The organism is Myroides marinus (genome assembly GCF_900109075.1).
Taxonomy (GTDB): domain Bacteria; phylum Bacteroidota; class Bacteroidia; order Flavobacteriales; family Flavobacteriaceae; genus Flavobacterium; species Flavobacterium marinum_A.
In genome coordinates this window covers 1-45,868 of sequence record NZ_FNYS01000009.1, presented here as the reverse complement: position 1 = coordinate 45,868, position 45,868 = coordinate 1, and the positions used below count along the sequence as shown (strand labels likewise).

Genomic DNA, 45,868 nt, shown 5'->3' with positions numbered 1-45,868 from the left:
GCCGGTGTAGCTCAGCTGGCTAGAGCAGCTGATTTGTAATCAGCAGGTCGTGGGTTCGAGTCCCTCCATCGGCTCAAAAGTCTCCCCTTAAAGGGAGACTTTTTTGCTTTTATACACTTTGTGAATCAATTCTTCTATTAACTGCATTTTATTTTTTACTTTTAGGTATTCTAGTCTTTCTTATAAAAAGAGTAGAAAAGGTAATTAAAAGAGATTTAAGCAATGTTTTTGAGAGTACAGTCAGATTGGTTTATCTATTTAGAAATCGTTTATTTTATTATAGCTATAGCTGTAGCTGTAAGGATAATCTATGATACGGACTCTATCTCTAAGACATTATCGTATTTATTACTGGTGTTTTTTGTACCTATCTTTGGTATGATATTTTATTTTTCTTTTGGTATTAATTATCGCAAGAGGAAGATGTACTCTAAAAAGCTTAAAGTAAATGATGAGTATAGTAATAAGTTGACTAAACGACTAAGCGATATTCATCTCAATCAAAAACAACAAGGCAATGCTGTAATAGAGAGAAATAGTTCTTTTATAAAGATGCTCTCTAGTGCTACCATGGGGGATGGCCCTCTTCTGACTAATAATAAAGCTGAAATACTAGAGAATGGTGAAGAGTTTTTTCCAAGGCTTTTAGAGGACTTAAGAGCTGCTAAAAACACGATTCATATAGAATATTATATCTATGAGAATAACGAAATAGGTAAACAGATAGAAGAAGTACTGATCCAAAAGGCGAAAGAAGGGGTGAAGGTGCGCTTTATTTATGATGATTTTGGTTGTAAGAGCATACGAAAAAATATAGTGCGTAATCTTAGAGCGAATGGCATTGAAGCTTTTGCTTTTAATGAGATTATATTATTAGCCTTTGCTAATAGAATGAATTATCGAAATCACCGTAAGATAGTGGTTATTGATGGTAGAATAGCTTATACTGGTGGTATTAATATCTCTGACCGATATGATAATCGAAAGAAAGATTCTAATGAGTACTTCTGGCGTGATACTCATATGCGAATAGAAGGTTCAGGAGCTTATAGATTACAGTATATTTTCTTAGCAGACTGGAACTTTTGTAGCAAACAGGATTTGGCTTTTAATGAAGAGTATTTTCCTATTCTAGATAACGAGGAGATAGGAGAAGTTCCATTACAAGTGATTTCTTCTGGTCCAGACTCAGATGTACCATCTATCCTATATAGTGTGTTAAAAGCAATTCAGACTGCGGATAAAGAGATTTGTATCACTACTCCTTACTATATACCTGATGAATCGCTACAGTTAGCTATAAAGATGGCTTCATTAAGTGGAAAGAAAGTGAAGATGATATTGCCTGGTATTACTGATTCTAATATTGTGAAATGGGCATCAGAATCTTATTTTCAAGAACTATTAGAGTTTGGAGTTGAAATATATTTGTATAAAAAAGGCTTTATACATGCTAAGACTTTTGTAACAGATTCAGGTATAAGCTCGATAGGTACTTGTAATCTTGATCATCGTAGCTTTGACCTTAACTTTGAAGTCAATGTAGTGGTATATGATGAAAGCTTTGCTAAAAAGATGAAAAGTATGTTTGATAGAGACTGTAAAGACTCTATTAAATTAGAATTACACAGATGGAATAAAAGATCGTGGAAACAACGCCTTAAAAATAGTTTTATTCGATTATTTTCTCCTTTATTATAATTGTATTTATTAAAAGATATAAAGGCGTTAAATAGGCTGAAAATAGCTTTAAATAAGATGATATGAATTTACATTTGACTTTTGATAAATATATAACGCATCAACATCCTTTTGATAATGATTATGAAGGTAAGGTAGTGACAACCTTAATAGAATCTAGAGGTAACAGGAAAGAGAATAAACAGACTGTGTTTTATATTCACGGATTTTGTGATTACTTCTTTCAGTATCATGTGATGGATTATTTTAATGAGAGGGGAATTGACTTCTATGCAATAGATTTACGTAAGTATGGGAGATCATTGCTAGGGCACCAACACCCTAATTATTGTAAGTCAATGCGAGAGTATTTTCCTGATATCGATTATGGTTTAGAGTTTATTCTAAAAGAAAAACCGAGTACTCAAGTATTTTTGTTAGGACATAGTACAGGAGGATTATTGGCTACATACTACAGTATGTTTGGATTGCTTAAAGAACGTTTAGGAGGTTTGATATTAAATTCTCCGTTCTTTGATTTTAATATTCCTTTTTATGTAAAACCTTTTATAGGTTCTGTTGCTAAGAAGAAAGTCTCTAAAGATATATTTGCTTCTAATGATCAGATGTCAGATGTGTATGGTAAATCTTTACATAAATCTTATGACGGTGAATGGGAGTATAATACGATGTGGAAACCTGTCAAACCTTTTGAGGTGTATTATGCTTGGATTTTAGCTGTACAACACGCTCAAGAATTAATACAAGAAGTGGTACTACACAGTGAGTTTCCTATTCTGCTAATGTACAGTGATAAGTCAGGACATACATCTAAGTGGACATCTCTATCTCAGTCATCAGATATTGTTCTGAATGTAAAAGATATTGAGAGGATAGGAGAAAAATTAAGTAATACTGTTGAGAAGGTTTGTATAGAAAATGGAATGCACGATTTGTTTTTATCAAGTACTGTTGTGCGCGAAAAAGCTTTGATGAGTGTATTTCAGTTTCTAGAGAAATATAGAAAGTAGGTTGAAAAACTTAATGATAGTAAAAACAAAAAAGCTGTTATCGATATTTGATAACAGCTTTTTTTAGTAATAGTTGAAAAAAATAATTTGTTAATTGGTGGTTGATGTTTTTTAGAATAATCCTCCTCCAGTACCTCCGCTTTGTTTAGTGTTTGTGTCTCTTGATTTTCTTTGAAGAGCACGTCCTTTTCCACCTCCGAAGATATAGTTTACACCAACATATACAGATCTACTCTCCCAAGAGAATTGACCATTAGAAGCATATGGATATTGAGAACTATATTTAAATTTCATAGTATTGAATATATCATTAACTCTAGCGCTGATACTTAATTTGTTTTCTAATAAAGAGTATCTAGCTCCAGCGTCTATCTTATACATTTCTTTAGAATCCATAGTGATACCATCTACACCACCTCTATAGAACCCAAATAAGTTAAATCTTAGGTTTTTAGAAGCTTTGAAGTTACTGTTTAAACGAGCGTTAAAAGCACTTGCAGTAATATTGCGCTCTACGAAGTCCATTTGGTTAGTAGCGTTTAGCTTAGATACAAAACCAGTTTGTTTAATACTTGAAAAGTCAATAGCTGGTTGCATATCCCACCATGGAGTTAATTTAATGTTTGCAGAAAGTTCGAACCCATATGCATCATTTGATTTGTAGTTATCAAAAGTCATTAATAAAGCATTAGGATTGTCATTATCTGGATCATCATAAATCACGTGATTAATCTCTTTATTTATTCTTCTGTAGTAAACACCTGCTGTTATGCTACTCTTGTTGTTAAACATTCTAGTGTAGTTTAACTCAACAGAGTTAGTAAATTGAGGTTTTAACTCAGGGTTACCTACCATTGTCATTAATGGAGTAGAGAATTGTCTAACAGGGTTAGTTTGAGAAATACTAGGTCTGTCAACACGTCTACTGTAACTTAAGTTAAACATGTCGTTATCACTCATCGTATATCCAAAATAAACAGATGGATATAATGTTACATAATCATCTTTAAAGTTAGTTTTACCTCCTAGTGTTGATTCTACTTTATAGCTTTCTAATCTTGTACCTACTTGGTAATTAAACTTACCATACGTTTGTCCAAAAGTTACATAAGCAGAGAAGATATCTTGATCATATTTGTTATTGATCACTCTGTTTTTTTCAGGAATAAGAGGGTTGTTAGAATCGAAGTTGTTGTCAGCTCTAGAGATTCTAGCTTCAGCTCCTACTTCTAATTTAGTATGGTCATTTAAAGGATTTACATAGTCAACATTAATAGTCGTAAGATCACTAGTATTATTGTTTCCATCTTTATATAATTGATTAGGACCTTTACCAATTAAAGTATTGTAGTTACCATCATTAGTCGATTTATTACGACTAAAGTTTCCTTCGATATCTAACGTGTGTCCTTTTTTCTCAAATAAGTGTTTGTAAGCTAAGTTATAAGCACTGTATTTATTATCTCCATTATAATTAGTCTTTTGGAAGATATCGTCGTATTTACCTTGTGGATATGTAGTTGCATTTTTCATATCCATATCACTATTATTTGTACTTTGGTTAGTATAGAATGATAAAGTGTTGTTATCATTGATATAATAATCCATACCTATCTTATACAAGTAGTTCTTGTTGATAGACTTCATACGTATTTCAGTAGGTGACATGATATCAGTACGCATCATATCTCCTTCATTTTTGTACTGCCCATAAGAGTAACTACCATTTCCGAAGAAGTTTAGTTTACCTTGTCTGTAGTTAAGGTTTAGAGAGTTTGTGTTCTTAACATAGTGAGAGAATGTAGCTCCTGTATCTACAGAACCATTAAATCCATCCATAGTGTTTTTGTGTAACACGATGTTGATAATACCAGACATTCCTTCAGGGTTATACTTAGCACTTGGGTTAGTGATTAACTCAATGCTTTTGATAGAAGTAGAAGGGATTTGTTTTAATACCTGTTCAGAAGACATATTAGTAGGGCGTCCATCGATAAGGATACGCACATTCTCATTTCCTCTAAGAGATATCTTACCGTCTTTATCTACGTTAACAGATGGAATATTGTTCATAATCTCACCAGCAGTAGCACCAGCAGTAGTTAAATCTTTACCTACGTTGATTACTTTTCTATCTATTTTTTGTTCTATAGTTGATTGTTCTGCTATGATATTTACTCCTTCTAAAGTTGTCGCTTCAGGAGTTAAATAGATTGTACCAAAGTTTTGAACAGCTTCTGTTAATTCGAAATCTTTTGTAAAAGTTTGATACCCGATAAACTGTACTTCTATTGTATATTTATTTAGAGGAGCAGTTAATTCGAATTTACCATTGTCTTCTGACATAACACCAGTTACAATGTTTTCTCCAGATTTAAGAGAAACAGTCGCATAAGGAACAGACTGATTTATCGTCTTATCAAAAATGATTCCTGTAATCTTTCCTTTCTGTTGCGCATAAATGGAGCAAACCATCGTAAGGAAAAGCAATGTACTTAATTTAAATTTCATAATAGTTATTTCGTTAAGTTTATTTTATTTTGAATTCTAATTGAGGTTTACATAATAGTCATACATTTGATAAAAATGTTACAACAAAATATCTTTGATTTTTTAAATATTTTTTCATTTATTTTGTAATAGGTTGATTTATATAGTGGTTGTGGCTAATTTAAAATTATTATAAATGAGGTATACAGTGTTTTGTGGTTCGAGTTCAGGAACAAAAGACGTCTTTTTTGATCAAGCTTTTTTATTAGGGGAGTATTTAGCTAAGCAGAATATTGGCCTTGTTTATGGAGGAGCTAAAGTTGGTTTAATGGGAGCTGTAGCAGACGGGGTGTTGAAGTATGATGGAGAAGTAATAGGAGTATTACCTACTTTTTTAGGCGATGTAGAGTTAGGACATCGTGGCCTTACTGAACTAATTCTAGTAGAGACAATGCATGAGCGCAAAGCTAAAATGGATGAATTGTCAGATGGCACCATAGCGATGCCTGGTGGATATGGAACGTTAGAAGAATTCTTCGAAATGCTTACTTGGGCACAACTTGGACTTCATAAAAAGCCTGTAGCCTTATTAAATATAGATGGTTTCTATAATCCGTTATTACAGATGGTAGATAATATGGTGAGTTACGGTTTTTTAAAACAGGTAAACCGCGACATGATTGTAGTAGCAGATAATATAGAAGAATTATTAGAAAAGATGAGAGCTTATAAAGCTCCTAAAGAAGGTAAGTGGATTAAAAAAGAAAGATGATGAAAAGAGCTTCATTAATAGATAATCTAGAACGGAAGGGAGTAGTACTAACTGACCAAGAAAGAGAACTTATATTAGCTTCTTTCGAGACTGTACATATTAAAAAGAAGGAATATTTATTAAAAGCAGGTGAAATATGTGATTTCCAGGCTTTTGTTATTACTGGTTGTTGTAAAGTTTATATTTTAGATAGTCAAGGACAAGAACATATTATTTACTTTGCTGTTGAAGATTGGTGGTTAGCTGATTTAGAAAGTTATCACACTAATTCGCCTTCTAAGTTTTATATACAAGCTTTAGAGGACTGTGAAGTATTACGTATATCAAGAGATGTAAAAGAACCATTATACGATAAGATACCTGCTCTAGAACGAATCTATAGAGTAATGCTAGGGCAAGAATGTGTAGCATTACAACGTCGTATTATTAATAAGTTAACGATGGATGCAGCTATGGAGTATGAAGACTTCTGTAAGCGTTATCCTTCCTTATTACAGCGTTTGACTAATATACAGATAGCTTCGTATTTAGGAATATCTCAAGAGTTCTTGAGTAAGATCCGAGGTAAGAAGAAAATATGATTTATTGAAGTAGTTCAATGTTTTTTTGTTTTAACCTATTTACTTTTGCCTACATAAATAGGAAAACAAACAACAAAACTATTTTCGTCTTTTTATTATCTAGTTCATTAGGTAAAACTTATAAATAAAAAGAAACGAAAAAATCTATTTAAACAGAAATAATATATAGTACTGGTGGTAGCCACACCAGTACTATAATCAAAATAACTTCCTATTAATACCTACCTTTCTATTCAACTATTTCTTTTTGAGAAAATATTCTTAGGTATTAATTAATTTCAAGAATTTCTATAAGTAAATAAGCAACTAAGTACTAAAAGTAGAGTTGTGATTTAATTAGTCTCCTTATTTTTGGTTATACGAAGTATTTATTAACAGATGTTTTGGTATCAATTATCTTTTAAATAGCGCTATTTTTTGTATTTTAGAGCTTTCGAAAAGGAAAATATGATGGAAAAACAAAATAACAACATAGCAATATTAGTAGATGGCGATAATGCACAGGCTAAATTGTTAGATAAGATTTTAGAAGAAGTTTCTAAATATGGGAAGGTGACTGTCCGTCGTATTTATGGAGATTGGACAACACCGCAAATGAATAGCTGGAAGGATTTATTAAATGACTTGTCATTTTCGCCTATACAGAAGTTTAATTATACAAGTGGAAAGAACTCTACAGATAGTTCTCTGATTATAGATGCTATGGATATCTTACATGCTAAGATGGTAGATGGATTTTGTATCGTGTCGAGTGATAGTGATTATACAGGGTTAGCTAAGCGTATTAGAGAAGAAGGTATCTTCGTGATGGGAGTAGGAGAGAAGAAGACGCCTAATGCTTTCGTTCAGTCATGTGAGATATTTACATACTGTGAGACGTTAATGCCTAAAGTAGCAGCAACAGAAAAAGGAGAAAATGGCAATGCTAAAAAGACAGAGTCTAATGACGATGATGATATCAAAGCATTGACTAAGAAAGAATACAAGTTGATAGATAGAGCCTTTGATATGTCAGTGGATGAAGAGGTCGAAGCTTATATCGCAACTGTAGGAGGCAACCTTCGTAAGCTAAATCCAAGTTTTGATGCTAGGGATTATGGCTTTAGAAACCTAACTGAACTATTTAAACATCTGAAGACTTATGAAGTCATCAACAATAACGTAAAAGGATTAAATCATCCTTTAGTAAAGAAAAAATAACCTTCGGGTTATTTTTTTTGCCTATATACTAAGTATCTCTTCGATATGGATTACATTGCAGTAACAGAATAAACTTTTACAATATAAAACAACCTAAAGGATGAATATAGAAGATATAAAAGGAGTACGTACTCAGTTTGAGTATTATAGAACTCTTGCAGACAAAACTATTTTGATTTTTTCTCAAGACGAATTAAATCACAAAGTAAGCGATGGGAGTAATTCTATAGCTATGATTATGCGTCATATTACGGGTAATTTACTTTCTCGTTTCACTAACTTCTTTACAGAAGATGGAGATAAACCATGGAGAAATAGAGATGATGAATTTCAAGATGGTATATATGATAAACATGAATTGATTACTAATTGGGATAAAGCTTGGAATGTATTATTTCAAACGTTGGATAGCATTACTGAAGAAAATATTAATACAGTAGTTAAGATTAGAAATCAAAATCATACTGTAGCAGAAGCATTATACAGACAGTTAGCTCATTACCCTTATCATATTGGGCAAATAGTGTTTATTGGTAAGATGATACGCAATACAGAATGGCAATCGCTAAGCATACCTAAAAATATGTCTAAAGAGTATAATAAAGAAGTGTATAATTATACAAAATAACCTTTCTGCGTTAGTATAGCATTCTCTTTTAAAAGGGAAATAGTATAATTAGGTAAAGCAATATTTATATATTTGTCTACACACAATATAAAAACTACAGTATGAAATTAAACACAATGGCCTGTATTGTAATGGCTTCCGCAATGTTATTGTCTTGTGGAGATAAAAAAGAAACTGAAAAAGGAAAAGAAGGAGTGACAGAAACAGAACAATTCGAATATAGTGTTGACCACTTTGGAGATATTGAGGTATTGAGATACCAAATACCAGGATGGGACAACCTTACATTAAAAGAAAAAGAGTTAGTGTATTATCTAAGTCAAGCTGGATATGCTGGACGTGATATTATCTGGGATCAGAATTATAAACACAACTTGACTATTCGTAAAGCATTAGAAAGTATTTACGAAAATTATAAAGGAGACAAAGAATCAGAAGATTGGAAAGAGTTTGTTACATACGTTAAACGTGTATGGTTCTCTAATGGTATTCACCACCATTATTCTAATGATAAGATTAAGCCTGGTTTTTCTCAAGCGTATTTCTCTATTTTATTAAAAGAGACAAATACTACACTTGACCAAAATATCTCGAACATCCTATTTAACGATGTAGATAATAAGAAAGTGAACTTAGATTTAGCTAAAGGACTTGTGAAAGGTTCTGCTGTTAACTTCTATGGAGAAGGTATCACAGAGGATGAAGTAGAAGCTTTCTATAATGCAATGAAAAGCCCAGATCCAGACCGTCCACTATCTACAGGATTAAACTCTAAAGTAGTTAAAGAGAATGGTAAGTTAGTAGAAAAAGTATGGAAAAGTGGTGGAATGTATGGAGCAGCTATTGATCAAATCATCTTTTGGTTAGAGAAAGCTGTAACTGTAGCAGAAAACCAAGAACAAGCAGATGCGCTAAAACTATTAATTAAATATTACCAAACTGGAGACCTAAAAACTTGGGATGATTATAACATCGCTTGGGTGAAAGCTACTAAAGGAAATATCGATTATAACAATGGATTTATCGAGGTATATGCAGATCCATTAGGACATAAAGGGTCTTATGAAAGCGTTGTTCAAATCAACGATTTTGATATGTCTAAGAAGATGGCTGTTGTTTCTAAAGAAGCTCAGTGGTTTGAAGACAACTCTCCATTAATGGATGCTCATAAAAAGAAAAATGTAACAGGTGTTTCTTATAAAACAGTTATTGTTGCTTCTGAGGCAGGTGATGCTTCTCCAAGTACACCTATCGGAGTAAATCTTCCTAACGCAGACTGGATTAGAGCAGAACACGGTTCTAAATCTATTTCTTTAGGTAACATTATAGATTCTTATAACCATGCAGGTGGTTCTGATAAGTTAAAAGAGTTTGCTCATGATGAAGAGGAAGTTCAATTAGAAGAGAAATATGGTGAGTTAGCAGATAAGTTACACACTACTCTTCACGAAGTAATCGGACATGCATCAGGACAAATTAACAAAGGAGTAGGACAACCAAAAGAAACGCTAAAAAGTTATGCTTCTACATTAGAAGAAGGACGTGCTGACTTGGTAGGACTATTCTATTTATACAACCCTAAATTACAAGAATTAGGATTAGTAGATGATTGGAAATCGGTAGGTAAAGCTGCTTATGATGGGTATATCCGCAATGGATTAATGACTCAGTTGGTTCGTTTAGAACAAGGGGCTGATATCGAAGAAGCTCATATGCGTAACCGTCAGTGGGTAAGTGCTTGGGTATTCGAAAAAGGGAAGAAAGACAATGTAATAGAGAAAGTAGTAAGAGATGGTAAGACATATTACAATATTACTAACTATGAAAAATTACATGATTTATTCGGACAATTATTAAGAGAGACTCAACGTATCAAATCTGAAGGAGACTATAACGCAGCTAAGGCTTTAGTAGAGACTTATGGTGTGAAAGTAGATCAAGCAATTCACAAAGAAGTATTAGCTCGTAACGCTAAGTTTGACTCTGCTCCATATAGAGGATTTGTTAACCCATACATTGTACCTGTTAAGAATGATAAAGGTGAAGTGACAGATTATAAAATCGAACAACCTAAATCATTTGAAGAACAAATGTTGCGTTATGCTAAAGAATACTCATTCTTACCACTTGTAAATTAATTATAAGTATATCATATAAGAAAGTCGGTTTATCACAAACCGACTTTTTTTGTGTTTAAGAATTAGATATATTCACCAATTATATTATTTGAATTAAATTGATATGGAGAATTTAAATAAATATGTTTCTATTTATAAAGAACAACTACAGAAAGGCGATATACTCATTGCATATAATGAATTAGTAAAATTTACGATGAGGTTAAGGACAGACCTTATAAAATCTCTTTCTAATCAATATTCCTTTGCAGGTATCCTTCATGGGTATATGGACTTTACTTATTTTTATTATTCAAATGATTTTTTGAAGGGTAAGAAGTTAAAGTTTGGGGTAGTATTAAATCATGTAGAAATGAGGTTCGAAGTTTGGTTGTTAGGTAACACAATTCCAATCCAAGAAAAATACTGGGAGTTATCTAAGAACTCTAAATGGAATAAAGACAAAACAGAAATGCCTAAATACTCAATTTTAGAAGCAGTCTTAGTAACTAACCCTGATTTTAATAATCTTGATGTATTGAGCAAAGAGATAGAAGAAAAGATGATAATAGTCTCAGATGAGATAATAGAATATTTAAAAACTCTAGATTGAGTCAAACGAAGAAGTCGGTTTGTCATAAACCGACTTTTTTTATTTTTTGACAATGACTAAATCCCCCATACACATCTCTATAGCTTTATTATTAGGAGTGTACTCTACCCAATCATTAGGATCACTACTCTCACAGTCTATCATAAGATGAAAGAATGACATTCCATGTGACGTATCAGGGAGTTGGTGTATATCATAGTGCTTAGCCGTATCTAACTGATGTTCTTCTACTGTATTTAACCATGATATAGCCTTGTCTAATTGGGAGATCAGACCTTGTTGAGATGTATTACCTTGTTTTAGTTCAGTTATAACTTCTTGTTTTTTATGTTGTAGCAGTGTGATGATATCTTTCATTTGCTATAGGTATTCGATTAGATGATTAAACTTTGTTGAGCAAAATCAGTAGGGCGTTGTCCCATGAGTTTTGTGAATACATTACTATAAGATTGAGCACTGTTATACCCCACCTGTAGAGCTATTTCATTGATAGTATACTGTCCTTCACTTAATAGTTCTATGGATTTAATGATACGTACCATCTGTATATATTTAGCTATACTAATACCTGTTTCTTTTTTAAACTGACGTTCTAAAGTACGAATACTCATAAAGCACAGTTGAGCCAACTCATCTATAGTGATGGTTGATTGATAATGCTTGTGAATATAAGCTGTAGCGTCTAACAACACCTTAGTGCGAGGTACAGGTGTGATAAGAGGTATCGCATTTTTTACAAAAGAAGGAAGTTCTAATAAGATAGCTCTTAGGAATGTCTGTTCACTCTCATCGTTATCCATATTCATAGACCACTTTTCAGTGTACATAATCATTTCTCTTAATACACTTGGGATAGCGAATAAGTAAAGCTCTTCATAGAACGGTGGCAAATCCTCTACATCGAAGTAAAGTGTACGCAGAGAGACATGCTCTGAGGCATGTGTTGTCTTATGAGGAACATTAGAAGGAATGTAAGCAACGTGATTTTGTGGTAATAAGAATTGACAAGATTCTACGTGTAAATATTGATAACCTGACTCTACGTAGACTAATTGAGCTTTCTTGTGATGATGAAACTCATTGTTGTGTTTCCAATACTCTGCATGCCAAGAAAAACCTCTTTTCCCAACTTCATCGACTAATTGTGGCTTACTCATACTTGTCGTTTTAGATATGATTTATGGCGAATATAATCATTTATTAGCACTTAGCTTTGTACCCTGAAAGAACAATATGTAATTTTAAAAACAAACAACAATGGAAAATCATATAGAAGAAGTATCTAAGATGAAAAAAATATTGATGCTATTAGGTATCATATTCATCGCTTCTAATTTAAGAGCTCCACTAACATCTGTAGGACCAGTAATATCAGAAATAAGCAAATCTTTATCTCTGTCTAATACTACAGCAGGATTAGTGACTACTATACCGCTAATGGCATTCGGATTTTTATCAAGCATGGTGCCTAAGATTTCTCGTAGATATGGAATGGAGATAGTACTATTAGGTTCATTGATCTTATTGAGTATAGGATTAGTGATCAGACCTTACGGTAGTCTTATCACTCTGTTTTTAGGAGCGGCGTTAGTAGGTATTGCTATTACAGTAGGTAACGTATTAATGCCTGCTTATATCAAAAATAATTACCAAAAGAATGTAGGGACAATGATGGGAATATACTCTGTAGCTATGAACTTAACAGCAGCATTAGCAGCAGGGTTTAGTATTAGCTTAGGTAAATTCACAGAGATGGGATGGAAAGGATCTATCGGAATCTGGTTAGTATTAAGTATAGCAACTATCTTAGTGTGGTTACCTCAAGTAAAAAAGAGAAGAGCAGTACAAGCTACAGCTTCCTTAGGACAAGATGAGGTAAAAGTGAATATGTACAAGTCTAAAATAGCTTGGGCTGTCACTGTATTTATGGGAGTACAGTCATTACTGTTTTACTGTCTAGCAGCTTGGTTACCTAAAGTAGCTATTACATGGGGTATCGCGAGTGAAGATGCAGGGTGGTTATTATCATATATGCAGTTCGCACAGTTACCGATGACTTTTATAGGAGCTATTATAGCGAGTAAATTACCTAACCAAAAGCTGTTAGCTATAGGTACAGGAGTATTATTTGCCATAGGGATAGCGGGGTTATTGATATTTAAGGTAAACTTTATAGCACTATGGTGTGTGCTGATAGGTACAGCTAGTGGATTAGCGTTTAGCTTGTCTATGCTATTCTTTGTATTGCGTACTAGTAGTACAGTACAGGCAGCAGAGTTATCAGGTATGGCACAGTCTATCGGATATCTGATTGCAGCTTGTGGACCACCTATCTTTGGTGCTTTATTTGACTTATCAGGATTGTGGTCATTATCATTAGGATTCCTATTAGTGATGTCTGTAACCTTGATTATTTCTGGAGGTATCGCTGGTAAGAATGATTGGGTGAAGTAATCATAACTAACTAAAGAAACGTCTATATAACCATAACAGTCCGCTACCTACTATTGATATGATGATCATAGAAGTAATCGGCATAAAGAATGAAAAGCCTGGACGCTGTATGTGAATGTCTCCAGGTAGCTTGCCAAACCAATTTAGGTTAAACGAAGTGAACTGTATTAATAAGCCGATGACAACGACTATACAACCGATAAATATGATAGGTTTTCCCATAGAAGTAAAGATATAAAAATAGGTGTACTTTCCTTTTGGATACTATTTAATTAATGTTAAGGAATAAAGCATTGGGGAGTTTTCGTAGTATCTTTGGGTATAGAGTTAGTGAAATGATTCACTATTAAAAGAAAAAACGTATGAAAGTAGAGATATGGTCGGATGTAATGTGTCCTTTTTGCTATGTAGGTAAAAAGAACTTTGAGAATGCCTTAGTTCAGTTACCGTTTAAAGATAAGATAGAAGTAGAGTGGAAGAGTTTCCAACTTGATCCAGATTTACCTGTAGAAGGATTAGATATGTCAACAGCCGCGTATTTAGCTAAGCGCAAAGGTATGCCTGAGCAACAAATACAAGGAATGATGGACAACTTACAACAAGCAGGTAAGGCTGTGGGAATAGATTTTAAACAAGATCAATCTATTCCTGTTAATACCATTAGAGCACATCGATTAAGCCACTTCGCTCAGTCTCACGGAAAGGGGAATGAGATGGAAGAAGCTTTATTCTTAGCTCACTTCACAGATGGAAAGAATGTGGGAGATATAGAAGTGTTAGTTGGATTAGCAGAACAGGTAGGTCTAAATGCTGCTGAGGTGAGAGCGTTCTTAGCTACTGATGAAAAGGTAGACGAGGTAACAGCAGATATCACAGAAGCTCGTGCTTTAGGTATATCAGGAGTACCTTTCTTCGTACTGGATAGAAAGTATGGAGTATCAGGAGCTCAACCTACAGAAGCATTCGTAGAAGCATTGACTCAAGCATTCCAAGAAAGCCAACCTCAATTCGAGATGAAAGGTAATAGCGATGTTGGAGCTTGCGGACCTGAAGGATGTGAGATATAATAAGTTAATAATAACAAGACCCCATTAGTATAGTGTATTAATGGGGTGTTTTTTATTAGATGTATTTTAATCGAAGTCAATATGAACATAATAATCATACTTGTCCTTAGGTTTTTCGTTTTTCTCTAAACCATCTAAGTATAACTTTGCAGGTGTATCTTTATTGAGAAATTGCTTATGAAGTTTATATAATAACTCTAAGGCAGGAAAGTTTTGGTTATTATCAGCCTTTAGTGTTGCGTGAATAATACCAACATATCTTTCTTCTTCTTCTCCCATTTCTTCAAATGGAGGAAATGTTATGATTTTTATAATCTCTTCATTATCATATTTGTCATCTTTTGAAAACAATATAGCTTGGTAACAAAACACAACCTCAGGCTGATCTATTATAATCTCATTAGGATCCCAATTATCTGCATTTCCGAAGTTTCTGATTTGTTTAGCGATTACCTCTTTATTAAACTCTTGCTTATCTTCAGATAAGTCTTCGAAGAAGTCCCATACTACCTTGTGGAATATTCTATCTGTCATATTTTTTACTTTAAATATAACTAAATATTAGGAGGATTTAATGTGATTGTTAGTTTGTTGTAAGTAATACTTGATTTGTATAAGTAATAAAGGGGTGTTATAAATTAGAAAAATCTAATTATGACTTATAATGACCTTATTTGGAGATAATGGTCTAATTATCCCTTTTTGACCTTATTTGCTCTTTTGTTTTTGTTTTAAAGTGCTTATTTTTACTTGTTTATGATTTTTAAAAAGAGTTTTGTTTGGATAGTGTTCGGAAACTTCCAGTGTTTACTTGGGATAGAAGGCCGTTTTCAAAACAGTACCCAACTCGTACCCAAACCATCTACTATAGAAGTGAGTAGATATAATTAAATATAAAGTAGAGTAAAGATAATCTTTATCATTCACAACTAAAAAAATGGCTAAGCTAATCTTAAAATAGGCCGATAAACCTTGAGATAGTTAGTATCTTTGAGCCACTAGAAAACAACGAAAGATACATGGGATTGAAGATTCTACATACAGCCGACTGGCACTTAGGAAAAAGATTAGATAACTTTAGTCGTATAGACGAACAGCGCGAGGTACTTGACGAGATCTGTGAGATAGCAGAGCGCGAGGCGGTGGATTTAGTCCTAGTCGCAGGGGATCTATTTGACACGTTTAATCCTCCAGTAGAGGCTGTAGAATTATTTTATAAAACACTAAAACGCTTAGCCAAAAATGGCGAGCGACCTGTAATAGCCATAGCAGGTAACCACGATAGTCCAGAGCGTATAGATGCTCCAGATCCATTAGCTAGAGAGTGTGGTATCATACTGATAGGTCTACCTAATGCTGAGGTAACACCTTTTGAGATAGAGAACCAATTTAAGGTATCTAAGTCAGCAAATGGATTGTTAGAATTGCGATTAGATAGATTTAAGCAGCCTATACGCATACTGCATACTCCTTATGCGAATGAGATAAGATTAAAGAAAGCGCTAGATACAGAAGATAAAGGTACAGCGTTAAATGAAGCGTTAGGAGAGAGTTGGCAGTTATTAGCAGATAAGTATTGTAAGACTAAGGGAGTGAATCTTTTAATTTCTCACCTGTATATGATGAATCGCAATGGTGAGATATTAGAAGAGCCTGATGGAGAAAAACCATTAAAGGTAGGTAATGCTGATATTATATACAGCGACATCATCCCTGAGCAAGTACAGTACACAGCACTTGGACATTTGCACAGAGCACATCAGATAGGAGAAGAAGAAAGACCAGTGGTATACTCAGGTAGCCCACTTAGTTATAGCTTTAGTGAGGCTGGGCAACAGAAGTATGTGATGCTATTAGAGGCAGAGGCAGCAAAACCGATTACATACACTAAAATTGCTTTAGAGAAGGGAAGACCTCTTTCTCGAATGAAGTTTATAAGCGTAGACGAGGCAGTAGAGTGGTTAACGGCTAATCCTACACATTTAGTAGAGTTGACGATAGTGAGTGATACATTCTTAAATGCGGATGATATCAAGAGATTATATATGGCACATGATGGGATAATTACGATTATTCCACAAGTGACATTGTCTGATAAAGGTGATCAAGACAAGGTAAAACAGGTCAATCTAGAACAGGATATGCAAGGGTTATTTAAAGATTACTTTAAACAAAAGTATAAGGGGCAAGAGCCTAATGAGGAGTTAATGGATTTGTTTAATGAGATTTTAAATTAGTAAGAGATGATACCAATTAAGTTGACCATAGAAGGACTGTATTCTTATCAAGAGAAACAAGTCATTGATTTTACTAGTTTAATAGAAGCTGGGTTATTTGGAATCTTCGGTAAGGTAGGATCGGGTAAGTCATCTATATTAGAGGCGATATCTTTTGGGCTTTACGGAGAGACAGAGCGTATGAACTCTAGAGATAACCGTGCTTATAATATGATGAATTTAAAGTCAGATCGCTCAGTGATAGACTTTGAGTTCTATAATTTTAAAGATGAGAAGTATCGCATCTATAGAGAGTTTAGGAGAAATGCTAAGCGCTTTGATGATGTAAAGAGAGGTGAGGCTACGCTTTATAAGGATGAAGATGGTATCTGGGTACCTCAAAAAGAGTTAAATATACAGGAAGTAGTAGGACTGAGCTACGAGAACTTTAAGCGTACAATCATTATTCCACAAGGAAAGTTTAGAGAGTTTATAGAACTAGGAGGAAAGGATAGAACGAAGATGATGCAAGAGATCTTTGGGTTAGATCGTTTTGATTTAGCTGATAAGACAAAGCGTATCTATAGTTCTACTAAAGAGAGTCTGAATCTTATAGAGGGAGAGTTAAAGAGCTTTAGCCAAGTAACCACTGAGGAGATAGCTCAGAAGAAAGCATTACATGTACAGGAGAGTGAGAAGAGTAATGAGCTGGCGAAAGTGTTTAAGCAAGAGAATGAGTGCTATCAACAGTTAAAAGGGCTTAAGGATGACTTCGAAGCTCTAACTCAGAAGAAAGTAGAGTTAGGTCAGTTAGAAGAAAGACTTCCTCAAATAATAGAACAAAAGAAGGAGTTAGTTCAATACGAACAATTAGATAAAGCGTTCTCTACTGTGTTAGTAGAGCAAAAGAATACTGCGGATAAAGTAACGAATAGAGAGGCTAGATTAGCTGTTGTTACTAAGGAGACTACAGAGTTAGAGAGTCAGTTTAAGAAAGTGACTGATGAACTTAAAGTAGCAGAGCAGCAGTATGCTGGGTTAGAACATCTAAAGGCAGAACTCTATGAACTTAATCTGATTAAGGAGATTAAGCAGGCTCATATAGCTAAGAGTGCTTTACTAGAGCGTTTTCAGAAAGGAAAGACTTATGTAGTAGAGGCAGAGAAGGCGTTAGAGGGAAGTAAACAAACTTTAGCAGCTAAAGAGTCAGAGCTTAATACGATTAAAGCTAGTCGAATAGATATGACTGTGCTGATGGCCATAGATGCGTGGTTTAATCAACAAGCATTTATTCATAATAATATTCAGGGAGTACAGCAGACATTATCTGTATTAAATACGGATATACAGGCTGTAGATCAGGATATTGCAGGATTGAAATTAAAGGATATTAATCACTGGGAGCAGGAGTTAGAGAACTATAGAAATCACTTTGAGAAAGAGATTAATGATATAGAAGTAGAACTTCGCAATCATAGAGTGGCACAGCAGTTGGCACAATATGCTAATGAATTGCACGATGGGCAACCTTGTCCTTTGTGTGGTTCTGCTCATCATCCTCATATCTTACAGGGTGGAGATGTATCTGTAGCTATACAGAAGTGTGAACTTCGCCTTACTGATATAAAGGATAAACAAGATCGTCTAAAGAAATACGAGCGTAAGACTGTGGGATTATTCGATAAGAAGAAACTTCTTATGACTCAGTGGCAAGAGAATCAACAGAAAGAACAAGACTTGAAACTTCAATTAGATCAACACAAAAATAACTTTGTTTGGACAATTATAGAGAAGGCTAATGAAGTACAGTTTATCGAATTAAAGAAACAAGCTGAACTAGTAAATCAGCAGATAGATACACTAGAGAAGCAATATAATACTTTAACTAAAGAAGTAGAACAGCACAGAGGTCAGGTAGATAAGTTTACTAAAGAGCTTAGTGTAATAGAGGTAGAAGGAGCAGGATTAGAAAGTGAGATACAGTCTAAGAGTACTCAGATTATAAGGCTGCAGATAGATACTTATCTAAGTTTAGAAGAGACGTTATTAGCACAACAGGTAAAACAACGCGAAGCCAATGTAATGTTGATAGAGCAGCGTTATAAAGACTTGACTAATCAGTATCAGATATTATCTCCTAAACTAGCTAGTGTACAGGCTGAGATGAAGGTGATACAGGCAGAGCTAGTAGAGTTAAGAGCAGTAGTAGAGCAATTACAAGAGCAAATCAAGACCTTGTTAAGTACACATCAACTACAATCTCTAGATGAGGTATTAGCTGTATTAAATAAACAGATTAATGTAGCTGATCGAAGAGAACAGATACAGGCTTTTGAGGTACAGTTAGAGGTAGTGAGAAGTGCTGTGAATGCACTAGAAACAAAGCTAAAAGATATTGCTTTTGATCAAGAGAAGTTTGCTAAGCAGCAGGAGATTATCACTCAGTTAGAACAGCAGGTAAAAGAGGCTACAGAGTCTGTAGCTAAGTTAGCTGGTGAGGTAGAGCGCTTAGAGAAAGATTATGCTAAGAAACAAGAGTTACAGAAACAGTATGATGCTATAGAAAAACGAGCTACTAATCTTAGTACATTACTCAATATGTTTAGTGGAGCTGGTTTTGTTAATTATGTGTCTGCTATCTACTTAAAGAACTTATGTGATATGGCTAATGCTCGTTTCCATAGATTGACTAATAATCAATTGAGCTTACAGTTAAATGAAGCTAATGAGTTTGAGATTATTGATTATCTAAATAATGGAAAGGCGAGAAGTGTGAAGACTTTGTCTGGAGGACAGAGCTTTCAGGTATCGCTGTCTCTAGCATTAGCACTAGCAGAGAGTGTGCAGAGTTTGTCTAAGTCTGATAAAAACTTCTTCTTTATAGATGAAGGCTTCGGTACTCAGGATAGCGAGTCTGTTAATATTGTGTTTGAGACCTTGAGTAATCTGCATAAAGAAAACAGAATAGTTGGTATTATCTCTCACGTAGATGAGCTACAGGAACGTATCCCAATGTCTTTATCAGTAGTAAAAGATGAAGAGAGAGGGAGTGAAGTAGTGATGAATTACTAGATATAATGATATAGTATATACAGCCCAGTCAATGTTGACTGGGCTTTTTTTGTGGCATTGTTTTAGTGGGTAATAAGTTGATATTTAAGTGATTTTGGTATCTTTGTGACTGAAAAAAGAATAAATCATGAGTATAAAAACTTGGTCAGAAGTAAAGGATGAGGTGTTTGGACCTATTGGTGATGAACAAAGAGATGAAGTAGAGAGAGAGGTAGCTATATTTAAAGAAAGACTACTAAAGAGAAAAGCAAAAGAGGAGAATTCTATAGAGTAAAATATACAGCCCAGTCCATATTGACTGGGCTTTTTTATTGGGTAGTGTATCAAGTACAGACAATGTTATTTACATTTACCTAAAATAACCAAACTATGAAATTAAAAGTGAATAGATTACTTACAGGCCTATTATTAATAGGTAGTATAATGCCTGTATTTAGTCAACAGAAAATAAAAGATAGAACAATTACATACGAGGGGAGTATCGATAAATATCCTATAAAAGCTTTTATACAATATGGATATAGTAACAAAGGAAGTGTTTATGGAAAGTATATTTACACCAAATATCCCAACAACGAACCAATTATGTTAAGTGGGGATGCACCTAAAAAAGCATTTACTTTTCGAGAAGAAGTTTATGACCCTAAGAAGGGAGCATTTAAAACAACTGGGAAGTTCTCTATAGAGAGCTTTTCTCAATATGATAAATTAGAAGGGAAATGGCAGAATGCTTCGACAAGTAGTATTGTAGATTTTCATTTAAAAGCAGTAGAAAAGAATGCTGACGTTGTTTATTATTATGAAGTAAATAGGCTGACGTGTGAAGAGGAAGACTATAATAAATATTACTACAGATTTAATAGAGTTAAGATATTCGATGAGAATAAAAAACTAATCCAGACAATCTCTTTACCTGATTCATTTGCATATAAAGAGTCACCATTGTCAATAAGTTTAGAGGATTATAACTTTGACGGATATTTAGATATTGTTCTTTCTCATGATTACCCTTTTGTTACGAGAGGAGACTATGGGCAGTACTATTTAATTTATACCCCTACAAGTAAGCAGTTTGTGTATAATAAAAGCTTTAATATGGCAGAACCGAGTAAAGTCATTTTATTAAATCCTTTAAAACAAACATTATCTACAGTTACAGCTGATGGCAATGGGAACGAGAGTGAAACTACGTATACTGTTATTGACAATAAACTTTATAAAATAGCATATTGGGAATCAACTGAAGAGAATGATTTACTAGAGATAAAGTATAAGGTAATTAATGGTAAATCAGTTGAGGTTAGTAGAAGGACAAAATAAATAACGAGAAGAATTTATAAAAATATTAAGTCTATAAACACCTATATTTGCTGTGTACTAAACGAGTAATACTAGGAATATCACTATGACTTTAAAATATTCAAAAGAAGAAAGAACATCTATATATCTGACAGTAGGCGTAGCAATACTACTATTTGTTACTCTTTATTTTATACGATTTATAGAGACACAGACTGCTCATAGCTACTTCGGAGGAGGAGGAGGAGGAGGTACTGGTGTTGAGATAGCTCTAGAGGGGACTCCTGCTCCTTATGCTACAGAAGAACACACTCCTGCAGTAGAACCTGTAAAAGAGATAGTCCAACCTGTAGAGACAGTTAAGGAAGAGCCTGTAATCGCTTATGAGAAGAATAATGATGCTCCTGTAGTGATTAATAAAACTGAAAAAACTAAGGCTGATAAAAAAGTAGTAGTAACTGATAAGCCTGTAGTAAAGAAAACAGAGGTTAAGGAAGTAAAGAAAGTAGAACCAGTGGCAAAGAAACCTGATGTATCTAGTTCCACAAAGGACGCACTTAGCAGTTTAATGAACGGTAGTAAAGGAGGTACAGGTAACGGTGGTAATGGCAACAACCCTAATGGAGGATTATCTGGTAGTGGAGGATATTATGGAGTAGGACATGGTAGTGGTACAGGATTGGGAACTGGAAGTGGTGTAGGACCTGGTACTGGTTCAGGAACAGGTGGCGGCTCAGGTAGCGGAACTGGGACAGGTGTAGGTGGTGGTATAGGTTATTCTCTAGAGGGAAGAGCGGCTATAGTAAAGCCAACACCTAAGTATTTATGTAATGAAGTAGGTAAGGTAGTAGTCGAAGTATGGGTAGACCAATCAGGTAATACTGTAGACGCACGTGCTGGAGTGAAGGGATCGACAAATACTGTAAAATGTTTAATCGACCAAGCTAGAATAGCAGCTATGCAAACCAAGTGGCAACCAAATCCTAAAGCTCCAGAAAGACAAGTAGGAACGATAGTATATAACTTCTCATTAAACTAAGAAGTCTAAAAATAAGAAAGGGCTGAACATTTGTTCAGCCCTTTTCTGTTTATAAGGTTATAGTCTATTTTGCTTCTGTAGCGATAACGAACTTAAGATTGTTCTTTACACCTATTTGTAGTACATCTACTAGTTCTTGTATCTGAGAGTTAAAAGGTATTCTTACAACTACAGCTTGATCTGTATGTGTACCCATTTCTGCTAATAATTCTCCTTCTAATTCTGATAAGGCTACCTCCTTCTTATTGATGAAGTAGCGTTTATCTTCAGTGACAGAGATACTGATATGTTGAGTCGTAGTCTTTTCGTTATTAGCAGCTTTAGGTAACATCATCTTAATAACATTAGGATTAGCTAAAGTCGAAATAATCAAAAAGAACAGCAGTAAGAAGAACATGATATCACTAAGTGAAGATGTAGCTACTTCTGCTTGGAATCGTTTGTTTCTTTTAATTGCCATTTGGTCGTTGGATTGCATTTATAAAGTCAAGAATAGCTTTCTGTGTCTTTAATAAATAGTTGTCAATAGATGAGTTCATCAAGTGATATACAGCATAAGCTATAATACCAACAACAAGTCCTGATCCACTACTAATCATCTTCTCGTATAATCCTCCAGAAATATTAGAGATACTGATGTCTTCTGAGATAGAGATATTATAAAAAATCTTAATAACTCCTAAGATAGTTCCTACGAAACCTAAAGTAGGGGCAATACCTGCGATAAGTCCTAAGTGACTTAGTTTCTTCTCCATTGTACCAATCTCTATAGTAGCTACGCGCTCCATATTAGATTCTATCTCTGATATAGGTCTTCCTATAGACATTGTTCCTTCTTTGATAACGCGTGATATAGCACTGTCTTCATTGTCTAAAGTCATCTTTACAGAATCTAGTTGTCCTGTTTGTAATAAGGCAACTACATTTCCCATAAGGTTTTTATTAGACTTTGTCTCTTTTGAGATATATAGGTAGCGCTCTATGGATACATAGATAGTATATAATAATAAAAGGATAATAGGAATCATAAATACTCCTCCTTTTAGAACAAAGTCTAAAGCTGATATTTCAGTTTGTTGGGTAGTTGTTTCAGCTAGATTTGTAGCAGCATCTGTAACAGCATTAACTGGTACTTGTAAGAATGTAAGCATTGTTTGTGTATGTTTTTATCGTATCAAATATAGAAAGAAATTCAATTTGCTATAATAGCTAAGTCTTCCTATGTGTAATTTTATAGAAAGTATAACATTGTATTGCGAAAAAAGTATCTAATAGCTACTCCATTTGACTGTTAGACTCTATTACAATAAATCTACTTAACACGGATATAGCTAATCCAAAGAGAGCAACGATAGCAAACGCTGTCTTTAAAGAAGAGTGTTGTGCAATAAACCCAATAACAGGTGGGCCTAAAAAGAACCCTATAAACCCAATACTCGTAACTAAAGTTAAGGCTTGCTGAGGTGCCATAGATTTATTGTGCCCAGCTAAGTTATAGCACATAGGTACCACTGCTGATACTCCTAACCCTACAATCATAAAAGAGATAATAGTAGAATAAACACTTGGGAACAATACAGAAGCTCCTAATCCGATAAAGAGTAAGATACCACAGAATAGTAATGTCTTCTGTTCTCCAAATCGTCTAACTGTAAAGTCAGAGATAAATCGTCCACTTGCCATCGCAAACATATAAGCAGTCAGTCCATAACCGACTAACTGAATAGGTGCAAGAGTAACGTGTTTCATATACTCACTTGACCAATCTGTCATCATACCTTCTGCTACCATTGCAAAGAAAGCTAATAGACCAAGCATCGCTAAGTTTTTATCTGGTAGTTGGAAACCTTTCTTGCTTTCTTTAATAGGACTGTCTGTCTGTGGTGTCTTATCTTCAGGTACTAAATGTTTAAACAACAAGATAGAAAAGAAAATACCTACAGAAGAGTAGTAAATAAAGTGATTAATAGGAGGGACATAACTACTGATCATTTCTGCTCCTAACCAAGAAGCTGCAAAACCTCCTATACTCCAAGTACCGTGTAATGAACCTATGATTTGTCCTTTATATTGTTTAGAAACTTTGATAGCTTGTGTATTGATAGAAATATTAGTGATATTACTGATTGCTCCAAACATGACTAAGTTTAACTTTAATTGCCACAGTACATCCCAATAGCCTATACCTATTAGTAAAACGAAGTAAGTTAATAAGAAGATTAGAGTTGCGTTCTTACTTCCTAATTTGTCTATGATCTTACCTGCAATAGGTAATGTGATTAACGTTCCGATAGAGATATAGAGTAATACAAATCCCCAAGCAGAGTCATTTACTCCAAAAGCTTCTTTGATAGTAGGAATACGCGATGCCCATGAGGCAGAGATTCCACCAAAGAAGAAAAATAAGATAGTAACGGCTATTCTGGCTAAGTGTTTTGACATAAAGTAATGCGGTGTATAATTTTAGAGGCGTAAATGTATAAAGAAAAAGAACGGCCTGTATAAGTTACAGACCGTTCTTGTGTTATTATTTTTTGATAGCCTTGGCTATGCTTTCTAAGTTTTGGTTGAAGTCCATTAACTGGCCTAATACTTGAGCGACTTGGTTATCCTTACCAGCCATACCGAGTTTGTTTTGTTTGATGAAGATATCTTTGATGTCTTCCCAGCGTTGACGCTCTACATCTGTTAGTCTATTAGCAAGCTCTTTTAGTTTTAGTAAGTTTGCCTCTGTATCAGAAGTAAGTGTCTGTGACTCGTTCTCATAATGAGTTAAGATTAATTCATCTATTTCACTGTCGTTCATTAGCGGAACTATTCTACTCATCATCTTATTCATATCTCGGTAAGAACCTTGTAGCTTAAAGGCAGGCTCTGTTCTATACGCATTGTCCATACTGGCACTTAAGATATATTGTTGATTTACCTTTAGAACAATATCTCTTACTGTTATTGATTTCTTTAGCACAGCAGTAAACTCTTCTATCTCTTGATTGCTAAAGTTACCTTCAAGAGCTAAAGCTTCTTCAGACTTAGTTTCTATGTGATTAATCAGTTTATAGAAATCGTCTAATGAATTACTACTCAATTTCTGTAAATAGGTATTCTCAGCAATAGCGTTCTCTAATAAACTTAGTTTGAACAAATGCTCTGTACTACCGATTACATCTCCTAAGTTATAAGTATCTGCACGGTTAGCTAACATATCAGGTATCTGAAACTTCTCTCCAGATTCTGTATACGGGTTACCAGCCATAATAATACAGAAGCGCTTACCTCTTAGGTCATACGTTTTACTCTCTCCTTCAAAGATACCATCCATCTTACGCTGTCCATCAGCAAGAGAGATGAACTTCTGTAAGAACTCAGAACTACAGTGTTGTATATCGTCTAAGTATAGCATCACGTTGTCCGCCATCTCGAATGACAAGTTTATCTTTTTCAATTCTTCACGAGCACCAGATGTCTTCGCCTCTGTTGGATCTATAGATGTAATAGAATGCCCAATAGTAGGTCCGTTAATCTTAACGAAGTGTAGACCTAAAGCATTCGCTAAGTATTCCATTAGCGTAGTCTTACCATATCCAGGAGGAGATACTAATAATAACATTCCCATACGCGCAGTACGTTTGTTATCACCATATACACCTATCTGTTTGGCTAAGTTATTTCCAATTAAAGGGAAGTACACTTCATTAATCAATTTATTACGAACAAAAGAAGTAAGTACACGAGGTTTTAACTCATTAACTTTTAATGATTTCTTGTATTCGCTTAGTAGCATATCTTTAGTAGAGATAAAGTCTGTAAACATAGGTACACTTTCAGTCTCGAATACTTCAAGCTTGTACATATACTCGTGATAGTCCAATGTGTACGTATCTTTAACGATTAAAGCGTGATTACCTTTTAAGTTGCTTAATATTATAGTATCATTATTCTCTTTTAAAGTATAGTTGTATTGTTTTTCAAACAGTAACAAACAGCAAGCCTCGTCTATGTATTTTTTATACATAGCTACTTTGGGTTCATTGTCTATATAAGAGTACAGCCAGTTCTGGATCAAATAGAACGTATCTAATGTAGATAAGGCAGTATCGTTAATGTCATTCTCGAAGGTTACACTCGCATTCTTCTGTTGTAAGAAAGAGACAAACTGTTTCTTTAATTGAGAAGCTTGTTCTGCCTTAGTAAAGAATACACCAGTAGAGAACTCTTCATATAAATATTTCGCTATGTCTTTTTTCAGTGATAACTCTCGCAATGGAGACTCCCACTGAACATATAGTTCCTCCAGTTGATTAAGGATATACTGATAGTTTGCACTATTAGGGAATACCTTTTGTACAGCTGCAGCACTATTAATACTCTTTAATAACGTATCTCTTATTTCTGTTTCTAATTTATACCAAAACACTTGAGCCGAAACACGTGTCTGAGGAGCATAAGTTAGTATACCTAACTCAGCCTTTAGCTTTAGTAACGCCTGTGTTATTTCTAATCCATCAAAGTCGTGTACACCTTTTAAGTACCCTTCAGAGTAGTTCTGTTCAGTTCTAAACTTAATAGCTTCATTAATATCTAAAGAAGGGGTAGTCTGTAACTCTTTTACTATTTGATAAGCTAAGTACTCTGCTCTATATACTGTGTTGTTCTCAGAGATGATGTCTTGATTCCATATCTCTTTATAAGCATATATCTTATCGTTAGTAATAGGATAAGTAAAGCTCGTACCTGTTAAGTGATAGTACAGAATATCATTACGTCTAATGATTGTTAGATCTAATGGTTGTTTATTCACTAAGAACTTATGAGTACCTAAGCTAATCACATTCTCTCCATCAGCGAATAAGTCTTGCTTATCTCTAAGTGTACGCAGAGCATCTTCTTGACTGGTCTTAACACTGTTCTCTAAGTTTTCAGCCTTAGATACATCGCCTAAGTCTTTTAGCTCGATAACTAATTGACGTACTTTATCGACCATTAGGTCAGTAGAGAAGAATGCAAGTATCTCCTCTTTCGTTTTAAACGAAGAAGACTTGTTCTCTATATTCTTTAAAATACGAAGACCTATCTGTTCTAAAGAACTTGTACGTCTATTGATTTGTTCTACTAACTGTGTTTTACGCGTATCAAAAGCTTTAGAAACTTCTTCTCGCTTATCAGCTATCTTTAAGATGAAATCATCAAAATCAGCAAACTTACTCTCCAACTCTTCTACCTGAACACTAACCTTAGAGTGATACTCATCACACTTTTCTGGAGAATTAGATAGTTCTAAGAAGTTAATAATACTCTGATCAAGTAAAGTTAACTGAGCGTGAAACTCAGCGATAGACTCATTCGTACGAAGAGAGTCTATCTTTCTCTTCAGTTGCGAGCGCACTTCATTTAGCGAAGCAAATATTACAGATATCTTCTCTATAATCTTTGTCGCCTGGGTAGTGTCTTCTATTTTTAAGCTGTTCAGTATATCGATTAGTAGTTCTAATTCACCTGATATAGCTTTACAGTTTTCGTCTATAACATTAGCATCGATTACCTTGACTACTTCATTTACTTTAGCCTTTTGATCGATTACTTTTTGTTCATAAGGAACCAAAGCTTGCTCTTGTAGTAAGAAAGCAATCGTCTTATCAGATAGAGATTCATTCGTCTTACCTAACTGTTCTTGATAACTATCTAAAATAGTTAAATCAACATATTTAGTCTGACGAGCACTGATTACCTCACCTAATAGCTTTCTGTTCTCAGCCAATAGATGTACTAATCCTTCAAGGGTATCACCTTTAGCATTCTTAACATTAAATAGCTGTCTATCTACCTTAGCCTTTAAATCAGTTAGTAGACCAGTAGCTCTTTTGCGTTGTTCTTGAACTTTCTCGAACTCATCTATTGCTGTATTAGCAATACTTCTTATCTGCTCTAATGGCTCGTCTAAGTTCTTAGTCTCTTTTGTTCTTATCCAGAAATAAGCATCTATAATGTCATTTGCTTTCTTGGCAATATCACCATATAACCCTTCATACGAATCTTCTTTATCGATGAGGTGGATGATTTCTTGACACTCAGCCATCGCCTTCACGATGTCTTTGTTACCTATTTTGTATAAGTGATTTTCTTTTTGCTCTTTATTTTCTATCAATGTAGCAGCATATGGAGTTTCCCATATCTGTACTACGTGATGTCTTACAGCTTCGTTCTCCGAACGGAAGTAGATTAACTTACCATCGTTAAACAAAGTAAAACCACTACATACAATAGGAGTTTCTACTTGCTGTTTGATGATGTTATAAGACATCAATGAATAGATATTATTCTCTGCTTGATAGAACAGATATAAGTAATCCTCTCCGTTATGAGAAGGAATAGTTCTGACGAACTCTAAGTTTTGAACGCTGTTATCAAATATCTTATAGTCCCCATTCTGTAGATAATACCCATTAGAGAATAAGATACCTTGTCCATCAGGAAGTAGAATACCTGTCTCGTTTAAAGCAGGTACATTGATAACTTGTTTGGTTCTATTGTTAAAGATAAAAGCACGGAAGTCCTCTTGATAAGGTTTAATGCGTATAGCAATAAAGTTGCCTAAGTCTGCGTAGAAGTAGTCAGCATCATCTAATTGTTGATCTATATTCTTTACAGGCTCAGAGTATATTCCTTGTCCATTATCTGTATTGTCTTCTATTTTAAAAGTAATATCACCACCTACAGCTTCTATAAACACTTTGTCTTGTATAGAGATATGAGGGTGTACTCCTAAGCGTCTGTTCTCAAGGTTAGTCTTAACCCAGTTGAACTCAAACTGAGGGCTTTTTACTACTTCGTGAATGCTGCGGTCATCTTGATAAATAAGCTTATTATCTTTGATTAACCACTTAAAAGCTTTTAAGTTATCCGCATTCTTACTTGTTTGGAATACCATATAGAGGTAATTCTCAGTCTTCTTAAATCTGCTGAAGATGGAGTCTCTATAGTATTTATATAAGTTTTTATAATCGCTGATGAAGTTCTCATCATAGATAAAGTCTAATGGTTGAGGTAAGAACTGATTATCCTCAAAGCGGTATATACTAAATACATCACTTAATTGAATATCAGTCTTAAGCCCAAAGTGTACGTTATAGGCAAAAATACAAGTAGTGTCAAAGGCAATAATACCTCTGGCAGTACAGTTGTTTTCTGTCGTAATACGCTGATTGGCGATAAGCTTTAAGTCAACAGAAGTAAAGACATCTTTACGGTCGTCATTTAGCGCATTTAATCGTTGGATTAAATCACCTTTTTGACTCTGTAGTCTCTTCTGTATAATCTCATAAGTATTAGAATCTAATGATTCTATATGTTGGTTTTCTAATTCAGCCATATATAAAAGATACTTTGTATTAGAACAACAAGTCTAATACGTAGGTAAGTTGAAAATAGAGTAGGGGTAAATAGGAGAAATCACCCTTTTCTATTGAGAAGGGTGATTAATATGTATTAAGATAATTTCTTATTTCCTATACCGAAACTCTGAACAGCATCTGCTATATTACCTAATAAGCCCATATTGTCCTCAGTTGCGTTTTGTTGCATCTTAAGCACTAATGAAGCTATACTAAGGTTCTTTAAGTCTTCAGTAGTAATATTAAACTGACTCGCGTAGTGTCTGATGTTGTTAAATAATTCGCCTTGGCTAATTGTAGAACCGTCTCCTAATAAAGCAAGTTTAATATCTTGTGCATTCTGACTCTTGTCGATTAATTGATCAAATCCTTTAGCACGAGTTACTTGGTTAACGATGTTTTCGAAGAACATAGTCTCTCCACCTACGATATCAATCTTAGCAGTGTGTAATGCAGAAGATAATACGTCTGCTTGAGATTTAGCAATATCTTTTTGAATAGTTAAAGCAGCTAATTCTACTTCTTTCTCTTTTTGAAGTTGTAGTTTGAACTCTTCGTGTTCTTTTCCTACACCATCCATTTTTTTCATTGCTTCAGCTTTCTCTTTGATTCCCTCAGCATCTGCAATAGCTTTTTCTTTGATAACTTCAGCTTCAGCCAATCCTTCTTTTCTCTTAGCCTCTGCTTTAGCTTCGATACCTGCAGCCTCTGCTGTTGCGATACGTTGTATTTTCGCAGCATCTACGATACTTTGTTGTTCTACAGCTTCAGCTTTTGCTTTGATTACTTCTGCCTCAGCTAATCCGATAGTAGCATCTTCACGAGCCTTAGCGTCTGCAAGTATTTTACGAGCCTCAGCTTGTTTGATAGACGCTTCTTTTTCTGCTTCAGCTTCGATTAACATCTGTTGAGAGATTTGCTCTTGTGCAAATTTCTTCGCTTCAGCTTCTTTAATTGTTCTGATTAAGTTCTCTTCAGCTTGTTTACTTGCTTGAGTGATGCCTACTTGTTTCTCTCTTTCTACTGCACGTAGAGCCTCCACATCTTTAATGTTTTGTTGCTCTTCTACCACACCTTTTTCTAGTTGTACTCTCTCGCGGATTACATCTTGTATAGTCTTTTTCTCTTCCTCTACAGCTTTCTCTTTATTGATTTGAGCCAGAGTTACGATACGCTCTCTTTCTGTTTGTTCTAACGCTCTATCTTTTTCAACTCTTTCAGTTTCTACAGCATCAGTTCTCTCTTTATTTTTAGCAGCAATGATTACTTGACGTAGTTTATTCTCTTCTAATACAGCCAAGCTCTCTTCTGTAGAGATGCGTACACTCTCAGACTTAAGACGCTCTTCTTCGCGTACTTTGTGTATTTCAGCCTCTTCACGAGCACGGATATTATCTACCTCTCTACGTTGTTTCTCTTCTTTTTCTGACAATTGTCTTTCTAATTCTAAGATAGCCTCACGAGCTTCAACGTCTTGTTTTTTGATTACTTTTTGCTCATCTCTACGGATAAGGTTAGCATTGATGTTTTGTAATGCAGTAAGTTCTGTAATCTTCTTGATACCTTCAGAGTCTAGGATGTTCTGAGGGTCTAAGTAAGAGATATTAGTCTGTTCTAAATAGTCAATAGCACAGTCATCTAAGATGTACCCATTTAAGTCTCTACCTATGATATTAATAATCTCTTCTCTGAACTCTCTACGAGCTTCGTATAATTCGATGAACTCAAATTTCTTACCTACTGTTTTTAACGCTTCAGAGAATTTAGCTTCGAATATGTTTCTAAGTGTTTCTACATCACTTGCACGCTCACACCCTAAAGTTTGAGCCACATTAATTACGTCATCTATAGATTTATTAACTCTGATGAAGAAAGCTACTTTGATATCTGCACGGATATTATCTTTACAGATAAGACCTTCGTTTTGCATTCTGTCAATCTGTAATTTTTTCACAGAGATATCCATTATCTCCATTTTATGGAATACAGGGATTACATAAATACCTTTGTTAAAAGCTACTTTAGTTCCTCCAACCCCTGTTCTTACTATAGATTTACCTTGTGGTATCTTTTTATAGAAAGATGCAAGAATTGCAAAAAATAATAATACTAATAGAAAAAGTGCGCCTATAATAATAGCTATTAATGTTCCTAAGCCAAACTCACCCATAGATTTTAGTGTTTATAGTTAATATTTAATGTGTTTTACGTACCAGAAATACATTGTCTTTATCCGATTTATTAATGATAATGACCTTATCTCCATATTTTATTGGATTGCCATCCGTACTTTCGACCAATATCTTTATAGGATCTTGATTGATGACGATCTCCATATTACCGTGTTTATTTTCTGTTATGCTAGATAGCATAATACCCTCTTGACCGATAAAGTCTATAGCTTTCTCTCCGTGATATCCGGTGTCTTTTAAAAACTTTACCAGTGGAAGAGTAGCATAGTGTGTAAGAATAATAGCCACAAAGGAAAGAGGAATTAAGATAACTACAGACCAAAAGCCCATATTCACCACCTTAGGTATAGTAGTAGTTAATAAGGTACCTGCCCAAGTAAAGAATTTAAAGATGGTCAAGATTATCATAAAAGGTATCTTGCCCACATTCATAAACTCTAAGATCTGCATAAACACGCTTGGCTGTCTTACATCGACATGATCAGCTACGTCTACTTCTTTATCATGAGAGATGTCTACATGACTCTGATGAAGGTCAAAGTCAGTATCTACGTCCATATCTACATCGACGTCTATCTCAGGGTTGACATCCATATCTATATCAAAACCGTCAAATCCTCCCAAAACAGCAGAGAATATCCAATAGAGAAATGAGATACCCATTAGGACACTCATAATAGCATTAGGTAGCGGATTAAATAAGTGATGTAGTATTTCTGTCATTATTAGAGATGTAGTAGTATGTTATTTTGTATTAATTTTTACATAAAATTAGCATATCAAATATAGTTTAAAATTTTCTGTTGTTAAGTATAATATTCGAATATTATGCGGGATTATTCGTATTTTATCCCTTTTAGATACCTCATATTAACAAAAAAAGCGAAACTTTTAAAAGTTTCGCTTTTGACATTTTATAACAGTATTAAGGGTAATAAACTTAGATTGACTAGCTTAAACCTTCTATTAATCCATCAACTAAATCAATTCTCAAGGCTTGTGGCGATTTAGGTAACCCTGGCATACGCATAATATCTCCTGCGATAGCCACGATAAACTCTGACCCTCTATTAATAACTAAATCGTTTATAGTTATCACAAATCCTTTAGCTACACCATAAGCAGTAGCATCCGCTGAGAACGAATACTGCGTCTTAGCGATACATACTGGGTATTGATCCATATTTGTATTCTTTAGTTGAGCTAACTTCTTTTTAGCAGTAGAAGAAAACTCTACACTATCAGCTCCATATATTTTCTTCGCTACATTCTCTATTTTTACAGCTATAGTCTCATCGTCCTGATAAGGGAACTGAAGAGGTTTGCTTGGATTAGTAGCTATTGCATTCACTACTACTTCTGCTAAAGCTTTAGCTCCTTCACCACCTTCTACGAAAGCGTTGTTGATAGCAAAGCCGATACCGTTGTCTTTACAGTATTGTTCTACTATCTGAAGTTCTTCTGTATCGTCCGTAGCGTATTTATTAAAAGCTACCACGATGCTTTGACCATAAGATTTGATATTCTCTACGTGTTTAGCTAAGTTCTCTAGTCCTTTGCGAATACCTTCTACATTTTTCGTTTTAATCTCTTCGATAGCTACACCTCCATGCATTTTTAACCCCTGAGCAGTAGCTACTACAACAGTAAGCTTAGGTTGTAAGCCAGATTTTCTACATTTGATATCAAAGAATTTCTCAGCTCCTAAGTCTGCTCCGAATCCAGCTTCAGTAATTACATAATCACCATAACTCATCGCCATCTTAGTAGCGATAACAGAGTTACACCCATGTGCAATATTAGCAAAAGGGCCTCCGTGTATAAAGGCAGCTGTATTCTCTGTAGTCTGTACTAAGTTAGGATTAAGTGCATCTTTAAGTAGTACAGTAATAGCACCTGCTACACCCAAATCTTTAACGGTGAACATGCTGCCATCATAGCGATAACCTAACAAGATATTCTCTATTCTACGTCTTAGATCTTCAATATCAGTAGCAAGACACATGATCGCCATGATCTCTGACGCAGGCGTGATATCGAAGCCTGACTCCTGAGGTACACCATTAGCACTACCTCTTAACCCAGTATTGATATAGCGTAAGCTACGGTCATTTACATCTAATACTCTCTTCCACAGTATTTCTTTGATACCATTTTCACTGGCTCTATTTTGGTAGATATAGTTATCAAATAGCGCACTGATTGTGTTGTGAGCAGAAGTTATCGCGTGGAAGTCTCCAGTGAAGTGAAGATTGATATTCTCCATTGGCAATACTTGTGCATATCCACCTCCTGCAGCTCCACCTTTCATCCCAAAACAAGGGCCTAATGATGGTTCTCTAAGTGCTACGATTGCTTTTTTGCCTATTTTATTTAACCCTAATGCCAATCCTATAGATACAGTTGTCTTTCCGATACCTGCTTTAGTAGGAGTGATAGAGGTAACTAATATTAAGTTTGATTTATTGATATTCTCAGGATTCATTTCATCTAGAGGAACTTTAGCCATATACTTGCCATATGGTATTAGCTCTTCTTGATTAACCCCTATAGATTGTGCTACATCTTGTATTCTCTTTAGCTCACTTTCGCGAGCGATTTCGATATCTGTTTTCATTTATAATGATAGTTTGTGTTATTGAGTAGTAAAGATAAGGTTTTTTGTATGGGGGATTATGCTCGTTTGGTATTATTAGAGTGCCTCTTGATATTATGACGAATTGTGTAATGAAATAGGAATCATTTAAATTGAAACCATAATTCTAAGAACCATTTTTTAAATTGCTTCTAAAAAATTAAGTGTTTTATTAAATTCATATCTGTGTGATAAAAATGGTTTAATTACTGAAGTGTTTTATTATTTTTTATATCTAAATAATAACATATATCTTTACAACCTTAATAATATATTGTTTTAATAAATGAAAACTGAAGCACAATTAAAAGAAAGAAGTGGTAATAAATGCGAACTATGTGAAGCAACAGGACATTTAAATGTGTATGACGTACCACCAGCAGCAGCTAATGAAGCAGATAGAGAAGTATATATATGTGATACTTGTTTAGAGCAGATAGAGAAGAGAGCGGAGTTAGATGCTAATCACTGGCAATGTCTTACTACATCTATGTGGAGCGAATTTCCAGCTGTACAGGTAGTAGCGTGGCGTATGCTAAATCGTTTCCGCAATGAGAGTTGGGCTGCAGATAGTTTAGAGATGATGTATTTAGATGATGAGTTATTAGAATTCGCTAAATTATCAGGAGATCATACAGGTGACGGAAGTGTAGATTTACACAAAGACTGTAATGGTAACGTATTAGTAGGTGGTGATACTGTAACATTAATTAAAGATCTTGATGTAAAAGGATCTACTATTAACGCAAAAATCGGTACTGCTGTTAGAAATATCCGTTTAGTACACGATAATACAGAACAGATAGAAGGAAAGATAGATGGTCAACAGATCGTAATCTTAACGAAGTTCGTAAAGAAACAAGCTTAGTCTATAGACTATAATATATAAGCCTCTGAGTTGGATACTTAGAGGCTTTTTTATTGCATTTTCGTTGGGGTGAGTCCATAGTGAGTCCATAATGAGTCCATAGTGACTCCATTAAAACAGGGGGTTTTAATAGAGTCATTATGCTGGTATGATTCTCTCACTGTGCTAACATTGCAATCAAAGTGGTTACTTTTTGCAGAGCTAATATGAACTGTATAGTCTCTTATAAGATATTTTAAGGGAAAAAGTGAAGTGTTTAAAAAGGATTAAAACAGGCGTAACCATATAGGAATACTAAACTCTTCTAATAGATGTGCGAGTTTAGTCTCTTTGTAATTTTCTTGAGTTAGCCATTTAGCTTCTGCTATTTCTGCGGATACTGTGATATCCGTATCGTCTATTGCTAGATGGTAGATATGTGCAGTGACTATAGTGTTAGCTTCATTTACAGCTTTAGTAGAATGCGTACCTAATAATTTAATATCTTTAGAAGTAATGATGAGATGTAATTCTTCATTAAGTTCTCTGATCAGGGCTTGTTCAGGTGTTTCTCCTAATTCTAGTTTACCACCAGCCATCATATAATAGGTAGAGGTCTTCTTGCGTACAGTCAGTAGACGATTGTTTTTATCTGTTATTAGTGCAGAAGCTAGATAGATAGTGTTAGGCGTATTCATACTTATCAAATTTAATGAGTCAAAGATACGAGCTAACTTATAAAGGCAGAGGCAAATATTCTCCTTAATTAAGGCTATTAGTGAGCTAGAATGATTCTTATTAGTATAATAAGTACTAGAGAGCCTGTTTTGAATTAAATATATTTTAATATTTGATTGGTTAATATTTAAATAATTAGCTTTTTATTTAAGGAAGTTTATTATTTTTACCGCGATATAAATGAATAAGACAGTAGGACAATTGAAAACTTTGAAAAAGTATAAGATTGTTATAAAAATATGTTTTTCATTAAAAAAATATTTTATCTTTATTGTATCAAAGAAATGCTTCTAATTATAATAAAGAACGGAAGTATGGTATTAGTTTAATTTTTTAAAATCCGTAAGCCTGATAAGAGGCGAAAATGAACATCACAATGGTAAAAGAAGAATTTACTGCATTATTTAAAGGGTATAAAGTACCTAGTGAAATTAAAAGTCTTTTGGAATTTCAACTATCAGAGACTATTCCATCTTATTATTCTAACGCTATCTATTTAATAGATGAGGATCCAGGAATCATTGAGTCTGTTTCGGACAATGAAGACTTTGTAAATTCATTTATCCCTTTTGCTGAAGCAAATAGTACTGGTAGTATTTATGCTTTCTGGGTACAAAATAAAGAGGTTAAAACTCTAGATGATTGCCCTATTGTAGTTTTTGGAGATGAAGGAGGAGCGTTTGTTGTTTCAAAAAACGTGAAAGAATTACTTCAGATTTCTGCTTATGATGTAGAACCTGTAGTGTATATGGATGAATTCTATTTTTCTGATAAAGAAGAGTTGATAGAAGAAGGTGAGTATGATGCTGCTGAGTTTAATAAAGAATACTTAGATTGGCTTCGTACTGATGCTAAATTAAAACCAATACTTACTGTTGAAGCTATTGATGATGTTATAGCAGTTGCTCAAGATCAATATGGAGATGCTTTAGAACAATTTGTAAACAAATTCGTAGGGTAATAATAGCCCTTTTGGAATTAAAGTATAGATGAAAGAGAGGATTATTCCTCTCTTTTTTTGTTTTATAGAATTAAAAGGAAGTATTTTGTCAATTATAATTTACAAGAAGGATGGAAATAGGAGAACAGAAACAAGTACAAAACAATGAGATCATGCCAAAGAATAATATGGGTTTAGCTGTTATAGCAACTATAATAGGTGTTTATTCATTTTTATTTCTTGGTTTTTTCTTAGGTCTAGTAGCTGTTGGATTTGCTAAAAGATCTAAGTATAAAAGCATGCATGGTGATTATGCAGGTGCTGTATCTGCAGCTAATAAGGTTAAGAGACTTAGTTATATAATCTTCACATTAGTACTTATCGCAGTTATCTACACGGTGTATGTTATTAATAAAGAAGGTGGGATAAATGTGATTATGGAAAAGCTTCAAGAGCAGAATGCTATAAGTGCTTAATATTATCACGGCAGTATGAAGAATTGGTTAATCCGTATATTATTATATATTCCTTTATTGGGGATAGGATATTATTATAAGGAGGCTTTCGGTACTGCTGATAGCAGTGGTCTGAGCTGTATGGTATACCAAAAGACAGGATGGTTATGCCCTGGATGTGGAGGGCAGCGGGCATTACAGTCTTTATTGAGAAGGGATGTTTTAGAGGCTATTCACTATAATGCATTGATATTACTCTTAATTCCTCTATTATTGTTTATCTACATTTCTTTGATAGAAGTATATGTTGTAAAGAATCAGAAGTATATAGGACGTATAGTTCTTCCTAAATGGTTCCCTTATGTATTAGTATTAGTTATTATTGTTTTTTCAGTGATGAGAAATATATAGATATAAAAAAGCCCTTAAGATAATCTCTTAAGGGCTTTTCTTATTTATTAATCGATGATTAGTTTACTTTGAATGTTCTTAGTTCATTGTTATAAACGTAATAGATACTTCCTGTAGCAGGGTCTATTTCATAAAGTGGTTTATTATTGCTAATAGCAATTTTGTCTACTTCTTTACCATCTTTTTTTCTCACTTTTACTAGCTGAGTAGTTTCTCCTTCAGTTCCTCTAGCGAATACATAAGCATAATCTGCAGTTTGTTTTAGAGCGTTAAATCTCTTTTGTACTAGAGGCATAATCTCTGAATCTATACCTGACATTACAGCTTGTTGTGCTTCTAATGTTCTCTTAGCTTTAGCTCTATCTTCTTCACTGAAGACATAGTTAGTACTCTCTACTAGATTTCCTCTACTATCTCTGTAAGACATGGTATATGTAGAATTAGCGATAACATTTTGTCTAGCTGCATTGATGTTTCCAAATGTTTTGGCAGCGATAGCAGCTGATTTTAATAAACGTCGTCCTGCTTCTCCTGGTTCTTTATAAGTGTTGTGATAGATAACATTACCATCTGGAGCAACTCCTATTACGTCGTTTTGTCCCACAATACAGATAACAGAACCATCTATAACTTCTAAACTAGTGATGGCTTTGTCGTTTTGTACGTCTATTTTATCTCCGATAGGTTCTGGAGCATCATTAGAGTTTGGGTCAAATTTGTAAATCTTTCTATGGTTATATGCTAAGAATACATTGTCTTTTTCGTTATGTCCTACTGCGATAGGTCTTTTTTTGCTAAACTTGATGTTTCTCTTCCATATCTTCTTACCTGTACTGTAGTCTACCATATTACCGTATGTATCGGTAAGGTATAATACTCTATTGTTATCTACTTTGTCTAAAAAGTATATTTCATCTTCAGAATTATCAGCAATTTCGATAAACTTCTTCCATTGAGGAGCACCTTCTTGATTAACTAAGTTCATCTCTGTGTCTGCTATATATAGGTAGTTATTTTCGACAGGGATAACTCTTTTGATAGCTTTACCTTTAGCATCTTTTTTCCACATCTTCTTACCATCATTATATGAGTAGAAGTTGAATCCTGTGTTGTGTGCTATTAATATTCTATCATTCCAGTCTTCTATGTAAGTAACGAATTTAGTAGTGATATCGCTTTTCCACAGTTTAGCACCTGTGTCTGTATTAAGGATGTTCACTGAAGTTTTTGAACTTATTAATGAGCTAGCATCACTAATAACAATCATATTTTTTAAGTTTTGAGAAAGGAAGAAGTCTTGGATTTTAAAGTCAGTTTTCCATTTAATCTCTCCTGTCGTAGTATTTAAGTTAAATAAGAACCCCTTAACAGTGATGTATAGGTCGTTATTTACTTTTAATATTTTTTCGTTCGCTTCTTGCCCTGCACTAAAGATAGATTTGAATACAGACATTTTTTCTTGTGTACCTACTTCTGTCGTCCATTTGATTTTGTTTTCAGTAGGTGATAGGTATAAGAAGTTAAAAGCTTTCTCATCAGCTGTAAGCATTAAGATAGCATTATCTTCTACGATAAAGTTTGTTTTGATAATTCTAGATTTGGCTTCTTTAGAGTTGTACAGTACAGTACCATCTAGAATATTGATGATAAGATCATTGTTGTCTAATGTAATTCTAGCGTAAGGTGATCTAGGTAATACCTCAATTTCTGTAACTACTTCTTCAAAGTAAGACATAATACTACCAAGTGTAGTAGATCTAAAATCACTTTGATAATCTTTTTTGTTGATAGACCAAGTCGTTTTGTTTGCTATGGGGTTGTAGTTTGTAATTGTGTTTTTATCTTTTACAATAACATCTCCTGTAGCAGGTACTAAACTGATTGACTCTATGTCACTTCCAAATTTAGTAATAATATCAGCCTGACGCTGAGCATAACTTATACTTGCAGTAAGTGCAAGTATCATTAGTAGGTTTTTTTTCATGTTATATTTTTTAGCAAAATTAACTTAAAAATATGTTTGATTAATAAAACACTAAGGAATTTTGTTCTTTTAATAAACATTAGTGATTCTTTGATTTTTTTATAATAATTAAAGGTGTGTTAAGAATTATGGTTTTGACAGAATAGGTGCTGTTAATGTGACAAATTTTGAGATTTTATAAATTAGAATGATTTATTTATTATTACTTGTTAATGTTAAAAATAGTTGTAGATTTATGAAGGTTTTGTAATATTTCCGATTTAAAGTATTATTTGGTGCATTTTGAGTGTTTTATTTTTCATAATTTTAATAGGTTTATATTGCTGAAAAAGCAGTTATACAGAATAAGATGAATAGAAAAAATAAAATAAAATAAGATAATTATCATGTTTCATATTATTTGATTTTATGAATTTTGATATGAAATAATAAAGCAGAAATAGTTGATTATTAATGCTTATTAATGTATTTAATTTAAAAGTGAAAAAATATGAAAAGTACTAGAAAGGAACACGATTTTTTAGGTGAGTTAGAAATTCCTAATGATTTATACTACGGTGTACAAACATTTAGAGCTGTAGAAAACTTTAATATTACAGGGCTTACTTTAAATAAAGAAACAGAGTTTATAAAAGCTTTAGGTTGGGTAAAAAAAGCAGCAGCTTTAGCTAATAAAGATTGTGGTGTTTTAGACCCGAAAGTAGCAGATGCTATTTGTTTCGCTTGTGATCAAGTTATCGCTGGTAAATATAATGACCAATTCGTAAGTGATTTAATACAAGGTGGAGCTGGGACTTCAGTGAATATGAATGCAAATGAAGTTATCGCTAACGTAGCATTAGAGCACTTAGGTCACCAAAAAGGAGAATATCAATATGTGCATCCTAATAACCATGTAAACTGTTCGCAGTCTACTAATGATGCATATCCTTCGGCTTTCCGTATAGCGCTTTATAATAAAATAGAAGAGTTTTGTGTGATATTGGCAAAACTTCAAAAAGCATTTGCAGCTAAAGGTGAGGAGTTCGCTAAAGTTCTAAAAATGGGACGTACTCAATTACAAGATGCAGTGCCAATGACATTGGGACAAGAGTTCCATGCTTTTGCTACAACAATAGGGGAAGACTTAGCTCGTCTAAGAGAGGTGCAAAAATTAGTGTTAGAAGTGAATATGGGAGCTACGGCTATCGGTACTAAAGTAAATGCACCTGAGGGATATCCTAGTCTATGTGTAGAGTATTTAGCAAAAGAAACAAAGTTACCACTTACACTATCTCCTGATTTAATCGAAGCTACTAGTGATACTGGAGCTTATGTGCAAATTATGGGAACGCTAAAACGTGCGGCTGTTAAGATTTCTAAAATCTGTAACGATTTACGTTTGTTAAGTTCTGGACCTCGTACAGGATTAAATGAGATTAACTTACCTGCTATGCAACCAGGATCTTCTATTATGCCAGGTAAAGTAAACCCTGTTATACCAGAAGTAGTTAACCAAACTTGTTTTTATGTAATAGGACAAGATTTAACTGTGACAATGGCTGCTGAAGCTGGTCAATTACAGTTAAATGTGATGGAACCAGTTATTGGTTTTGCAATGTTTACATCACTTGAATATTTAGGTAAGGCTATTCAGACTTTAATAGATAAATGTGTAGTAGGAATTACTGCTAACGAAAAACACTGTGCTGAGTTAGTGATGGGAAGTATCGGTATCGTTACTCAATTAAATCCATTATTAGGATATGAAGCATGTGCGAGTGTGGCTGGTGAAGCTTTATTGTCTGGAAAAAGTATTCATGAAATAGTGGTTTTGGAACGTAAATTGATATCTCAAGAGAAATGGGATGAAATCTATTCATTAGAAAACCTGATTAACCCAAAATTGATTAATTCTTAATTTAATATAGTAACGATGAAAAAGGTATTTAGTTTAGTAGTTGGAGTTTTATTAGTATTCCAAGTACAGGCTCAAACAAAAGGAGCAACAAACACTTCAAAGGATGAACCTCGTGTTATCATTTTAGCTACAGGTGGTACTATCGCTGGTTCTGGAGAATCTTCTACTAAAGCTGCTTATACTGCAGGTAAAATTCCAATCGAGAATCTTTTAAATGCTGTACCAGAGATGCATAAGCTTGCTAAAATTAAAGGTGAGCAAATCGCACAGATAGGTAGTCAAGATATGAATATTGAAACTTGGTTAAAATTAAGTAATCGTATCAATGAGATTTTTGAGAATAACGAGGCTGATGGTGTTGTAATTACTCATGGTACTGATACTCAAGAAGAAACTGCATATTTCTTAGAATTAACTGTTAACTCTAATAAGCCTGTAGTATTAGTAGGAGCTATGAGACCTGCTACAGCTATGAGCCAAGATGGTAACAGAAACTTATTAGATGCTGTAATGGTAGCTGCTTCTCCTAATAGTAAAGAGGTAGGTGTGGTAACAGCAATGAATGAAGCTGTATTCGCTGCTAGAGATGTGACTAAAACAGTAACAACTAATATAGCTACTTTCCAATCTAGAAACTTTGGTCCTATCGGATTAATCTATGATGGTAAAGTGAGCTACTACTATAAAACACTTAGATCTCCTGAGAAAAAATTCAATGTAAAAGGATTGACTAAATTACCTCAAGTAGAGATTGTATATGGTTATGCTGATGCTAGTCCTAAAGCTGTGAAAGCTGCTAAGGAAGAAGGTGTAGCTGGTATCGTGTATGCAGGTATGGGGAATGGTAACTTTAATGCTCCTGTAGGAGAAGCTTTAGCTGATGCTGCTAAGTCTGGTATCCTAGTGTGTAGAGCTGCTAGAGCAGGTGCAGGTAGAGTAACATTGTTTAATGAGGTAGATGATAAAGCTTTAGGTTTTGTAGTAGCGGATGATTTAAATCCACAAAAAGCTAGAATTTTATTGATGTTGGCTTTAACTGAAACTAAAGATAAAGCTGCTGTTCAAGATATGTTCTTCAAGTATTAATAATGAATTGTAGTAACTAAATATGAGGAGCACTTACTGAATAATTTAATGAAGTTTGTGCTCCTTTTTATATTAAACTACAATTTGTATGTATTAGTAAAAAACATTTAAGTTATGTTATTACTTCAATTTAGTATCCTGATAGGAATGATTCTTGTCGGATCGCAAATGAAAGGAATCGGTCTAGGGGTAATGGGAATGGTAGGTCTAAGTATTTTCGTATTCATTTTCGGTATGAAACCTGGAGATCCACCTATAGATGTAATGTTGGTTATTATGGCTATTGTATCTACAGCTGCTACATTACAAGCGTGTGGAGGACTTGATTACCTTGTGAAATTAGCAGAGAAAGTTATTCGTAGCAATCCTTCTAATATTGTGTTTATTGCACCATTTACAGTTTATTTCTTCTGTCTATTTGCAGGAACTGCTCACTTACTTTACTCTTTATTACCTATTATTTCGGAGGTAGCTGCTAAAAAGAGAATTAGACCAGAGCGTCCACTTAGTATATCGGTTATCGCATCTCACTTAGCTATTACTGGGAGTCCAATGAGTGCTGCTACGGCTGCGTTTGCTGGAGCTGGTATTTTAGCATATCCTGGAGCATTGATTGATATTATGAAAGTGTGTATCCCTGCGTGTATTATTGGAATCTTTTTAGGATGTCTATCTGTGATAAGAAAAGGGAAAGAATTGTCTGAAGATCCTATCTTTTTAGAAAAGATGAAAGATCCTGAATTTGCTAAGAGTTTAGATTCGAATGACTCTGCTGGGGAACAGAAACCTCTGAGAAAAGGAGCTAAAACTTCTGTTGTGATTTTCTCTATTGCAGTATTGATGATTGTACTTGCTGGAGCATTTCCTCAGTTGTTACCAACTTTTGAACCTGGTGCCGCTAGTTTAGTGTTAAAAGCAAATGGTGAGTTACAAATGGTAGCCGTTATTAGTATGGTTACGTTAACTGCATCTGCTTTAATGATGATTGCTACTAAAACTAGTGCGGTAGATGTAACTAAAGTTAGTTTATTCAGTTCTATGGCTACTGCTGTAGTATCAGTATTCGGAGTGGTGTGGATGAGTTCAACTTTTATGGCTCATAATGAAATAGTGATTAAAGGGTTTATGACAGATATCGTGTCTGCTCACCCATGGACATTTGCTATCGCTGTGTTTATTTTAGGAGCATTGATGTTTAGTCAAGCAGCAACTACTAAAACAATGATGCCTTTAGGTATGTCTTTAGGATTATCTAATCCAGCATTGATTGCTATTTTCCCCGCAGTGAATGCAGATTTCGTATTGCCAGGGTACCCAACGTTATTGGCAGCAATAAACTTTGATAGAACAGGAAGTACTAAGATTGGTAAGTTCGTAGTTAATCACAGTTTTATGATACCAGGATTGGTGGCTATAGGTACAGCTATTGCGGCAGGTTTTTTACTTGGAGCTGTATTGCTATAAAAAATGAAAGACAAATAATAATTATATAAAAATAGGCGATGAGAAAAATTATATTAGCATTGATGCTGACTTCTCAAGTGGGAATGTTTGCACAAGAACCACAGACAGCTTCGGATAGTATATCCAAACCTGTAATATCATTTAATAAGCAAAAGTTACTAAATGATGTAGATGTTATTTTTAATACACGTTTTGGATTTGATAACCATTTTAGTGATGGGACATTTACTAATTCAGAATTTAATAATAATCAGTTTCGTTTAGAGATTAAGGGTAAGATTCATGATAGAGTTTATTTTAGATTCCGTGATAGATATACACAGCAATCAGAGATAGGTTCTCGTGACCATATTACTAGAGGAACAGATATGGCGTTCATCGGTGTGTATGTTACACCTAATACTAGAGTTGATATTGGTAAGATGAGTGCTGATTGGGGAGGGTATGAATTTGATATGAACCCTATCGATATCCTTGAGTATAATGATATCCTAAATAATGCGGATAACTTCTTAACAGGGGTGGGGGTTACACATAAATTGAAAAATGGACATTCTTTTGGGCTACAGGTTTTAAATTCACGTACTAAATCTTTTGAAGAACAATATGTAGGTTATGATATCTCTGAGTTAGAGAAAGCAAAAGCTCCTTTTGCTTTTGTAGGTAACTGGAGAGGAACTTTCTTTGATGGTAAATTCGAAACAAATTATAGTTATAGCTACTTCCAAGAAGCGAAGGATAATGCGATGAATTATGTTTCTCTTGGTAATAAATACCAAGATAGTAAACTTACTTTAATGTATGACTTCCAATATAGTCATGAAAATATCGATAGAAAAGGGATTACTTCTCGTATTATTAATGCAAAAGCAGATCGTGATGTATTAGATTATAAAGGAGATGTACTAGCGAAAGATGTTTCTTATATGGATAACTGGTTTAGAGCTGATTATTTGGTAACACCTAAGGTTAATTTATCTCTTACTTTAATGACTAGTAACGCTTATGGTAAAGATATTGCTGGTGAAGGAAGTGGTACAGATAGATTAAGTACTAGTTATGGATTTATTCCAGCAGTACAGTATCTTCCTTTTAAAGATATGAATATTAGATTTTATGTATCTTATGTAGGTAGATATTATAACTATTCATCTTTAGCAAAAGATAAGTTTGGATTAGAGAACTACAATACAGGGCGTTTGACTATTGGATTTATAGCTCCTTTATTGATATTATAAGAAGATACACTACTATTATATATGAAGCACCTAATATTTAGGTGCTTTTTTATTGATATAAGTTGTTTGGGACTCTTGTAACAGTGCTTTTAATCTAAAACAATGATTTAGATTAGTTATATGCGTAATTCTTCAAAAAAACTTTCATCTCTAAAGCGACGTGTAATAGGTAGTTACGAAATACTTTAAAAAAACCTTCAAAAAAGACTAGCTAAAGTTTGCGAGTAAGGAAAAAGGTACTACTTTTGCATCCGCATTAGAGAAGTAATAACGCCTCTAGAGGCAGACGATCATAAACAAAAAGTGAAGCAAGAATTACTTAAAAATA

Annotated in this window: 37 protein-coding genes and 1 tRNA gene; 24 read left to right on the top strand and 14 right to left on the bottom strand. The window is 34.2% G+C overall.

Annotated elements, in window-relative coordinates; genetic code table 11:
* From BMX53_RS10585 to BMX53_RS10575, 3 genes are all read left to right on the top strand, one after another.
* A tRNA-Thr gene (locus BMX53_RS10585) sits at positions 1 to 74 on the top strand.
* Positions 75 to 222: 148 nt separating this feature from the next.
* Positions 223 to 1,701, top strand: coding sequence for a cardiolipin synthase (gene cls, locus BMX53_RS10580; RefSeq protein WP_074746216.1), 1,479 nt, complete (start codon positions 223 to 225; stop codon positions 1,699 to 1,701).
* A 62-nt stretch (positions 1,702 to 1,763) separates the two neighbouring features.
* A complete protein-coding gene (locus BMX53_RS10575) occupies positions 1,764 to 2,711 on the top strand; it encodes an alpha/beta hydrolase (protein ID WP_074746214.1) in 948 nt (315 codons plus the stop codon).
* 111 nt (positions 2,712 to 2,822) lie between these two features.
* Here BMX53_RS10575 and BMX53_RS10570 read toward each other — a convergent pair whose 3' ends face one another.
* On the bottom strand, positions 2,823 to 5,222 hold the full coding sequence (locus tag BMX53_RS10570) for a TonB-dependent receptor (protein ID WP_074746212.1): 2,400 nt from the start codon (positions 5,220 to 5,222) through the stop codon (positions 2,823 to 2,825).
* 175 nt (positions 5,223 to 5,397) lie between these two features.
* Between BMX53_RS10570 and BMX53_RS10565 the strand changes: the two genes are divergently transcribed.
* From BMX53_RS10565 to BMX53_RS10540, 6 genes are all read left to right on the top strand, one after another.
* Complete coding sequence (locus tag BMX53_RS10565) at positions 5,398 to 5,973, top strand: LOG family protein (protein WP_074746210.1); 576 nt, start codon at positions 5,398 to 5,400, stop codon at positions 5,971 to 5,973.
* Positions 5,970 to 6,554 (top strand): Crp/Fnr family transcriptional regulator, encoded by a 585-nt coding sequence (locus tag BMX53_RS10560; protein WP_240485490.1) that lies wholly within the window; start codon positions 5,970 to 5,972, stop codon positions 6,552 to 6,554. Before BMX53_RS10565 ends, BMX53_RS10560 begins: the two co-directional genes overlap by 4 nt.
* A gap of 447 nt (positions 6,555 to 7,001) precedes the next feature.
* Entirely contained in the window at positions 7,002 to 7,754 is a 753-nt protein-coding gene (locus BMX53_RS10555) for an NYN domain-containing protein (RefSeq protein ID WP_074746209.1), read from the top strand.
* Between the two features lie 100 nt (positions 7,755 to 7,854).
* Positions 7,855 to 8,382, top strand: coding sequence for a DUF1572 family protein (locus BMX53_RS10550; protein WP_074746207.1), 528 nt, complete (start codon positions 7,855 to 7,857; stop codon positions 8,380 to 8,382).
* A gap of 101 nt (positions 8,383 to 8,483) precedes the next feature.
* Positions 8,484 to 10,520, top strand: a complete 2,037-nt coding sequence (locus BMX53_RS10545) for a dipeptidyl-peptidase 3 family protein (protein WP_074746205.1) — start codon at positions 8,484 to 8,486, stop codon at positions 10,518 to 10,520.
* Between the two features lie 103 nt (positions 10,521 to 10,623).
* Positions 10,624 to 11,112 (top strand): DUF7000 family protein, encoded by a 489-nt coding sequence (locus tag BMX53_RS10540; RefSeq protein ID WP_074746203.1) that lies wholly within the window; start codon positions 10,624 to 10,626, stop codon positions 11,110 to 11,112.
* Positions 11,113 to 11,151: 39 nt separating this feature from the next.
* Here BMX53_RS10540 and BMX53_RS10535 read toward each other — a convergent pair whose 3' ends face one another.
* Positions 11,152 to 11,469 (bottom strand): hypothetical protein, encoded by a 318-nt coding sequence (locus tag BMX53_RS10535; protein ID WP_063175545.1) that lies wholly within the window; start codon positions 11,467 to 11,469, stop codon positions 11,152 to 11,154.
* A 17-nt stretch (positions 11,470 to 11,486) separates the two neighbouring features.
* On the bottom strand, positions 11,487 to 12,269 hold the full coding sequence (locus BMX53_RS10530) for an AraC family transcriptional regulator (RefSeq protein ID WP_038986121.1): 783 nt from the start codon (positions 12,267 to 12,269) through the stop codon (positions 11,487 to 11,489).
* 100 nt (positions 12,270 to 12,369) lie between these two features.
* Here BMX53_RS10530 and BMX53_RS10525 point away from each other — a divergent pair, with 100 nt between their 5' ends.
* Positions 12,370 to 13,566, top strand: a complete 1,197-nt coding sequence (locus BMX53_RS10525) for a CynX/NimT family MFS transporter (protein ID WP_074746201.1) — start codon at positions 12,370 to 12,372, stop codon at positions 13,564 to 13,566.
* Between the two features lie 6 nt (positions 13,567 to 13,572).
* Here the strand turns inward: BMX53_RS10525 and BMX53_RS10520 are convergent, their stop codons facing one another.
* Positions 13,573 to 13,788 (bottom strand): DUF2905 domain-containing protein, encoded by a 216-nt coding sequence (locus BMX53_RS10520; protein ID WP_074746199.1) that lies wholly within the window; start codon positions 13,786 to 13,788, stop codon positions 13,573 to 13,575.
* Positions 13,789 to 13,928: 140 nt separating this feature from the next.
* Between BMX53_RS10520 and BMX53_RS10515 the strand changes: the two genes are divergently transcribed.
* Positions 13,929 to 14,633 carry a DsbA family oxidoreductase gene (locus BMX53_RS10515; RefSeq protein ID WP_074746197.1) on the top strand — a complete coding sequence of 235 codons (705 nt, stop codon included), beginning with the start codon at positions 13,929 to 13,931 and terminating at the stop codon, positions 14,631 to 14,633.
* A 66-nt stretch (positions 14,634 to 14,699) separates the two neighbouring features.
* Here the strand turns inward: BMX53_RS10515 and BMX53_RS10510 are convergent, their stop codons facing one another.
* Positions 14,700 to 15,167, bottom strand: a complete 468-nt coding sequence (locus tag BMX53_RS10510; RefSeq protein ID WP_074746195.1) for a hypothetical protein — start codon at positions 15,165 to 15,167, stop codon at positions 14,700 to 14,702.
* Between the two features lie 485 nt (positions 15,168 to 15,652).
* Between BMX53_RS10510 and BMX53_RS10505 the strand changes: the two genes are divergently transcribed.
* The 5 genes from BMX53_RS10505 (at position 15,653) to BMX53_RS10490 (ending at position 22,259) form a co-directional block, all read left to right on the top strand.
* Positions 15,653 to 16,870 (top strand): metallophosphoesterase family protein, encoded by a 1,218-nt coding sequence (locus BMX53_RS10505; protein WP_074746193.1) that lies wholly within the window; start codon positions 15,653 to 15,655, stop codon positions 16,868 to 16,870.
* Positions 16,871 to 16,876: 6 nt separating this feature from the next.
* The gene (locus BMX53_RS10500) at positions 16,877 to 19,921 is read left to right on the top strand and encodes an SbcC/MukB-like Walker B domain-containing protein (protein ID WP_074746191.1); all 3,045 of its coding nucleotides are present in this window, start codon (positions 16,877 to 16,879) and stop codon (positions 19,919 to 19,921) included.
* 127 nt (positions 19,922 to 20,048) lie between these two features.
* Entirely contained in the window at positions 20,049 to 20,195 is a 147-nt protein-coding gene (locus tag BMX53_RS19110; protein WP_167357246.1) for a hypothetical protein, read from the top strand.
* 95 nt (positions 20,196 to 20,290) lie between these two features.
* The gene (locus tag BMX53_RS10495) at positions 20,291 to 21,241 is read left to right on the top strand and encodes an XAC2610-related protein (protein ID WP_074746189.1); all 951 of its coding nucleotides are present in this window, start codon (positions 20,291 to 20,293) and stop codon (positions 21,239 to 21,241) included.
* Between the two features lie 85 nt (positions 21,242 to 21,326).
* Positions 21,327 to 22,259 carry an energy transducer TonB gene (locus BMX53_RS10490; RefSeq protein WP_074746187.1) on the top strand — a complete coding sequence of 311 codons (933 nt, stop codon included), beginning with the start codon at positions 21,327 to 21,329 and terminating at the stop codon, positions 22,257 to 22,259.
* Positions 22,260 to 22,323: 64 nt separating this feature from the next.
* Here the strand turns inward: BMX53_RS10490 and BMX53_RS10485 are convergent, their stop codons facing one another.
* The 7 genes from BMX53_RS10485 to BMX53_RS10455 all read right to left on the bottom strand — a co-directional run bounded on the left by BMX53_RS10485 (position 22,324) and on the right by BMX53_RS10455 (position 34,459).
* Positions 22,324 to 22,719, bottom strand: a complete 396-nt coding sequence (locus BMX53_RS10485; RefSeq protein WP_038987018.1) for an ExbD/TolR family protein — start codon at positions 22,717 to 22,719, stop codon at positions 22,324 to 22,326.
* Complete coding sequence (locus tag BMX53_RS10480; protein WP_038987017.1) at positions 22,709 to 23,410, bottom strand: MotA/TolQ/ExbB proton channel family protein; 702 nt, start codon at positions 23,408 to 23,410, stop codon at positions 22,709 to 22,711. The genes BMX53_RS10485 and BMX53_RS10480 overlap by 11 nt, the downstream gene beginning before the upstream one ends.
* Positions 23,411 to 23,534: 124 nt before the next feature.
* Positions 23,535 to 24,701: an MFS transporter gene (locus BMX53_RS10475; RefSeq protein ID WP_074746185.1), complete on the bottom strand. Its 1,167-nt coding sequence runs from the start codon at positions 24,699 to 24,701 to the stop codon at positions 23,535 to 23,537.
* 85 nt (positions 24,702 to 24,786) lie between these two features.
* The gene (locus BMX53_RS10470) at positions 24,787 to 29,628 is read right to left on the bottom strand and encodes a DNA repair ATPase (RefSeq protein ID WP_074746183.1); all 4,842 of its coding nucleotides are present in this window, start codon (positions 29,626 to 29,628) and stop codon (positions 24,787 to 24,789) included.
* A 116-nt stretch (positions 29,629 to 29,744) separates the two neighbouring features.
* Complete coding sequence (locus BMX53_RS10465) at positions 29,745 to 31,820, bottom strand: flotillin (RefSeq protein ID WP_074746181.1); 2,076 nt, start codon at positions 31,818 to 31,820, stop codon at positions 29,745 to 29,747.
* A 25-nt stretch (positions 31,821 to 31,845) separates the two neighbouring features.
* Positions 31,846 to 32,565 (bottom strand): OB-fold-containig protein, encoded by a 720-nt coding sequence (locus tag BMX53_RS10460; protein WP_074746179.1) that lies wholly within the window; start codon positions 32,563 to 32,565, stop codon positions 31,846 to 31,848.
* A 226-nt stretch (positions 32,566 to 32,791) separates the two neighbouring features.
* Entirely contained in the window at positions 32,792 to 34,459 is a 1,668-nt protein-coding gene (locus tag BMX53_RS10455) for a formate--tetrahydrofolate ligase (RefSeq protein WP_074746177.1), read from the bottom strand.
* Between the two features lie 304 nt (positions 34,460 to 34,763).
* On the opposite strand from BMX53_RS10455, the gene BMX53_RS10450 reads away from it, so the two are divergent.
* Positions 34,764 to 35,345 carry a PhnA domain-containing protein gene (locus BMX53_RS10450; RefSeq protein WP_038987011.1) on the top strand — a complete coding sequence of 194 codons (582 nt, stop codon included), beginning with the start codon at positions 34,764 to 34,766 and terminating at the stop codon, positions 35,343 to 35,345.
* Between the two features lie 266 nt (positions 35,346 to 35,611).
* Here BMX53_RS10450 and BMX53_RS10445 read toward each other — a convergent pair whose 3' ends face one another.
* Positions 35,612 to 36,022 (bottom strand): NUDIX hydrolase, encoded by a 411-nt coding sequence (locus tag BMX53_RS10445; RefSeq protein WP_074746175.1) that lies wholly within the window; start codon positions 36,020 to 36,022, stop codon positions 35,612 to 35,614.
* Positions 36,023 to 36,426: 404 nt separating this feature from the next.
* On the opposite strand from BMX53_RS10445, the gene BMX53_RS10440 reads away from it, so the two are divergent.
* From BMX53_RS10440 to BMX53_RS10430, 3 genes are all read left to right on the top strand, one after another.
* Entirely contained in the window at positions 36,427 to 37,023 is a 597-nt protein-coding gene (locus BMX53_RS10440; RefSeq protein ID WP_240485557.1) for a cell wall assembly protein, read from the top strand.
* 110 nt (positions 37,024 to 37,133) lie between these two features.
* Positions 37,134 to 37,478, top strand: a complete 345-nt coding sequence (locus BMX53_RS10435; protein ID WP_074746173.1) for a CD225/dispanin family protein — start codon at positions 37,134 to 37,136, stop codon at positions 37,476 to 37,478.
* A gap of 15 nt (positions 37,479 to 37,493) precedes the next feature.
* The gene (locus BMX53_RS10430; protein ID WP_074746171.1) at positions 37,494 to 37,868 is read left to right on the top strand and encodes a DUF2752 domain-containing protein; all 375 of its coding nucleotides are present in this window, start codon (positions 37,494 to 37,496) and stop codon (positions 37,866 to 37,868) included.
* Between the two features lie 58 nt (positions 37,869 to 37,926).
* On the opposite strand, the gene BMX53_RS10425 is transcribed toward BMX53_RS10430, so the two are convergent.
* A complete protein-coding gene (locus BMX53_RS10425) occupies positions 37,927 to 39,852 on the bottom strand; it encodes an outer membrane protein assembly factor BamB family protein (RefSeq protein ID WP_074746169.1) in 1,926 nt (641 codons plus the stop codon).
* Between the two features lie 490 nt (positions 39,853 to 40,342).
* Between BMX53_RS10425 and aspA the strand changes: the two genes are divergently transcribed.
* From aspA to BMX53_RS10405, 4 genes are all read left to right on the top strand, one after another.
* Positions 40,343 to 41,752 carry an aspartate ammonia-lyase gene (gene aspA, locus BMX53_RS10420; RefSeq protein ID WP_038987006.1) on the top strand — a complete coding sequence of 470 codons (1,410 nt, stop codon included), beginning with the start codon at positions 40,343 to 40,345 and terminating at the stop codon, positions 41,750 to 41,752.
* A gap of 15 nt (positions 41,753 to 41,767) precedes the next feature.
* Positions 41,768 to 42,838 (top strand): type II asparaginase, encoded by a 1,071-nt coding sequence (locus BMX53_RS10415; protein WP_074746167.1) that lies wholly within the window; start codon positions 41,768 to 41,770, stop codon positions 42,836 to 42,838.
* A 114-nt stretch (positions 42,839 to 42,952) separates the two neighbouring features.
* Positions 42,953 to 44,302 (top strand): anaerobic C4-dicarboxylate transporter family protein, encoded by a 1,350-nt coding sequence (locus BMX53_RS10410; protein WP_038987004.1) that lies wholly within the window; start codon positions 42,953 to 42,955, stop codon positions 44,300 to 44,302.
* A gap of 38 nt (positions 44,303 to 44,340) precedes the next feature.
* Positions 44,341 to 45,540 carry a porin gene (locus BMX53_RS10405; protein WP_074746165.1) on the top strand — a complete coding sequence of 400 codons (1,200 nt, stop codon included), beginning with the start codon at positions 44,341 to 44,343 and terminating at the stop codon, positions 45,538 to 45,540.
* The last annotated feature ends 328 nt before the right edge of the window (positions 45,541 to 45,868 follow it).

Excerpts from the sequence above, each read along its gene's own strand:
- cls (WP_074746216.1), top strand. The coding sequence starts at position 223 with ATGTTTTTGAGAGTACAGTCAGATTGGTTTATCTATTTAGAAATCGTT.
- BMX53_RS10575 (WP_074746214.1), top strand. The coding sequence starts at position 1,764 with ATGAATTTACATTTGACTTTTGATAAATATATAACGCATCAACATCCT.
- BMX53_RS10570 (WP_074746212.1), bottom strand. The coding sequence starts at position 5,222 with ATGAAATTTAAATTAAGTACATTGCTTTTCCTTACGATGGTTTGCTCC.
- BMX53_RS10565 (WP_074746210.1), top strand. The coding sequence starts at position 5,398 with ATGAGGTATACAGTGTTTTGTGGTTCGAGTTCAGGAACAAAAGACGTC.
- BMX53_RS10560 (WP_240485490.1), top strand. The coding sequence starts at position 5,970 with ATGATGAAAAGAGCTTCATTAATAGATAATCTAGAACGGAAGGGAGTA.
- BMX53_RS10555 (WP_074746209.1), top strand. The coding sequence starts at position 7,002 with ATGATGGAAAAACAAAATAACAACATAGCAATATTAGTAGATGGCGAT.
- BMX53_RS10550 (WP_074746207.1), top strand. The coding sequence starts at position 7,855 with ATGAATATAGAAGATATAAAAGGAGTACGTACTCAGTTTGAGTATTAT.
- BMX53_RS10545 (WP_074746205.1), top strand. The coding sequence starts at position 8,484 with ATGAAATTAAACACAATGGCCTGTATTGTAATGGCTTCCGCAATGTTA.
- BMX53_RS10540 (WP_074746203.1), top strand. The coding sequence starts at position 10,624 with ATGGAGAATTTAAATAAATATGTTTCTATTTATAAAGAACAACTACAG.
- BMX53_RS10535 (WP_063175545.1), bottom strand. The coding sequence starts at position 11,469 with ATGAAAGATATCATCACACTGCTACAACATAAAAAACAAGAAGTTATA.
- BMX53_RS10530 (WP_038986121.1), bottom strand. The coding sequence starts at position 12,269 with ATGAGTAAGCCACAATTAGTCGATGAAGTTGGGAAAAGAGGTTTTTCT.
- BMX53_RS10525 (WP_074746201.1), top strand. The coding sequence starts at position 12,370 with ATGGAAAATCATATAGAAGAAGTATCTAAGATGAAAAAAATATTGATG.
- BMX53_RS10520 (WP_074746199.1), bottom strand. The coding sequence starts at position 13,788 with ATGGGAAAACCTATCATATTTATCGGTTGTATAGTCGTTGTCATCGGC.
- BMX53_RS10515 (WP_074746197.1), top strand. The coding sequence starts at position 13,929 with ATGAAAGTAGAGATATGGTCGGATGTAATGTGTCCTTTTTGCTATGTA.
- BMX53_RS10510 (WP_074746195.1), bottom strand. The coding sequence starts at position 15,167 with ATGACAGATAGAATATTCCACAAGGTAGTATGGGACTTCTTCGAAGAC.
- BMX53_RS10505 (WP_074746193.1), top strand. The coding sequence starts at position 15,653 with ATGGGATTGAAGATTCTACATACAGCCGACTGGCACTTAGGAAAAAGA.
- BMX53_RS10500 (WP_074746191.1), top strand. The coding sequence starts at position 16,877 with ATGATACCAATTAAGTTGACCATAGAAGGACTGTATTCTTATCAAGAG.
- BMX53_RS19110 (WP_167357246.1), top strand. The coding sequence starts at position 20,049 with ATGAGTATAAAAACTTGGTCAGAAGTAAAGGATGAGGTGTTTGGACCT.
- BMX53_RS10495 (WP_074746189.1), top strand. The coding sequence starts at position 20,291 with ATGAAATTAAAAGTGAATAGATTACTTACAGGCCTATTATTAATAGGT.
- BMX53_RS10490 (WP_074746187.1), top strand. The coding sequence starts at position 21,327 with ATGACTTTAAAATATTCAAAAGAAGAAAGAACATCTATATATCTGACA.
- BMX53_RS10485 (WP_038987018.1), bottom strand. The coding sequence starts at position 22,719 with ATGGCAATTAAAAGAAACAAACGATTCCAAGCAGAAGTAGCTACATCT.
- BMX53_RS10480 (WP_038987017.1), bottom strand. The coding sequence starts at position 23,410 with ATGCTTACATTCTTACAAGTACCAGTTAATGCTGTTACAGATGCTGCT.
- BMX53_RS10475 (WP_074746185.1), bottom strand. The coding sequence starts at position 24,701 with ATGTCAAAACACTTAGCCAGAATAGCCGTTACTATCTTATTTTTCTTC.
- BMX53_RS10470 (WP_074746183.1), bottom strand. The coding sequence starts at position 29,628 with ATGGCTGAATTAGAAAACCAACATATAGAATCATTAGATTCTAATACT.
- BMX53_RS10465 (WP_074746181.1), bottom strand. The coding sequence starts at position 31,820 with ATGGGTGAGTTTGGCTTAGGAACATTAATAGCTATTATTATAGGCGCA.
- BMX53_RS10460 (WP_074746179.1), bottom strand. The coding sequence starts at position 32,565 with ATGACAGAAATACTACATCACTTATTTAATCCGCTACCTAATGCTATT.
- BMX53_RS10455 (WP_074746177.1), bottom strand. The coding sequence starts at position 34,459 with ATGAAAACAGATATCGAAATCGCTCGCGAAAGTGAGCTAAAGAGAATA.
- BMX53_RS10450 (WP_038987011.1), top strand. The coding sequence starts at position 34,764 with ATGAAAACTGAAGCACAATTAAAAGAAAGAAGTGGTAATAAATGCGAA.
- BMX53_RS10445 (WP_074746175.1), bottom strand. The coding sequence starts at position 36,022 with ATGAATACGCCTAACACTATCTATCTAGCTTCTGCACTAATAACAGAT.
- BMX53_RS10440 (WP_240485557.1), top strand. The coding sequence starts at position 36,427 with ATGAACATCACAATGGTAAAAGAAGAATTTACTGCATTATTTAAAGGG.
- BMX53_RS10435 (WP_074746173.1), top strand. The coding sequence starts at position 37,134 with ATGGAAATAGGAGAACAGAAACAAGTACAAAACAATGAGATCATGCCA.
- BMX53_RS10430 (WP_074746171.1), top strand. The coding sequence starts at position 37,494 with ATGAAGAATTGGTTAATCCGTATATTATTATATATTCCTTTATTGGGG.
- BMX53_RS10425 (WP_074746169.1), bottom strand. The coding sequence starts at position 39,852 with ATGAAAAAAAACCTACTAATGATACTTGCACTTACTGCAAGTATAAGT.
- aspA (WP_038987006.1), top strand. The coding sequence starts at position 40,343 with ATGAAAAGTACTAGAAAGGAACACGATTTTTTAGGTGAGTTAGAAATT.
- BMX53_RS10415 (WP_074746167.1), top strand. The coding sequence starts at position 41,768 with ATGAAAAAGGTATTTAGTTTAGTAGTTGGAGTTTTATTAGTATTCCAA.
- BMX53_RS10410 (WP_038987004.1), top strand. The coding sequence starts at position 42,953 with ATGTTATTACTTCAATTTAGTATCCTGATAGGAATGATTCTTGTCGGA.
- BMX53_RS10405 (WP_074746165.1), top strand. The coding sequence starts at position 44,341 with ATGAGAAAAATTATATTAGCATTGATGCTGACTTCTCAAGTGGGAATG.